Raw genomic sequence first — 53,464 nt, 5'->3', positions numbered from 1 at the left:
CGGCATCTCCGGAGTACAGCGCTCCATCGCCCAGCTGCTCATCGAGGGGCACGTGGACGAGGCGATCGCCCGCCGGCTGGGCATGAACGTGCGCACCTGCCGCGCGCACATCGCGAAGCTGGCCGCCGCCCTCGGCAGCGGCAGCAGGGCCCAGCTCGGCTACCTCATCGCCCAGTCCGGGATCCTGCACAGCACGGGCCCGGCGGAGCTCCACGAGGGCTGACAGGGGCCCGCAGCGGCCTCCAGGAGGCCCCCGGACGCACGGAAGGCCCCGTCGGTCCGCTCCCGGAGGGGGAGGGGCCGTACGGGGCCTTCAGGGCGCGTCCAGCGATACGCGGGCGGTGGGCGTCAGTCGCCGGGGCGCTTGGTGGGGCGCCAGACGACCAGCGCGTTGCCCGGCACCGGCGGCTGGTACGGGACCAGGTCGCGGCGGTACGAGGCGTGCACCTGCGCCTCGCGGGCCCGGAGCGCGGCGGCCGCACCGTCCACGGCCGTGGACAGCTCCGCGACGCGCTGCTGGAGCGCGGCCACCTGGTTCTCCAGTTCGATGATCCGCTTGATCCCCGCCAGGTTGATGCCCTCGTCCTGGGACAGCTGCTGCACCGTGCGGAGCAGTTCGATGTCCCTGGCCGAATAGCGACGGCCGCGGCCGGCCGTACGGTCCGGGGAGACCAGGCCGAGGCGGTCGTACTGGCGGAGGGTCTGCGGATGCAGTCCGGAGAGCTGGGCGGCCACCGAGATCACGTAGACCGGGGTCTCGTCGGTCAGCTGGTACGCCCCCTCGCCGAAGCGGGGCTGTCGTCGGCGGCCGTCCATGTCATGCTCCCTTCGCGGACTCGAACAGGAGGGCGCGCGGGTCCTCCGACCCGGTCGCGTCCCGGTACATCTCCAGAGCCTCCCGGGCCTTGTCCGAGAGCTCCGCCGGAACCGCGACCTCCACCGTGACCAGCAGGTCGCCGCGGGTGCCGTCCTTGCGGACCGCGCCCTTGCCGCGGGCCCGCATGGTGCGGCCGCCGGGGGTGCCCGGGGGGAGCTTCAGGGTGACCGGGGGCCCGCCGAGGGTGGGCACCTTGATCTCGGCGCCCAGGGCGGCCTCCGCGAAGGTCACCGGGACCGTCACCGTGAGGTTGTCGCCCTTGCGGCCGAACACCGGGTGGGTGCCGACGTGGACCACCACGTACAGGTCGCCCGCCGGGCCGCCGCGCTCGCCCGGGGTCCCCTTGCCGCGCAGCCGGATCCGCTGGCCGTCGGAGACGCCCGCCGGGATCCGGACCTGCATGGTGCGCGAGCTGCGGGCGCGCCCGCTGCCCTTGCACACCTCGCAGGGGTTCTCCGCGATCAGGCCGCGGCCCTTGCAGTCCGCGCAGGGGTCGGTCAGCGAGAAGCCGCCGCCGCTGCCCCGGGACACCTGGCCGGTGCCGACGCAGGTCGGGCACACCCGGGGGGTGCCGTTCTTGTCGCCGGTGCCCGAACAGGCCTTGCAGGGGGCCTGCGAGGACATCCGCAGCGGGACGGTCGCGCCGTCCACGGCCTCCGTGAAGGAGAGCGTGACCTCCGACTCGACGTCCTGGCCGCGGCGCGGCTGGGTACGGGTGCCCGCACCGGCGCCGGCGCCGCGGTTGAACAGTCCGCCGAAGACGTCGCCCAGGCCGCCGCCGAAGCCGCCCGGACCGCCGGCCTGGGTGCCGCCGAACAGGTCGCCCAGGTCGAAGTTGAACGAGCCGCCACCGCCGCCCGGGCCGGGGCGGAAACCGCCGTTGCCGAACAGCGCGCGGGCCTCGTCGTACTCCTTGCGCCGCTTGGCGTCACCGAGGACGTCGGCCGCCTCGGAGATCTCCTTGAAGCGCTCCTCCGCCGAGGCGTCGCCCTTGTTGGCGTCCGGGTGGAACTCGCGGGCGAGCTTCCGGTACGCCTTCTTGATCTCGGCCTCGGTGGCGTCCTTCGGGACACCGAGGACCTTGTAGTAGTCCTTCTCGACGAAGTCCTTGGTGCTCATCCCCGGTGTCCCTCCTCTCGGATCCCTACATGGTGTGCGTCAGCCCTGGTCGGGGGCATCCGTGTCCTTGTCGGACGGCGTGTCGCCGTCGCCGGACTCGGACGCGGCGGCGGGCGCCGCGCCCGGCTGGGGCTCGGCCACCGCGACCCGCGCGGGGCGGATCGTGCGCTCGCCGATGCGGTACCCCGGCTGCAGGATCGCCACGCAGGTCGTCTCGGTGACGTCCGGCGCGTACGAGTGCATCAGGGCCTCGTGGATCGTCGGGTCGAAGGGCTCGCCCTCCTTGCCGAACTGCTGCAGCCCCATCTTGGCGGCGGCCGTCTCCAGCGATTCGGCCACCGACTTGAAGCCGCCGACCAGCTCGCCGTGCTCCCGCGCCCGGCCGATGTCGTCCAGGGTCGGGAGGAGCTCCGTCAGCAGGGACGCGACCGCGATCTCCTTGACGGCGACCCGGTCCCGCTCCACGCGGCGGCGGTAGTTCTGGTACTCGGCCTGGAGCCGCTGGAGGTCCGCGGTGCGCTCGCCGAGCGCGGTACGGGCCTGGTCCAGCTGGGCCACCAGGGCCACGTCCTGAGCTGCGTCCCCGGCCGGGGCCGCCGCCTCCTCCTTCGCGGAGTCGGCGGCCTTCGGCTCGGCGTCGTCGGTGCCTGCGCCGGCGGGGACTTCAGGCTTCTCGTCGAAACCCGGGGTCTCCTCCGACATCAGGCAGCGCCGCCCTTCGGCTTCTCGTCGTCGACGATCTCGGCGTCGACGACGTCGTCGTCGGCCTTGGCCTGGCCCGCGTCGTCCGCGCCGCCGGCGGCCTGAGCGGCCTGGGCGTCGGCGTAGATGGCCTGGCCGAGCTTCTGGCTGACCGCGGCGAGCTTCTCCGTCGCGGTGCGGATCTCGGCGGTGTCCTCGCCCTTGAGCTTGTCCTTCAGCTCGGTGACGGCCGTCTCGACCTCGGTCTTGACGTCGGCCGGGACCTTCTCCGCGTTGTCCGCGAGGAACTTCTCCGTCTGGTAGACGAGCTGCTCGCCCTGGTTGCGCGACTCGGCGGCCTCGCGGCGGCGGTGGTCCTCCTCCGCGTACTGCTCGGCCTCCTGGCGCATCCGGTCGACCTCGTCCTTGCCGAGCGAAGAGCCGCCCGTGACGGTCATCTTCTGCTCCTTGCCCGTGCCGAGGTCCTTCGCGGTCACGTGCATGATGCCGTTGGCGTCGATGTCGAAGGAGACCTCGATCTGCGGGACGCCGCGCGGGGCCGGCGGCAGGCCCGTCAGCTCGAACATGCCGAGCTTCTTGTTGTACGCCGCGATCTCGCGCTCGCCCTGGTAGACCTGGATCTGCACGGACGGCTGGTTGTCCTCGGCCGTCGTGAAGATCTCCGACCGCTTGGTCGGGATGGTCGTGTTGCGCTCGATGAGCTTGGTCATGATGCCGCCCTTGGTCTCGATGCCGAGGGACAGCGGGGTCACGTCGAGGAGCAGGACGTCCTTGACCTCACCCTTGAGCACACCGGCCTGGAGGGTGGCGCCGATGGCGACGACCTCGTCCGGGTTGACGCCCTTGTTGGCGTCCTGACCGCCGGTGAGCTCCTTGACGAGCTCGGCGACGGCCGGCATGCGGGTGGAGCCGCCGACCAGGACCACGTGGTCGATCTCGGACAGGTTGATGCCCGCGTCCTTGATGACGTTGTGGAACGGGGTCTTGCAGCGGTCGAGCAGGTCCGCGGTGAGCTGCTGGAACTGCGAGCGCGTGAGCTTCTCGTCCAGGTGCAGCGGGCCCTCGGCGGAGGCCGTGATGTACGGCAGGTTGATCGAGGTCTCCGTGGAGGAGGACAGCTCGATCTTCGCCTTCTCGGCGGCCTCGCGCAGGCGCTGGAGCGCCATCTTGTCCTTGGACAGGTCGACGCCGTGGCCGTTCTGGAACTGCTTCACCAGGTAGTCGACGACGCGCTGGTCCCAGTCGTCGCCACCGAGGTGGTTGTCACCGTTGGTGGCCTTGACCTCGACGACACCGTCGCCGATCTCCAGGAGGGACACGTCGAAGGTGCCGCCACCGAGGTCGAAGACGAGGATGGTCTGGTCGTCCTTGTCGAGACCGTAGGCCAGGGCGGCGGCCGTCGGCTCGTTGACGATGCGCAGGACGTTCAGACCGGCGATCTCGCCGGCCTCCTTCGTCGCCTGGCGCTCGGAGTCGTTGAAGTAGGCCGGGACGGTGATGACCGCGTCCGTGACCTTCTCGCCCAGGTACGCCTCGGCGTCGCGCTTCAGCTTCTGCAGGATGAAGGCGCTCATCTGCTGCGGGTTGAAGTCCTTGCCATCCAGGTTGATCTTCCAGTCAGTGCCCATGTGGCGCTTGACGGAGCGGATGGTCCGGTCCACGTTCGTGACCGCCTGGCGCTTGGCCACCTCGCCGACGAGGACCTCGCCGTTCTTGGCGAAGGCGACGACGGACGGCGTGGTCCTGGCACCCTCGGCGTTGGTGATGACGGTGGGCTCTCCGCCTTCGAGAACGCTGACGACGGAGTTAGTGGTGCCCAGGTCGATGCCGACCGCACGTGCCATTTCGATTCCTCCAGCTGACTTGAGTGGAACAGACTCAAGAGTGCCGTAACGCTGCGCTCGCGTCAACAGAGGTGAGCCCAGGGGGCTCAACCTTTAGGCTGCGCTTACGCTCAGGGCGGTCTCACGGGGCCGTACGCGACCTGCGGTCCACCCGCTCCGGGCACGGCCGCACCCCGGCCGCGCTGGCCGCGGACCTGCGCGTGACCGGCACCCGAACGGGTTCCGGCGGCATCCGCCGCCGCGCGGCGCGCCCGGAGGGCGGCCGGGCTTCCGGCAGCGTGCCTGCCATGCCCCTCTCCCTCCCCCTACCCGCCCGGCTGCGGCCGACCCCGCCGCGGATCCGGGTGCGCCGGCCGGCCAGGCCGCCGGCCAAGCGGGTCTTCGACCTCGTCGGCGCGCTGATCCTGCTCGGGGTGTGCGCCGTCCCGCTCGCGCTGGCCGCCGCCCTGCTGTACGGGGCCCTGCGCGCGCGGGTCCTCGTACGCGACCCCGCGCTCGGGCTCGGCGGCCGGCCGTTCGGCGCGTGGCGGCTGCGCACCGAGGGCGCGGGGCGGGCCGGGGCGCTGGTGCGGCGGTGCGCGCTGGAGGGGCTGCCGCAGCTGCTCAATGTGGTGCGGGGCGAGATGTCGCTGGTCGGGCCGCGGCCGCAGGACCGCACGGAGCATCCCGAACGGCTGCTCGTACGTCCGGGAATGACCGGATTGTGGCAGGTCAGCGAGCGTTCGGACCTCCCCTGGGAGGAGATGGCCCTGCTCGACCGGCACTATGTGGAGAGCCATTGGCTGGGGATGGATCTCGCGATCCTGGCGCAGACCCCTCGGGCGGCCTACCGACAGAGGCATGCCTGAGCGACACAGATCACCGCACGCTCACCTACAGTGCGGCGTGGGAACTGGGTAACCTCAACCCTTGACTCAATAAGTTACCGCTTAGTAAGTACCGCCCGAGGAGCCCTCCCATGCAACTCGCCGCGATCATCGTGTCGCTGGTCATCACGGTGGTAGCCGTCGCGCTGTTCGGCCGTGCCATCGCGCAGATCTACCGCTTCGTGCGCCTCGGCCAGCCAGTGCCCGCGGGCACGCGCACCGGCGACCCCACTCAGCGCACCATCACGCTGGTCAAGGAGTTCCTCGGCCACACCCGCATGAACCGATGGGGCATCGTCGGGTTCGCGCACTGGTTCGTGGCGGTGGGCTTCTTCTCCCTGCTGCTGACCATCGTCAACGCCTTCGGCCAGCTCTTCCAGGCCGACTGGCTGATCCCGTTCATCGGCGACTGGCTGCCGTACGAGGTCTTCACCGAGTTCCTCGGCCTGATGACCGTGCTCGGCATCGTGACCCTGATCGTCATCCGGCAGCTCAGCCGGCCGGGCAGGGCCGGACGCAAGTCCCGTTTCACGGGCTCCAAGACGGGCCAGGCGTACTTCGTCGAGGCCGTCATCCTGATCGTCGGCGTCTGCATCATGACGCTGCGCGCGCTGGAGGGGGCCCAGCACGGCGTCGACGGCTGGGAGCCCGGCTTCTTCGCGTCGTACCCGCTGATCGCCGCCTTCGACGGGCTGAGCCTGAGCACGCTCCAGCACCTCACCTACTTCTTCGCGGCGCTCAAGATCGTCACGTCCTTCACCTGGATGATCACGGTCTCGCTCAACACCAACATGGGTGTCGCCTGGCACCGCTTCCTCGGCTTCCCGAACATCTGGTTCAAGCGCAACGCGGACGGCTCCACCGCCCTCGGTGCCCTCCAGCCGATGACCAGCGGCGGCAAGGAGATCGACTTCGAGGAGCCGGGCGAGGACGACGTCTTCGGCGTCTCCCAGGTCGAGCAGTTCTCCTGGAAGGGCATCCTCGACTTCTCCACCTGCACCGAGTGCGGCCGCTGCCAGTCGCAGTGCCCCGCCTGGAACACCGGCAAGCCGCTGTCGCCGAAGCTCCTGATCATGTCGCTGCGCGACCACGCGCACGCGAAGGCCCCGTACCTGCTCGCGGGCGGCGGCAAGACGATGGAGGGCGACGAGAAGGCCACGGCGGAGCAGCTCAAGGACGTCCCGGCGGCGGCCCTCGCGGAGGCGGAGCGCCCGCTGATCGGCACCGCCGAGGAGAACGGCGTCATCGACCCGGACGTGCTGTGGTCCTGCACGACCTGCGGTGCGTGCGTGGAGCAGTGCCCGGTCGACATCGAGCACATCGACCACATCGTCGACATGCGGCGCTACCAGGTGATGATCGAGAGCGCGTTCCCGTCGGAGGCGGGCACGATGCTCAAGAACCTGGAGAAGAAGGGCAACCCCTGGGGCCTGGCCAAGAAGCAGCGCGTGGAGTGGACGAAGGAGGTCGACTTCGAGGTCCCGATCATCGGGAAGGACGCGGAGGACCTCTCGGAGTTCGACTACCTGTACTGGGTCGGCTGCGCGGGCGCCCTGGAGGACCGGGCGAAGAAGACCACGAAGGCCTTCGCGGAGCTGCTGAACATCGCGGGCGTCAAGTTCGCGATCATGGGCGGCGACGAGAAGTGCACCGGTGACTCGCCGCGCCGCCTGGGCAACGAGCCGCTGTTCCAGCAGCTGGCCCAGGAGAACGTGGCCATGCTGAACATGGCCTTCGGCGAGGACGACGAGGACGAGTCGACGCGCAAGCCCAAGTCGGCGAAGCGCATCGTCTCCACCTGCCCGCACTGCTTCAACACCATCGCGAACGAGTACCCGCAGCTCGGCGGCGAGTACGAGGTCATCCACCACACGCAGCTGCTCCAGCACCTGATCGACGAGGGCCGGCTGACGCCGGTGACGCCGGTCGACGGCCTGATCACGTACCACGACCCGTGCTACCTGGGCCGCCACAACAAGGTCTACACGCCGCCGCGCGAGATCATGTCCGCGGTGCCGGGGCTGCGGCAGCAGGAGATGCACCGCCACAAGGAGCGGGGCTTCTGCTGTGGCGCCGGTGGTGCGCGGATGTGGATGGAGGAGCGCATCGGCAAGCGCATCAACAACGAGCGCGTGGACGAGGCGCTGTCCCTCAACCCGGACATCGTCTCCACGGCCTGCCCCTTCTGCCTCGTCATGCTGACGGACTCGGTGAACGGCAAGAAGAACGACGGCCAGGCGAAGGAGTCCGTCCAGGTCGTGGACGTGGCGCAGCTGCTGCTGGAGTCGGTGAAGGCCCCGGAGCCGACGGAGGAAGAACTGGCGGCCCTGGCGGCAGCCGAAGCCGAAGCCGCTGCCGCTGAGGAGGCGGCTGCGGCTGCCGCTGCCGCTGAGGAGGCCGAGGCCAAGGCCGCTGCGGAGGCGAAGGCCGCTGCCGCTGCCGCTGAGGAGGCGGCTGCGAAGGCCGCTGCGGAGGCCGAGGCCGACGCCAAGGCCGAAGCAGAGGCCGCGACGAAGCCCGAGGCGCCTGCTGCGAAGCCGGAGCCCGAGGCCAAGGCGGAAGCCGAGACGCCTGCGGCGGAGCCCAAGGGCGACACCGAGGCCCAGGTCGAGGCGAAGCCGGAAGCCGACGCCGAGGCGAAGGCTGAGGTAAAGCCGGAGGCTGCGGCCGCCACGAAGCCCGAAGCCCCTGCGGCGAAGCCGGAGCCCGAGGCACCCGCGGCGGAGCCCAAGGCGGAAGCCGCGGCGCCTGCGGCGGAGCCCAACGGCAACGCCAAGGCCCAGCCCGAGGCAGAGGCTCAGGCGAAGCCGGAAGCCGACGCCAAGGCGGAAGCCGATGCACCCGCGGCCGAGCCCAAGGCCGAAGCCGAAGTTACGGCGAAGCCGGACGCTGCCATCAAGGCGGAAGCCGAGGCACCTGCGGTGGAGCCCAAGGGCGGCGCCAAGGCCCAGCCCGAGGCTGAGGCGAAGCCGGAAACCGAAGCCAAGGCGGAAGCCGAGGCAGCTGCGGTGGAGCCCAAGGCCGACACCAAGGCGGAAGCCGAGGCTACGGCGAAGCCTGACGCTGCGGCCAAGGCGGAAGCCGCGGCACCCGCGGCCGAGCCCGAGGCGGAGGCTGCTCCGGCCGACGGTAAGGGCGAGGCGAAGCCCGAGGGTGCCAAGTAGCACCAGCGCGCTGAACAGGAACGGCCGGTCCCCTTCAGGGGGCCGGCCGTTCCCGTCTGTCGGGGTCCGGGGCGGAGCCCCGGGGAACGGTGGAAGGGCGGGTAGGGGACGGCCCCGCGCAGCGGCCCCCACGCCGACGAACGCTCCGGTTCTCCCGGCCGACCCTGCCGAGCACCCCCCGCAGGCCCGCCCCCGCCCCCGGCACGGACCCGCGGGCCAGATACGTACGCATCGCGGCAGCCACACAAGCGGAAGACCACACACCGCCCACAACCACCCCCACCGCACGCCTCCGGGTCCCCCTAGGGGATGTCACAGGTCAGCCGCAAAGGGGGCCTCTTCCGGTGGCCCGGCCACGGCGGCCCGGCGGAGCAGGTACTTTCGATCACGTGGCTGGATTCAGGATCGGACGCGGCAGGGACGACAACCACCCTCCGCAGCAACCCCCGCACACCCCGCGGCAGCAGCCGTACGGTCAGCAGCAAGCGCCGCAGGCACCGTACGGCCATCAGCCCTACCCGCCCTCCGGCCCGCCGCCGCAGCAGCAGTGGCCGCAGCAGGGTTCGGCCGGGGACCACGGCGAGCCGGAGTACTTCGACCCGTACGGCCAGCCAGGCCAGCAGGGCCACCAGGGCCGGCACGCCCACCCGCAGCCCCACCCCCAGCCGCAGCCGCCGCAGACCCCGTACGCACCCCCGCACGGGGCCTCGTACGCGAACGACCCCGGCTACACCCAGGCCTTCTCGGTCGGCGAGGACCCGTACGGCCAGGGCGCGACCTACCAGGCGGGCGCGGCCTCCGCGGCCCCCTCCGGGCCGCGGCTGCACTGGAAGGACCTGCTGCGCGGCATCGTGCTGCGCCCCGGGCCGACCTTCCTGCAGATGCGCGACTACGCGGTCTGGGGTCCGGCGCTCACCGTGACCTTCGTCTACGGCATGCTCGCGGTCTTCGGCTTCGACAAGGCCCGCGAGGACGCCATCAAGGCGACCCTCACCCAGGTCATCCCGATCGTCCTCAGCGCCGGCGTGGCCTTCGTCATCTGCGGCCTGATCCTCGGCGCGGTCACGCACACCCTGGCCCGCCAGCTCGGCGGCGACGGCGCGTGGCAGCCGACCGTGGGCCTGTCGATGCTGGTCATGTCCGTCACGGACGCCCCGCGCCTGCTGGTGGCGGTGTTCCTGGGCGGCGACAACATCGTCGTGCAGGTCCTCGGGTGGGTGACCTGGCTGGCGGCCGGCGCGCTCTTCACCGCGATGGTCGGCAAGTCGCACGACCTGCCCTGGCAGAAGGCGCTGGGCGCGTCCGCGATCCAGCTGGTCGCCCTGCTCTCGATGATCAAGCTGGGCACGCTGTAGCCCACGCACGCGCACACGCACGAAGGGCCCGCCGCGCGGATACGCGGCGGGCCCTTCCCCGTGTCACGGTCGAGCAGGTCAGGCGTCCAGGACCTGGCCCTGGCGCTTCACCACGGGCGGCTGGACGGACCAGGGGAACTCGATCCAGTCGTCGGTGCGCTTCCACACGTACTCGCACTGCACGAGCGAGTGGGACTTCTCGTAGATGACGGCGGAGCGCACTTCGGCGACGTGGCCGAGGCAGAAGTCGTGCACCAGCTTCAGCGTCTTGCCGGTGTCGGCGACGTCGTCGGCGATCAGGACCTTCTTGTTCGTGAAGTCGATCGCCTCGGGCACGGGCGCCAGCATGACCGGCATCTCCAGCGTGGTGCCCACACCGGTGTAGAACTCCACGTTCACCAGGTGGATGTTCTTGCAGTCGAGCGCGTACGCCAGACCGCCGGCGACGAACACCCCGCCCCGGGCGATGCTCAGGATGATGTCGGGCTCGTAGCCGTCGTCGGCGATGGTCTGCGCCAGCTCGCGGACGGCGCGGCCGAACCCCTCGTAGGTCAGGTTCTCGCGTACTTCGCTCATGCCTCGTGCCTCACCTGGGTGCGGTGGAAGTTCTGGAAGGAGCGCGAGGCGGTCGGCCCGCGCTGCCCCTGGTACCTGGAGCCGTACCGCTCGCTGCCGTACGGGAACTCCGCGGGCGAGCTGAGGCGGAACATGCACAGCTGCCCGATCTTCATGCCCGGCCAGAGCTTGATCGGAAGGGTGGCCAGGTTCGACAGCTCCAGGGTCACGTGGCCCGAGAACCCGGGGTCGATGAACCCCGCGGTCGAATGCGTCACCAGACCCAGGCGGCCCAGGCTGGACTTCCCCTCCAGTCTGGAGGCGATGTCGTCGGGCAGCGAGATGACCTCGTACGTCGAGGCGAGCACGAACTCGCCCGGATGCAGGATGAAGGCCTCGTCCCCCTCGGGCTCGACCAGGCGGGTCAGGTCGGCCTGCTCGATGGCGGGGTCGATGTGCGCGTAGCGGTGGTTCTCGAAGACCCGGAAGAACCGGTCGAGACGTACATCGATGCTGGAGGGCTGCACCATCGACTCGTCGAAGGGGTCAATGCGAACCCGTCCGCTGTCGATCTCGGCCCGGATGTCTTTGTCGGAGAGAAGCACGTCCCGAGGATACGCAGAGCGCGCGGGCCACCCCCAATCGGAGCGGCGCCCGCGCGCCCGGTCCCGCCCGCTACCGCTTGACGCCGCCGCCCACGGGCACGGCGTGCCTCAGCCGAGCGCACCGCGGGCACCGCAACAGCCGCCCGGGCCCGATCCGGCCGGCACCGAGGTGCTGCAACGGGAACGAAGCGGTGTTGAAAACATGCCCTTCGGCACAACGGACGACTGTGTGCTCCATCGAGTCCCTTTCCCCAACGAGCCGTACTGCGATGAATCGCCACATTAGGGGATGATCGGGACCCACTCCAGCCGCCGCTCCGCGCCCCCACGGTACGCCCCAACTCCCGCCCCCACGAACCCTCCTGCGCCCGGGAACGAGCACGACCCCGCGGGGGAGAATTCACCGGGGGTCGATCATGGGGTACAGTGTGCAACGGTAAGGATCCAGGCAACTGGACCACCTTGCGGATGTAGTTTAATGGTAGAACATGAGCTTCCCAAGCTTATAGCGCGGGTTCGATTCCCGTCATCCGCTCCATGACAAAGCCCCAGGTCAGCGACCTGGGGCTTTTGTGTTGCCCGAGCACCGGGTTCCTGACGGCCGTCGACATGATCTGAATCTTGATCACTGGCCGTGCGCCCCTGTCGGCCGGTATTTTCGTGCGGCCGAGGACATCTCCGGAAACCACCTGGTCGGTGGCCTCGGGCAGTGCATCAGGGGGCGGAATCAAACGTGAAGGATCTTGTCGGGGGCGACCGCGAGCCCGAGACGGCGGTCCGGCTGGAGGAGCACCGGGCAGAACTGACCGGGTATTGCTACCGGATGCTCGGCTCGTACGCCGAGGCCGAGGACGCCGTGCAGGAGACGATGGTCCGGGCCTGGCGGAACGTCGAGCGGTTCGAGGGACGTTCGTCGTTGCGGACGTGGGTCTACCGCATCGCCACCAACGTGTGCCTGGACGCCCTGGCAGCGGCCAGGCGGCGGGCTCTGCCGATGGACCTCGCGGAGCCGTCACCCGGGGCCGCGCTCCCGGGTGCCCCGGAGGACGCCGCCGTGTGGGTCGGGCCCTGTCCAGGAGGGGACCCCGAGGCAACCGTGGCAGCGGGCGAATCCGTACGGCTGGCGTTCGTCGCAGCACTCCAACACCTGCCGCCCAAGCAGCGGGCCACGCTGATCCTCCGGGACGTGCTGGCCTTCTCGGCCCGCGAGGTGGCCGAGCTGCACAGCTCGACCGTCGCCTCGGTCAACAGCGCTCTGCAGCGGGCCCGAGCCACACTCGCCGCACACCGTGGCCCCGTCGACGACACCCGGCCCCCCGACGCCGTCCGCCGGATGCTGGCCGAGCGGTACGCGACGGCCTTCTCCCGCTACGACATGGAGGAGCTGAACATGCTGCTCCACGTCGACGCCACCCTGTGCCTGCCCCCGTACGCGAAGTGGATGCGCGGCGTCCCCGACATCCAGGCGTGGCTGACCGGACCCGCCGTCGGCTGCCGCGGCTCCCGTCTGATCCCGACCACGGCGAACGGCACCCCCGCCTTCGGCCAGTACCGTCCGAGCTCAGACGGAACGGGTTACGAACCCTGGGCACTCCAGATCATCGAATTCTCCGGCGACCGCATCACCGGCATCAACGCCTTCCGCGACACCGAGCGCTTGTTCCCCCTCTTCGGCCTGCCCGCACGCCTCGACCCGGACTCCTCCGTTGGACGCCCGAAGGACCCTGGATGACCTGGTCAGAGCGCACCGTCGTCCGTGAGGGCGTCCGCATTTCCTGCCGTGACCGGGGTGGGTCAGGGGCACCTGTCGTCCTGCTGCACGGGCTGGCCGGCCACGCCGGCGAATGGGACTCCATCGCCCAAGGCCTGCGCCACCGCTACAGGGTCGTCGCTGTCGACCAGCGCGGCCACGGTGCCAGCGAGCGCCGTCCGGCGGACGTCTCCCGGGCTGCGTACGTTGCGGACGCCGTCGCAGTGGTCGAACAGCTCGGCCTCCAACAGCCCGTTCTGGTGGGCCAATCGCTGGGCGGCCACACCGCCATGCTCGCCGCTGCCGCGCACCCCGGGTTCTTCCGTGCGCTCGTCCTGGTGGAGGCGGGGCCGGGTGGGCCGAACCGTCAGGTGCAGGCGGAGGTCGGTGACTGGCTCGATTCGTGGCCCAGGCCGTTCCCGTCGCGGGAAGCTGCCGTCGAATTCCTCGGCGGCGGCCCGGTCGGCGAGGGCTGGGCGGCCGGCCTGGTGGAACGCGATGGCGGCTGGTGGCCGCACTTCGACCGCGACGTGATGGTCGAGTCGCTGGCGGAGATCGCCCAGCGGTCCTTCTGGGACGAGTGGTCGAGGGTCGCCTGCCCGACCCTCGCCGTCCTCGGCCAGTCCGGCATCGTCTCGCCCGGGGAGATCGACGAGATGCTCCGGCGACGGCCGAAGACCGTGGCCTTGAGTGTGCCCGGGACGGGGCACGACGTTCATCTGGAGCGGACGGACGTCCTGCGGCACGTACTCCATCGGTTCCTTGAAGACGTCACGTGATCTGCCGCCAGCCGGACGACGAGCTCCGTGTGCTTCATCGGCGGGGAGGAGCGGATGAGGTCCTTCCACTCGGCGATCGGACGGCCATGCGGGAGAGGCAGGCCCCTAGCGGTTCGCCGGGGTTCCGGTCATCCGGGCCGTCACCCCGGTCAGCCACAGCAGGCCGAGTCCCGCGCCGGCGGTGAAAGCCAGGACGGAGACGGCCGAGGCCATGAACCCCGCGAGGACGACCACCGGCACGACGCGGGAGGCGACAGACCAGCCCCGCAGGCCCCGGGCGGCCAGCGGACGGGCCAGGACGACGAACGCCGCGCACAAGGCGAGATAGCCGACCGTCCCGCCGAACATGTGGACGGTGCCGGGCCCACTCATCACGGTCGCGTCGGGGGCGCCGACGGGAAACCCCGCCCCGGCGTCGGCCGGGAAGGCCGCAGCGACCCAGAAGGAGACAGCGAAGACGCCGACCAGGACCGGGCCCCAGGTCCCACCCGGTCCGCCGCGCAACACCAGTCGCAGTCCGGCCGTGCCGGCCGTCAACAGCGCGCCGGCGAGCAGGAAGTTCACCGTCTGGACCCAGCCCGACTCACCAAGGGCGAGCTGGCTGATCGCGTTCCGGGTGAAGTCGAAGCCGTCCCGCGCAAAGCCCTGGGCGAGTCCAACCGCCAGGAACAGTGGGCCCGCCACCATGCCGCCGGTCACCGCCCACCGCACCGCCGGGCGCGGTGCGGGCGCGCTGGAGACGATGTCGTGCGGGGTGGTCAGCGTGTGGGTCATGGCGGGCCTTCCTTCCGTCGGTGGCTTCGCTTGTACGACCGACGGCGAGAGGCGAAGTCATCGCTCCCGGCCATGTGCACTGGCTCACACGCACTCTGGGAGTTCCCCCCGCTCGCGCCACCGAGAAGGGCGTGCCACGACGTGCCGGCAGAGGCGGTGAACAGCGGACAACAAGGGGTTCAAGGGAGCGACGAAATATCAGGAACTACCGGCACCATGAGCCTCGCTGGTCAAGCGTGCTCGTCCGATGGCTGCTGGGCAGGCTGTACCGACCAGCTCGGCGGCTCGTCGTTGCCTGAGTCCTCGTCGCGCTCCGCGTCGGCGGCCGTCGCGTGAACCTTGCCCGGAGCGTGGTGGACCGGCGCGTATACGGCGTAGAGCTGCAGGGGCTCGTCACCGATGTTGGTGACGTTGTGCCAGGTGCCGGCGGGCACGAAGATTGCCCAGCCGTCCTCGACCTCCCGGTCGAAGTCGAGTCGATCCTTCGTGCTCCCCATCTGGACGCGGCCCCGGCCTGCGTCGAGTCGGAGGAACTGGTCGGTCTCCGGGTGCGCCTCCAAGCCGATGTCCTCACCCACCGGGATCGACATGAGGGTCAACTGAAGGTACTTCCCGGACCAGGCGACCGTGCGATAGCTCTTGTTCTCGAGCGTCGCCTTCTCAAGGTCGAAGCTCTGAGGTTCCGGCCCGATGTCCTTGATGGTCATATGTCTCTCCCGGTCGACGAAGGCGGTACACGGTCGCGGTCTTGCGTCGGCCCACGTACCCCGTCCGCGCACTCCAGCACAGCCCGCTGGGCATCATTTACCGACAACGGCGGCATCGTCGGACCAGGACGCCCCCTGCCGACCTAACGCCGAACCTCAGAACCGGGTCACTGGCAGGGCTCGGTCGGATTACGCGGCAGTCGAGGCGCTGGGGGGGCGCATGGCCGCCTCCACGACAGCGCTCGCGACGACCGTGCCGCCGCAGCCTGCAGCCGCCGGCGGGCACGTGAAGACGCTGCGATCGGCGTGAATCAATATCTGTCACCGCGACTCAAGAATTTAACGGATCCCGCGGGGAGAGTTTCTACCGCCACGCGGCGGCCGGAAATATTCAACGCACACAACCCGCTGCGGCGTGCTACTGTCGATCTCGGTTGCAGTTTTGGTACCCAAGAACTTCAAGCGCCTCCAGTCGGACTTCGAGCCGCAGGAAGCGCTTAGTATTTACCGGTAAATTTCCGGGCGGGGCATCATCGCGGCGACACGGCGTCCGCACAGCGCAGACGTCGATGTATTGCCCCAAAGGAGATATGACATGGCTGCTGGTACCGTCAAGTGGTTCAACGCGGAAAAGGGTTTCGGCTTCATCGAGCAGGACGGTGGCGGCGCTGACGTGTTCGCCCACTACTCCAACATCGCCGCCCAGGGTTTCCGCGAGCTGAACGAGGGCCAGAAGGTCACCTTCGACATCGCGCAGGGCCAGAAGGGCCCGACGGCCGAGAACATCGTTCCCGCCTGACGCTGACACGCGTTCTGCAGCTGGGGCCCGCATCCCTCGGGGTGCGGGCCCCAGCTGCATGCATTTCCCGCGGTGCGTTCACCCGCGGTATTGAGCATGGAGAGATCCGACCGACCGGCCCTCTCGGAGCTGCACCCGATTTCGTTTCTCGGGTTGGCGCGTCCACATGACGCCATCTCATGAGCATCTGAGCCCGAACAGATTCCTGTCCGCCAGATCCGCTATCGCATTCCATTCGGCCCGTTCTCGCAATTCCGTGCGCCGCTCCTACGCTGCGGGGATTCCTTGATACGTGCCGTGTCAAGGAAGGTTCCGCATGAACCCCACACGTAAGAACGAGCGCTCTTCTCGCACCCGCGGCCGCACCGGCGGCCCCGCTTTCGGCACCGGCGCCGGTTCGGGGCGGGGCAGCCGCTTCGGCTCGTCGACCCCGAGCCGAAGCGGAGCCCCGAGCCGTTCCGGAGGTCCGAGCCGCTCGGGCGGCTACGGCCGCCGGCCCGCCGCCATCCAGGGCGAGTTCGCACCGCCGAAGACGATCACCCCCGCGCTGCCCGCCGTCGAGGCCTTTACCGACCTCGACATGCCGGCCCAGTTGCTCACCACGCTCACCCGTGAAGGCATGGCCACACCGTTCCCGATCCAGGCCGCGACGCTCCCCAACACCCTCGCGGGGCGTGACGTCCTCGGCCGCGGCCGCACCGGCTCCGGCAAGACCCTGGCCTTCGGCCTCGCCCTGCTGGCCCGTACGGCCGGCCAGAGCGCCGAGTCGGGTCAGCCGCTCGCGCTGATCCTCGTACCGACGCGAGAGCTCGCCCAGCAGGTCACCGCCGCGCTCACCCCCTACGCCCGGGCGGTCAAGCTGCGCCTGGCCACCGTGGTCGGCGGCATGCCGATCCACCGCCAGGCCGGTGCGCTGCGCGCCGGAGCCGAAGTGGTCGTCGCCACCCCCGGCAGGCTGAAGGACCTGATCGACCGCGGCGACTGCCGCCTGAACCAGGTCGGCATCACCGTCCTGGACGAGGCCGACCAGATGGCCGACATGGGCTTCATGCCCCAGGTCACCGCCCTCCTCGACCAGGTACGTCCCGAGGGCCAGCGGATGCTGTTCTCCGCCACCCTCGACCGCAACGTCGACCTGCTGGTGCGCCGTTACCTCACCGACCCGGTCGTGCACTCCGTCGACCCCTCGCAGGGCGCGGTGACCACGATGGAGCACCACGTCCTGCTCGTCCACGGCGCCGACAAGCAGCGGACGACGACGGAGATCGCGGCCCGCGAAGGCCGGGTGATCATGTTCCTGGACACCAAGCACGCCGTGGACCGCCTCACCCAGGACCTCCTCGACAGCGGGGTCCGCGCCGCGGCCCTGCACGGCGGCAAGTCGCAGCCCCAGCGCACCCGGACCCTCGCCCAGTTCAAGACCGGCCACGTCACCGTGCTGGTCGCCACCAACGTGGCGGCGCGCGGCATCCACGTCGACCACCTCGACCTCGTCGTCAACGTCGACCCGCCGACCGACCACAAGGACTACCTCCACCGCGGCGGCCGTACCGCCCGCGCCGGCGAGTCCGGCAGCGTCGTCACCCTCGTCACCCCCAACCAGCGCCGCGACATGACCCGCTTGATGCAGGCCGCGGGCATCACCCCCCAGACCACCCAGGTCCACTCGGGCGACGAAGCCCTGAACCGCATCACCGGCGCCCAGACACCCTCCGGCATCCCGGTCACCATCACCACACCGGTGACCGAGCGCCCCAAGCGCACCACGGCCTCCCGCGGCCGACGCGGGCCCGTCTCGGCTGCCCGACGCGCGAGCCTGCGACAGACCGCCTTCGACGCGGCGGCCTGACAAACACGGACACAGCGAAGAGGGCCCGACCGGCGCGTGCCGGTCGGGCCCTCCTGCGTACCGGCGGCTTTCTCTGCCCACTTGATCCTTGCGCCCCGACGCTGTCCTCGGCGCACCGGAAAATCTGTGTCGGCCAGAGTAGACATTAGACTGTGACGTCGTTATGGTTTCTGTCGTAGCCCAGAGAGACAGCAGGGCCTGGCAGAGACGAACTGCCGGGCAGCAGTCCCGCAGTTCGCAGGACGGTGCGGTGGTGGAGTTTCGAAGCCAGAGCGGTTGCAGGACGGCGACGGGACTGGTCACTGGACCGGGTGGCCCGCAGTGATCAGGGGCCGCCACAAGCAGAAGTCAGTGAGCAGCACCTCGGTGAAGGCGTCGGCTGCGGGCGCGCGCACCGGGAAGTTCGGCAGTGGGGTTCTAAGCCAGAGCAGATGCAGGATGGGCAACGGGGCTGGCTGCCGAAGAGTGGCGCTGGGTGAGGTCACTGAGCAGTTCGCAGTAGGAGCAGTACCAGCAGTTCGCAGTTCCGTTTGACAAGTAGTCGATCATCGAGGGAAGAACGGAGGAGCAGGGCACCATCAGGATCGCCCGGGCGGAAGTCCGAGCCCGGGAACCGCAGGACATCGATAGTGAGGTGGTCTCCGGTCAGGCAACCGCGATCCCCGCACCCCCGGCAGCATCTTGACCGGGTCGGCGGACACAGAAGGCCGGCGCAGGACTAGGGCCGGCAGATGGTGTAGCAGTTCCTTCGGGGCCCTGGTGCCATATGGCACCAGGGCCCCTCCACGCGTTTCGCGAAAGAGGTGCAATGACAGCGGATGACTCGTTCGGCCGTCTCGATGACGACGACTACCCCGCCTACACGATGGGCCGGGCCGCCGAGATGCTCGGCACCACCCAGGGATTCCTGCGCGCCATCGGTGAGGCCCGCCTGATCACGCCGCTCCGCTCGGCCGGCGGCCACCGCCGGTACTCCCGCTACCAGCTGCGCATCGCGGCACGCGCCCGGGAGCTGGTCGACCAGGGCACCCCCATCGAGGCCGCCTGCCGCATCATCATCCTCGAGGACCAGCTCGAGGAAGCCCAGCGCATCAACGCCGAATACCGCCGCGCCGCCGCCGGACCGTCCGCTCCGCCGGCCTCAGCCTCGGCCTCGGCCTCGGCCTGAGGCGTCGCATCGGCCCGCTCCGACGGATACGCGGCCACCGCACACCTCCTCGGACTGCTGGCCGCTCTCCCCGCTCCCACCGCGGCCGGAGAGCGCTTCTTGTCGGACTTGTGGAGGTTCTCGGGCTCTGTCTACCTCCTGGCCACCAACATCAAGGCCTCCGTGCTGCGGCCTGGCCGGGCAGATCCTCTCGGCTGTCGAACGAGATGACGCGCCCCAGCGCATCGCAGCCGGGGAGGTCATCGGCCAGGCACTTGCCGAGCCCGCCTCCGGCGGCCCCGCAGAGCCTGGGTGCTTCGACACCGTGCCCGACTCCACGTCCGTCGGGCCGGTCCGGATCGACACCACACTCGGCGCCGCGTGCGCGTGCTTCGCGACACCTCAGGCTGATCCCGCTCCCCTCTCGGACGTCCCGGCAGTCGTGAAGATCCGGTCCAGGTGATGGCGGAGCACCGCGATCGCCGACTCCGGACTCCGCTGGCCCACGAGGATGCTGGTCCCCATGGTGGCCGCCATCGCGAGCAGGCTGATCGCCTCCGTGCGCGCGTCGGCGTCCGGGTCGGCCAGGCCGGCCCCCTGCGCCTGCTCGAGGAGTCCGGTCAGGGCGTTCTCCGCGGCGTCGGGGTTGTCGATGAAGGGCTGGGCGGCCAGCGCCTCGTCGGTCACCGACAGGATGGCGTACGAGCTGTACAGCAGGTGGAACGTACGGCTCTCCTCGTCGGTCGGCAGCGAGGCCAGCAGCAGCGCCTCCACCGTGGCGCGCGGGCCCGGGTCCGGGCCTGCGGCGGCCAAGCGGGCACCCACCCTCGCCGTGAAGCGGTCGGTCAGATGCCGGAGGCCGTAGAAGAGCAGCTTCTCCTTGGTCTCGAAGTAGTACTGCACCAGCCGGAGCGACACCCCGGCCTCCGCGGCCACGTCCCGCATGCCGACCGCGTGCAGTCCGCGCCGCCCCGCGACCTGGATGAGCGCCTCGGCGATCTGGGCGCGCCGCTCCTCGTGATCCACACGCTTCGGCATGTTCCCGTGTCTCCGCCCGTCGGTGGTGCGTTCGTGCTCCGCTACCCGAACCCCTTCATGATACCGACGTACCACATTGATGATACGGTCGTACCACGAAGAACGGATCTTCCCAGGAGGTGCCGCCGTGCCCGAAAACACCGCCCGCGTACGCCGCGATGTCGGCCGCTACGTCAACGACACCCTGCGCGACCGCTACTTCGCCGCCGCCGACGTCCTCTACGCGATGGGGGCGCCCGTCCGCTCCGAGACGGACGTCGAGACGAGCTTCGGGACCACCCACGTCTACCGGTACGGGCCCGCGGACCCCGCGGCCGAGTCCCGGACCCCGATCGTCCTGATCCACGGCGCCGGCTACAGCTCGGCGATGTGGTACCCCAACACCCCCGGGCTCAGCCTCGACCGCCCCGTCTACGCCCTCGACACCCCGGGCGACGCGAACCGCAGCATCCACCGCGAGCCCATGTGGCAGCCCGAGCGCGCCGCCCAGTGGATGGACGAGGCCCTCGACGCGCTCGGCCTCGACCGGGTACACCTCGTCGGCTCCTCCTACGGCGGCTGGCTCGTCCTCAACCAGGCCCACCTGCGGCCCGGACGGCTCGCCTCCGTCACCGCCCTCGACCCCGGCGGCCTGGAGAAGGTCGGCCTGCGCTTCTTCGCCTGGGTCTTCGTGAGCCTGTTCGCCACCTTCGCCCCGAAGGCACTGCGCCCCCGGCTCGCCAAGTGGCTGGATCAGCCGGTCATCGCCGTCCCCGAGATGCGCACGTGGATCCAGCTCGGGGCCCGCGCCTACCGGATCCGCCGCCCCGCACCCCGGCCGCTGGCCGAGGACGCGCTGCGATCCATCCGGACCCCGCTCTACGTGATCATGGGCAAGCACAGCCTGCTCGTCCACCCCAAGCGCCAGCTGGAACGCGTACCGCGCCTCGTCCCCGGAGCACGCGCCGAGATCATCACCGCGACCGGACACGGCCCGCAGATCGACCACCCGGACGTGGTCAACGCCCGGATGCTGTCCTTCATGGAGGACGTCGACTCCCTCGACCCGGCCGCGGTCGACGCATAGGGCTACGGCAGGGACCAACAGTTCCCCGCCGATGCCGGGAAGCGGACCGTGCTCCGGCGCGGCGGGGCCCTTGCGGGCGGGATCGTTCATCGCATGACGTCCATACGGAGCACGCCCCCCGCCTCCACCGCCGGACACCGCCGGACACCAAGGAACCCCCGCCCGTCCGGCAGCCACACCGGGGGAGGGTCATCCATGTGCCTCGCTTCGCAGCCGAGAGGATGCACGCCGTCGCGGTGCGTGTCAGCGTCGTCCGGGAGGAATCCGAACCCCACGCACCACCGAGGAGTCGCCGTCATGGACGATGCGCAGGACAAGCGTCAGGAGTCGGGCAGGGGCCGCGAGGCGCAGGAACACCACCGCCCCGGAGACCCCGCGCAGCCCCAGCCGGGCAGGCAGGCCCGCGAGAAGGGACAGAAGCCCGGGCAGAAGGAGACGTCGCGCCGCAGCGAGGACGACCTGATGCGCGAAGAGGACCTGCACGACGAGGGGCTCTGATCAGAAGCACCACTCGCGCGCCCAGAGCCCGGCCGGTCCGCAGTCACTCCGGCCGGCTCTGCCGCCCCCAGCCCGACGCCGACGGAGAACGGGCCGCCGGCCGCGGTGGCCGGCGCGGTCTCGGCTCGACCGCTGAGAGTTGGGGTCAGCCTGCCGTATCGGCGGCGCTGCCCTCGGGTCCGGACGTGGTGGCGATGAGGATCTGAGCGGCCTGCGTGTCGTTGTCGGCGCGGACGGCTCGGGCCATCGCTTCCCGGGCGGCATCGACGGTGGTGTCCGGGGGAACCAGCAGCAGGGCGAAGTGGTCGTTGTGGCCGCGGGTGATGAGGACGGTGTCGTCGCCGACCGGGTCGGAGTCGAGGTGCACGACCTGGCCGTCGACGACCAGGCGGGTCGGGAGGCCGTTCCAGGCGGACGCGTCCACGCCCACCCGGGTGATCGGCCCGAGATCCGCGGTCAACACGCTGATCAACGCGGGCAGTTCGGTCTCGATGTCGCGCGTGCGCGGCCACCACGCACCGTCCAGGAGCCCCTGCCGGGAGCTCGTGGTCTCCAGCCGCAGCAGCGCCGTACCGGGCTTGATCGCCTGGTGGACCGCATCCGGGAGGAGCAGTGGGCGGGTGCGGGGGGTGTCGGAGTCAGCCATGGGGGTCCGCCCGTCTCTGGGGTACGGCCGTACGTCGGCGGAGGTCGGAGCCGGTACCGACGCCGGTGCCCGGCCGGCGACGTGCGCCGGCCTGCCGTCGTTTCACGATACCCCCGCCGCCCGCTCCGCCACCCGCGGGAAATCACCTGGTCACGCCGGTCAGAGTCGGTCGAACGGGCGTACAGTTGAAGCACCGGAGGTACTTCGCACACCGGCTGTCACGCGGGTGTCATTTCCGGCGATCGCCTAAGAAACCGGGCTGCCGACGGGCAGTCCGGGGGCAGGTCCACTCAATGACCACCACCCTCGACCGGACCGCGCCCCGCGACCTCACCGCAGGCTTCCCGGCCCGCGTGTCCCTCACCCCGAAGACCACGCTCGCCGGTCAGCTGGACGGTGCCTGGTGGCCCCACTCCCGCGACCTCGAAGCCGAGCTCCCGGCGTTGGCGGCCGCCCTGGACGAGCCCTGGGGTCGCATCACCCGCGTCACCGTGAACCCCACCCGCTGGCCCGTCGTACCGCACACCGTGCCCATGGAAGGGCGCACGCTGCACGTGGGCTGGTTCACCGAACAGGACCCCGACAAGCTGATCCTGCTCTCCTACACCGTCGGCCGCTGGGACCTCCTGGTGATCCCGCCCGAAACCGAGCCCGCAGCCGCGGCCCGGCTGATGACCGCCGCCGCGATCCCGGGCAGCGTCCTCACCGCGGGCGTGCTGATGGCCAACGAAGCGGTCATCGGGTCCGGCATCCGCGACGCCCGCCGCCGGAAAGCCACCTGGGAGGGCGAAGGCGGGGCCTGCATGTCCCCCTTCGGGGACCGGATGGGCAGATCCGCCCTGCCGCTGCCCGGAAACGGCTGGAGGTGAGCTCCGTGGAGACCATCGTCCTCATCGCGGTGATCATCCTCGCGATCGCCATCGGAATGCGCCTGATCCACCTGCTCAACGCGCAGCACGACGCGCGGATCGCGGCCCACCACTTCAGCGACCCCCTGCCGAGACCTCCTGGCCTGCCGGACGACACCGGTCGTCGAGCCCACCACACGGATGCCGACCGGTGAGGACCAGGACTTCCTCCGACCGGGGGCAGCGGTCGGGGCGCCACGGCGCCCCGACCCGCCGGCCTCTCGCCCACCCTGAAGGGGACACGCCCACGTGAAGTACATCGAGACCCAGACACTGCCGTCGCTCGGGCACGCCGAGGTACGGATCATCGCGCACACGCCCGAAGCCGCCCGCGCGGTCGCGGAAGCCCTCCGCGGCTGCTTCGCCGCAGCGGAACAGCGCAGCTACCCCGGCCTCGACGGCGACACCCGCCTCCACCTCACGGTGGACACGACAGCACCCGCCGGGCCCACCCGCTCCTGGCTGGCCGCCAGCAGGACGCCCGTCGGCGCCGGCACCCACTCCGACGAGACCTGAGAGACCCGACGGGCCCCGGAGCCCACTCCGCACACGAAAGGACGCGGTCATGGCCACACTGCGCGAACGCAAGACCTACCGCGATCAGGTGCTCGGGGTCCTGTACGAAGCCGTCGAAGGCAACCGCCTCCTCGGCATCACCGGGGCACAACTGCGGCGCGACCTGCACGTGCCGGAACAGGACCTGGCCGCGGCCTGCACCTACCTGGCGGGCGAAGGGCTGGTCACCGTCGACTGGGACCCCGGCAACACCCCGGCGATGGTCACTCTCACCCACGAGGGAATCCGGCGCATGGAGGCCGAGGAGGAAGGGACGGCCACGCGCCCGCCCTGATCCGAGAGGCACGCCCTGGACCCGGGCGAATGGTCGGCCTCGTGGAGGCGACCTCCCGGACCATGGCCGCGCTGAGCGTCGGCCTGGTGTCCCCGATTCCGCCGGTGCCTGAACGGCCAGCGGAGAACACGGGCCGTGGAGGCCGCCACCGGCACGGAAGCCGTGTGGCGGGCCCGGTCGCGCGGGAGCATCCTGAGGGCACGCCGCCCGTGCAGCCGGACGCCGGCCCGCCGCCCGGTTGGAGGCAACAGGATGACCCACGGAGGGCGCGGGGACCGGGACCGCTCGGAGAGCTTCGGGGAGGAACTGCTCGGGATGCTCCTGGACCGGGCGCCCGAGCTGGCACCGCACATGGTCGGCCCGCTCATCGCCGAGGCGATGGCCCGGCTGGGGGGCCGCGCACCACAGGTCCTTCTCCAGGACTACGGACAGCGACGGCTGGTCCCGCTCCCCCTCGGCGGTCTGACCGCAGGTGATCCTCAGCCCATCGACCGGTCCGACGCCGGCCGGTGCTTCCTGGAGTCACACCCCGTCGAAGTCCTGACGCCCGACGGCGTACGCCTCCATCTGCCCCTGCTGGACGGCGGCGACCAGGTGGGGGTCCTGGCGGTCACCCTGGGCGGGATCGACGACGACGCGCGCCGGCTCCTGCGCAGGGTCGCGGGCCTGGTGGCCGACCTGCTGGAGACGAAGAACGGCTACACCGACCTCTTCTTCCGCACCCGCCGCAGCGAACCGATGAGCGTGGCCGCGGAGATCCAGTGGTCCCTGTTGCCCCCGCTGTCGATGGTGATGCCGCGCGTCGCGGTCGCCGGAGTCCTGGAGCCCGCCTATGCCGTGGCGGGGGACAGCTTCGACTACGCCCTGAACGGCGACGTCCTGCACCTCGCCATGGTCGACGCGATGGGGCACGGCCTGGACGCGGCCACGATGGCCACGGTGGCCATCGGCGCGTACCGCCACGCCCGCCGGATCAGCATCGAACTGTCGGAGATCTACCTCTTCATGGACCGGGCCGTCGCCGAGCAGTTCGACCCGGACCATTTCGTGACCGCGCAGATGATGCGCCTGGACACGGACACGGGACGCCTCCAGTGGGTCAACGCGGGGCATCCCGCGCCGATGCTGATCCGCGCGCACCGCGTCGTACGCCGTCTGGACAGCCCCACGACCCTCCCCGTCGGCTTCGGAGGGGCCCAGCCACAGGTCAGCGCGGTGGCACTGGAGCCGGGCGACCGCGTCCTCTGCTTCACCGACGGCTTGATCGAAGAACACCAAAGCGGCCAGGAACAGTTCGGCGAGGAGCAGTTGATCGACTGGGTGAACCGGCTGGAGCAGGCTGACCAGGGGATCCGCGCGGTGGCCCGGGACCTGTCCCACACCCTCATGCGGGCACGCGGCGAAACCACCTCTGACGACGCGACGCTCGTCCTGTTGGAGTGGCGCGGATGACAGAAGGCCGTGACCCGACGTGTCAGGCTGCGATGGTCTGACATTTTTTGACCTCAGAGTCAAAAATACTGCTACGGTGACACCATGGGCAGGCCAAAGCAGTTCGATCCGGACGTCGCGGTGGAGCGCGCCATGGGCGTGTTCTGGCGCAAGGGGTACGCGGCGACGACACCTCAGGACCTCGTGGACGAGATCGGCATCGGCAAGGGCAGCCTGTACAACACCTTCGGCAGCAAGCACGCGTTGTTCGAACGGGCGCTGGCACGCTACCGCGACTCGCAGGCCGCATGGCTGGAGGCACTTCTCGATCACCCCGGTTCGGCGAAGGACCGGCTGCGGGGTGCCCTGGAGGCACTGATCGAACTCGATCTGGGCGACCCGGACCGGCGCGGATGCATGGCGGTGAACACTGCCGCCGAGCTGGCCGCCTCGGATGCCGGAACGGCTGACACGGTGCGCAGGATGTTCGCCCGCACGGAAGGCGCGTTCCGGGCCACCGTCGAGGAAGGCCAGCGGGCCGGTGAGATCGCCGCCGACCGCGACGCGGCGGCGGTGGCCGCCTGGCTGCTCGCGACGGTGATCGGGATGCGGGTGCTGGCGAAGACCGCCGAGGACGGCACCCAGCTGAAGCGGGTCGTGGATGCGGCGATGAGGTCGCTGTAGGCGGGACTGATGATCGGCAGCCCTCTTTTTTTGCGGGCTTGTTTTGTACCTGTAGTTCAAAAATCTGTGGGGAGTCGGATATGGAACTCGATCTCGTCGGCAAGACCGCGGTCGTCACCGGGGCCAGCCGGGGTGTCGGCCTCGCGATCGCCCGGCAGCTCGTCGCCGAGGGTGTCCGCGTGGCCGGTGCGGCCCGGACGATCACGCCCGAGCTGAAGGAGATCGGCGCCCACCCGATCGCGGTCGACCTGAGCACGCCGGAAGGTGCCGAGGAGTTGGCGGCCCAGGCACTTGCCGTACTCGGCGGTGTGGACATTCTGGTCAACAACCTCGGCGGTGGCGACGAGTTCACCCTGAACGGGTTCCTCGCGACCAGCGACGCCCTGTGGGCGCACAGCTTCGAGGTCAATCTGTTCGGCACGGTCCGGGTCACCCGCAGGCTGCTGCCGAGCATTCTGGAACGCCGCGGCTCGGTGGTGAACATCTCGTCGATGAGCGCGCGGCTGCCGGCCACGGGCCCGATCGAGTACGGCGCCGCGAAGGCGGCTCTCAACGCGTTCGGCAAGGCGCTGTCCGAGGAGTTCGGACCCCGGGGCGTACGCGTGAACACCGTCTCCCCCGGACCGACGCGCACCGGCATGTGGGAGGACGCTGACGGCTTCGGCGCCCGTCTGGCGGAGGCCAACGGCGTCGGGCACCGCGACTTCGTGGCCGGGGTGCCCGCGGCGATGGGCATGACCACCGGCCGCATGGTCGAACCCGCCGAAGTCGCGGCCGTCGTCGCGTTCCTCGCCTCGGACCGCGCGGCGAGCGTGACCGGCGCGGACTACGCCGTCGAGGGAGGCGGCATCAAGACGGTGTGAATTCTCTCTGAGCGGTCACGGCGTGCGTGCGTATGCGATCTGGGCGCGGTCGCCTGCCGCCAAGCCGCCGGCATCGCCGCCCGGCTCACCCTCGCACGAGCCGGCCTCGCCACCGCGCTCGTCCCGCAGACGGCCAGCGAGGCGCTGCGCACAGCCGTTCTCCGAGGACGGTCGTGCCATGGATATCTGTAGCGGCCGTCTGAGGGTTTAGCGGACCGCGCGGGAAGGGTTTTTACCGTGCCGCGGGCCGTGGAAATGTTTTCCGCGCACGGGCCACTGCGGCGTGCTACTGTCGATCTCAGTTGCGGTCTTGACACCCAAAAGCACCTTCACATTTCCGGATCATTCTCCGGGCGGGGCATCATCGCGGCGACACGGAATCCGTATGGTGCGGATTCCGCTGTACTGCCCCCAGAGGAGACATCACATGGCCACCGGTACCGTGAAGTGGTTCAACGCCGCAAAGGGCTTCGGCTTCATCGAGCAGGACGGCGGCGGACCCGACGTGTTCGCCCACTTCTCGAACATCGCCTCCCAGGGTTTCCGGGAGCTGCTCGAAGGCCAGAAGGTCTCCTTCGACATCGCGCAGGGCCAGAAGGGCCCGACGGCCGAGAACATCGTCGCCGCCTGACGCCGGCGCGCACTTCGTAGCTGGGGCCCGCATCCCTCGGGGTACGGGCCCCAGCTGCTCACATTTCCCGCAGTGGTTCGTCCTGCGGGACGCAGTACCAGGGTGCGGCCCCGCGGAGCCACCGCACCCCCGGCCCGCCGTCGCGGATTCCACCTCCACCCGACGCGGCCCCCTTTCAGCGCCTGTGCCCCGTACAGATTCCTGTAGGCCAGATTCGCCCTCGCATTTTCATTCGGCCCGTTCTCGTTATTCCCCCGTACCGCTGCTCCGCCGGGAATTCCTTGATGCGCGCCGTATCAAGGAAGGTTCTCCATGAACCCCACACGTACGCATTCGAACGACCGTTTCTCCCGCACCCGCGGCCGTCGGCCGGCCCCCGCGCGGGGCGAGTTCGCCCTGCCGAAGACGATCACTCCCGCGCTGCCCGCCGTCGACGCCTTCGCCGACCTCGCCATGCCCAGGGAACTGCTGGCCGCCCTCGGCACGCAGGGCGTGACCGTGCCCTTCCCGATCCAGGGCGCCACACTGCCCAACACCCTCGCGGGGCGTGACGTCCTCGGCCGCGGCCGCACCGGCTCCGGCAAGACCCTGGCCTTCGGCCTCGCCCTGCTGGCCCGCACCGCCGGGCAGCGCGCCGAGCCGCGCCGGCCGCTCGCCCTCATCCTCGTCCCGACCCGCGAGCTGGCCCAGCAGGTGACCGACGCCCTCACCCCGTACGCCCGCTCGGTGAAGCTGCGTCTCGCCACGGTCGTCGGCGGCATGTCCATCGGCAGGCAGGCCAGCGCGCTGCGCGGAGGCGCGGAGGTCGTCGTCGCCACCCCGGGCCGGCTGAAGGACCTGATCGACCGCGGCGACTGCCGCCTCGACCAGGTCGGCATCACCGTCCTGGACGAAGCGGACCAGATGGCCGACATGGGCTTCATGCCCCAGGTCACCGCCCTGCTGGACCAGGTGCGCCCCGAGGGGCAGCGGATGCTGTTCTCCGCCACCCTCGACCGCAACGTCGACCTGCTGGTGCGCCGTTACCTCACCGACCCGGTCGTGCACTCCGTCGACCCCTCGCAGGGCGCGGTGACGACGATGGAGCACCACGTGCTGCACGTCCACGGCACCGACAAGCAGCGGATGACGACGGAGATCGCAGCGCGCGAAGGCCGGGTGATGCTGTTCCTCGACACCAAGCACGGCGTCGACCGCCTGACCGAGCACCTGCTGAACAGCGGAGTACGGGCCGGCGCGCTCCACGGGGGCAAGTCGCAGCCCCAGCGCACCCGGACCCTCGCCCAGTTCAAGACCGGCCACGTCACCGTGCTCGTCGCCACCAACGTGGCGGCGCGCGGCATCCACGTCGACCACCTCGACCTCGTCGTCAACATCGACCCGCCGACCGACCACAAGGACTACCTCCACCGCGGCGGCCGCACCGCCCGCGCCGGCGAGTCCGGCAGCGTCGTCACCCTCGTCACCCCCAACCAGCGCCGCGACATGACCCGCTTGATGCAGGCCGCGGGCATCACCCCCCAGACCACCCAGGTCCGCTCTGGCGACGAAGCCCTGAACCGCATCACCGGCGCCCAGGCACCCTCCGGCATCCCGGTCACCATCACCGCACCGGTGACCGAGCGCCCCAAGCGCACCACGGCCTCCCGCGGCCGGCGCGGCTCCCTCTCGGCTGCCCGGCGCGCGAACGTGCGGAAGTCCGCGCCGACCGTGGCGGCCTGACAACCACGTGCTCAGGAAACTGACCCATCTCTGCAGGAGGCACGCGATGACGCTGGTCCAGATGCGATCCCGCTCGGCGGACCCCGGTCCTGCGCACCGCAAGGTGGTCGACGCCATGGAAGCGGTCGGTCCGCAGGTCAGCGATGACATGACGGTCGAAGTGGCGTACGCGGTCATGGCCGGCGCGCGCACGGACCACCTGCTCGTGTGCGACGAGGACGGCCTCTGCACCGGTCTGGTCACCCGCGCCCAGCTCACCGCCGCCCGGGGCAGCGGGGCCTACACGGACCGGCTCCGGCTGCGCGACGTCCCCGGCGACCGCGGGCCGTTCACCTCGCCCCTGGCCACCATGGCCGAGGCCGAGCACGCGATGCGCCACCGCCGGCTCCACGCCCTGCCCGTCGTCGACGAGGGGGGCAGCCCGCTGGGCGTCCTCGCCCTCGCACGCTGAACCGCGCCGCCACGACACGACCGTCCCCCTTCCTCCTGTGAGGCACTCATGCGCTGCGTCATCGCCCGTTTCCCCTTCGACCTGACCAAGAGCGGTGTCCTGGAATCGATGAAGGGCGTCAAGCCCGAGCCGATCACCGGGGAGTCGGTGATCATCGGCCGCCGCACCTATCCCGTCAAGCAGGTCGGCCAGGTCGTCACCCGCCAGGACCGGCGCGACTTCACCGTCGGCGAAGTCGTCCGGGCCATGACCCAGCTCGGCTTCACCTGCCGCGGCGCTGCCGGGCCTGCGGCGCCCGCACCCGGCCTCAGCCCGCTCCAGCGGGCTTCCGCGATGCTCGGCCCGCGGGTGGGCGTCTGACCGACCGGCGCGACGCGCGCCCGGGAGCAGAGAGGGCCCGACCGGCACACGCCGGTCGGGCCCTTTCGCGTCCCCTGGCCGGGGCGGCAGCGGACTCCGTCCGCGACACACGAAAATCTACTGCGGCCACGATAGACATTGGGTGCCGACTTGGTTATGGTTTCTTTCGTAGCCGAGAGAGACAGTAGGCCCTGGCGGAGATGAACTGCCGGGGAGCAGTACGAGCAGTTGCAGTTCACGTGTTGTTGCAGTTCGCGGTACCCGCAGCGAAGCAGTGAGCGGTACCCCGGTGAAGGCGTCGGCTGCGGGCGCGCGCACCGGGACACGCACCACGTAGGGCAACGAGGGAAGAACGGAGGAGCAGGCGCCATCAGGATCGCCCGGGCCGGAGTCCAGCGCCCGGGTACCGCAGGACATCGATGGTGAGGTGGTCTACGGTCAGGCAACCGCGATCCCCGCTGTCCCGGCAGTATCCCGGTCGGGTCGGCGGAAACATGAGGTCGGCGCAGTATCAGGGCCGACAGATGGTGTAGTAGTTCCTTCGGGGCCCTGGTGCCGTTCGGCATCAGGGCCCCTCCATGCGTTCCCATGAGAGAGGTGCAATGACAGCGGATGACTCGTTCGGCCGTCTCGATGACGACGACTACCCCGCCTACACGATGGGCCGGGCCGCCGAGATGCTCGGCACCACCCAGGGATTCCTGCGCGCCATCGGTGAGGCCCGCCTCATCACGCCGCTCCGCTCCGCCGGCGGCCACCGCCGGTACTCCCGCTACCAGCTGCGCATCGCCGCCCGCGCCCGGGAGCTGGTCGACCAGGGCACCCCCATCGAGGCCGCCTGCCGCATCATCATCCTCGAGGACCAGCTCGAGGAAGCCCAGCGCATCAACGCCGAATACCGTCGCGCCGCCGCCGGACCGTCCGCTCCGCCGGCCTCGGACTGAGGCGGCGCCCCGCCGGGACGCCCGGACCGAGGAGCCCCAGGCCGGCGGCCCGGGGCCCGTTCGCCGTCACGTTCCGTCTCGTTCCATTACGTTACGTTATGTTCCGCTCAGTGGTCGGAGTAGCTGACGTCTCCCACCGTCCAGGCGCTGACGTCCTCGATCGAGACGCGGTACATCCCGCCCGTCTCCGGGATCCCCACCGTGCCCTGGATGATGCGGGCGACGTGGAAATGCAGGTGCGTGGGCGGGCCGTCCTGGGCGGGCGGCTTCCCGAAGGTGTCGGCGAACTCGCCCAGGCGGGCCGAATCCGTCAGGACCTCCGTCACCCTCTGGCGCCACACCGATTCGGGGGCCAAACGCCCGGTGATGACAGCCCCGTCTGTGATCACGGTCAGGGACATCTGATTGCTCTGCCCGGACTCGACCTTGGCGGCGACGTCTACGAGCAACTCGTCAGGCTTCGACATGAGCCGACTGTAGTCGCCAGCCGAGGCGGCCGTCACGAGTAGACGGGGGGCCGACGGGTAGGCGCAGGAAGATTCGCGTCGGACGGCTGCGAGGTGTGCCATGGACGGCCCCGGGCTCTCGGATCACGAACGCATGATCCTCAACGACATCGAGGGCGACCTGCGGTCCGACGTGCGCCTGGACCGCAGGCTCCGTACGCTGCGCCGCGGGGTCCCGCCCTGGACCGGCGCCTGGAGCCGGCCCGGGCTGGGGACGGGGCTGCTCGCCCTCGTCTGCGCGTGCCTCTTCGTACGGGCCGTGGCGACCGGGGCGCCGGGAGTGCTGTGGCTCTTCGCAGCGGTGTGGGTGGTCACCGCGGTGTGCGTGCTGCGGCTGGCGTGCCGGCGGATCCGGCGGGGCGGCGGCAGCCGGGTCTGAACCGGTCAGGATTCAAGAAGCGCCTCCCGGGAGCCGCCCCTAACGTTGCGGGCATGGACATCAGCATTCACACCACGGCCCTCCCGCACGACGACCCGGACGCCTCCGTGGCCTTCTACCGCGACGTGCTCGGCTTCGAGGTCCGCAGCGACGTCGGGCAGGGCAAGATGCGCTGGATCACGGTCGGCCCCGCCGGCCAGGCCGGCACCTCCATCCTCCTGGCCCCGCCGGCCGTCGACCCCGGCATCACCGAGGACGAGCGCCGCACCATCCTGGAGATGATGGCCAAGGGGACCTACGGCTGGATCCTGCTGGCCACCGCGGACCTGGACGGCACCTTCGAGAAGGTGCGGGCCGCCGACGCCGAGGTGGTCCAGGAGCCGACCGACCAGCCGTACGGAGTGCGCGACTGCGCCTTCCGCGACCCCGCGGGGAACCTGGTACGGATCCAGGAACTGCGCTGATGTGCCCCCCGGGGTGGCGCCTCGCGCTCATCGCCGCGCAGCACCTGAAGGACCTCGCCCGGCTGCGCCGCGTACGCGACCGGATCGACCGGGACCCCGCGCTGCCGCTGGACGTCCTCGCGCTCGCGCGGGACGCGGGCATGCCGGCCGGGCAGCTCAGCCGCGAGTTCCGGACCGCCTACGGCGGCTCCCCGCACGCCTACCTGACGGCGCGCCGCGCCGTCGGCCGTACGCCGGTCACCGCCGTCGGCTGAGGACGGCGGGAGCCGGGAGCCCGACGCCATCGGCCCCGCCCCTGCGGGTCTCGACCGCGGGCGGTTAACGTCCTTACGGGAACGTGGAGATCGCTACGGGGGGATCCGACAGGTGAACGAGAAGGACGGTCTGGCGCGGCGGTTCGACGAACACCGCCCGCACCTGCGGGCGGTGGCCTACCGGATGCTGGGCTCGCTCAGCGATGCCGAGGACGCCGTGCAAGAGGCCTGGTTCAAGCTGAACCGCTCCGACGCCGGCGGGGTCGCCAACCTGGGCGGCTGGCTGACCACCGTGGTCGGGCGGGTCTGCCTGGACGTGCTGCGCTCGCGCACCGCCCGGCGCGAGGAGCCGCTGGAGGCCGGCGACGGCCCGATCCGGCTGCCCGACCCCATCCTCAGCGGCCCCGGCCGGGTCGACCCCGAGCAGGAGGTCCTGCTGGCCGACTCGGTCGGCATCGCGCTGATGGTCGTACTGGAGACCCTGGGGCCGGCCGAGCGGCTCGCGTTCGTCCTGCACGACCTGTTCGCGGTGCCGTTCGAGGAGATCGCGCCGGTCCTCGGCCGGACGGCGGCCTCCACGCGCCAGCTCGCCAGCCGGGCCCGCCGGCGCGTGCAGGGGGCCGCGCCCGCCCCGGACACCGACCCGGTCCGCCTCCGGGAGGTCGTCGACGCCTTCCTCGCCGCCTCCCGCGGCGGGGACCTGGAGGCCCTGGTCGCCGTCCTGGACCCGGAGGTCGTGGGACGCTCCGACGGCGGGACGCTGCTCCCCAGCGCGCTGCGGCGCGGCGCGGCGGACGTGGCTGCGCAGGCGATCATGTTCGCCCGGTTCGCCCGGGACGCCCACCCGGTGCTGGTCAACGGCTCCCCCGGTGTGCTCTCCGTGGCGCAGGACGGGCGCCCGATGTCGGTGATGGCCTTCACCGTCCGGGGCGGGCTGATCACGGCGCTGGACATCCTGACCGACCCCGAGCGCCTCGCCCGGCTGGACCTGGACGGGCTGCTCGGGGACCGGTGACCCGTCAACGACGCGCCAGCAGCGAGGGGTTGAGGCGGGCGAAGGCCTCCTGGCGCTCGTACGGGAAGTACGGGTAGGGCGCCGGGCGGTGGCTGGCGGCGTCGAGCCGGGCCACCTGATCGGGGGTCAGCTCCCAGCCGACCGCGCCGATGTTCTGCCGCAGCTGCTCCTCGTTGCGGGCGCCGACGATGACGGTGGAGACGGTCGGGCGGCGCAGCAGCCAGTTGATGGCCACCTGCGGGATGGTCCGGCCGGTCTCCTCCGCCACCTCGTCGAGGGCGTCCACCACGTCGTACAGGTGCTCGTCCTGCACCGGCGGTCCGAAGTCGGCGGTCTCGTGCAGGCGGCTGCCGGCCGGCAGCGGGCGGCCGCGGCGCAGTTTGCCGGTGAGGCGGCCCCAGCCCAGCGGGCTCCACACCATCGCGCCGACGCCCTGGTCGTGGCCCAGCGGCATGAGCTCCCACTCGTAGTCGCGCCCGACGAGGGAGTAGTAGACCTGGTGGGCCGCGTAGCGGGGGAAGCCGTGCCGGTCGGCGGCGGACAGGGACTTCATCAGCTGCCAGCCGGCGAAGTTGGAGACGCCGACGTAGCGGATCTTGCCGGACCGTACGAGCTGGTCGAGGGTGGACAGCACCTCCTCGACGGGGGTGGCGGCGTCGAAGCCGTGCAGCTGGAAGAGGTCGATCCGGTCGGTGCCGAGGCGGCGCAGGGCGCCCTCGACGGCCCCGATCAGGCGGGAGCGGGAGGTGCCGGAGTCGCCGGGGCCGTCACCGGTGGGCAGGCCGGCCTTGGTGGACAGCAGCACCTGGTCCCGGCGGCCCTTGACGGCCTGTCCGAGGACCTCCTCCGAGGCGCCCGCGGAGTACACGTCGGCGGTGTCGAACATGGTGATGCCCGCTTCCAGGCAGATGTCCACCAGTCGGCGCGCCTCCTGGGCGTCCGTGTTGCCCCAGGCGCTGAAGAGGGGGCCCCGGCCGCCGAAGGTTCCCGCTCCGAAGCTGAGGGCGGGGACCTTGAGGCCGGACGTCCCGAGCTGCCTGTATTCCATGACGGACTCCTCCCGTGAGCGGTAATGGCACCGCAGACCCTTTAAGGTGGTCCCAACGTAACAGCTGATCGCCACTAATGGAACCGGGGAACCGTTATGACTGAGTCGAGTGACGCTTCGGGGACCGCCGCCTCAGGGGATGCCGCCGAGCCGGGGGACACCGCCGAACCGGGGACCGTGCGGCCCGGGGGCCGGACGGCCCGGGTGCGGGCCGCCGTACTGGAGGCGGCCGGGGACATGCTCGCCGAGCAGGGTTTCCACGGGCTGGACCTCGCCGAGGTCGCCCGGCGGGCGGAGGTGGGCAAGACCACCGTGTACCGGCGCTGGGGCACCGTGGCCGGCCTGGTCGCCGACCTGCTGACGGACATGGCCGAGCAGTCGCTGCCGCGCACCGAGACCGGCTCGCTGGAGGAGGACCTGCTGGCCAACGCGGGGCTGGTCCGGCGCACCCTGGCCGACCCCCGCCAGGGCCCGCTGTTCAAGGCGGTCATCGCCGCGGCCACGGGCGACGCCCGTACGGCCGAGGCCCTGCACCGCTTCTACGAGGTCCGGGTCGCGGAGTGGGCGCCCTGCGTACGGCAGGCCGTCGAACGGGGCGAGGTGCCGCAGGGCACCGACGCCGCCGAGGTGGTCCGCGCCGTCTCCGCCCCGCTGTACTACCGGCTGCTGACCACGGACGCGCCGCTGGACGAGGCCGCCGCCCGGCGGGCGGCCACGGCGGCGGCCGCGGCGGCCCGCGCGGGGGTCTTCGTACGCACCGCCTAGGGAGTGCCGGCGAAGTCGCTCTTGCCTGGAGGGACTTCGACGGCACGACCTGGCCGGAGCGCCCGGAACGGCGCGAGCCCTCCGGCGCGGGGGCTCAGGTGCGGTCGACGAAGACGCTGGTCGACTTCACGCGGGCGGTGGCGCGCATGCCGACCTCCAGGCCCAGCTCCTCCACCGCCTCCCGGGTCAGCAGCGACACCACCCGGTGCGGGCCCGCCTGGATCTCCACCTGCGCCCCCACCGAGCCCAGCCGGATGCCGGTCACGATCCCCGGGAAGGCGTTGCGGGCCGAGGTGTACGGGGCGTCCTCGTCCTCCCCCGACTCCTGCGCCACCTGCACGCAGAACGCCGCCAGGTCCGGCCCGTCGACGATCCTGCGGTTCCCCTCGCGCCGGGTCGGGAAGCGCTCGGCGTCCGCCCAGCGGCGGGCGGTGTCACTGCTGACGCCGAGCAGCCGGGCTGCCTGGCCGATCGTGTACGACTCCATGCACCGCAGGGTAGGCCGTGCCGCGTTCACGCCGTGAGGAGGGCGTCCGCGATCGCCGTACGGGCGTACAGCACCGAGCGCCCGGCCCGGTGGGCGGTGACCAGGCCCGCGTTGCGCAGGGCCGTCAGGTGCTGCGACACCCCGGCCGCGGACAGCCCGCAGTGCCGGGCGAGCTGCGTGGTCGAGGCCGGGGTGTCCAGCTCCGCCAGCAGCAGCGCGCGGGAACGCCCCAGCACCGCGGCGACCGCCTCGGCGGAGGAGGCCGTGCGCGGCTCCCACAGGGTGCCGATGCCGCGCGCCGGGTAGGCCAGCTGGGGCGGGTCCGGGGCCACCGCCCGGGTCAGGACCCGGGGCCAGGCGAAGGCCGAGGGCACCAGCAGCAGGCCCGCGCCCGCCCGCTCGCGGGTCAGCCCGCACTGCGCCTTCACCAGGCTCAGGGTGTCCGCGTCCCACCGGACGGACTCGTGCAGCTCGTTCAGGACGGACGCGGAGCCGTGCTCGGCGACCTGGCGGGCCCGGTGGAACACGTCGGCCTCCAGCACCTGGCGGATCCGGGCCCAGTAGGGGGCGAGCGCCAGCTCCCAGTAGACCTCGATCTCGGCCGCGACCTTCTCCAGCGCCTCCTCCGGCTCCTCCCCCAGGTGCCGCAGCCGGGGCGAGGAGGCCGCCCGGGGGCCGAGCGCGGCGACGTCGGTGCGCACCTGCCCGGGCGGGGTGGCGCGGATGGCCCGCAGCTCGGCGGGGAGCTCGGGGAAGGGCCCGGGCGGGGTCGGGTTGAGGAAGTCGGCCAGGTAGCCGCGCGCCGGGACCAGTTCGGCCAGCCAGCCCCGCCCCAGGCCCGCCCGCGCGAGCCGGGGCCGCACCTGCGCGGCCCAGTCGCGGTGCAGGTGCGCCGCGGCGGGGTCCAGCAGCCGCCGGAAGCTGGTGACGACCTCCCACATCGGGGAGACCGCGAACCGGGTCTGCGCCAGGTCCCCCGCCGAAAAACTCAAGCCCGGCTCCATGGCCCCCGCCCCTCGCCCCGCCCGTTGGATTCGGCCTGAGCTTAATCAGTTCGCGGTGGCGGGGAGGGCACGCAGGCTCCTCGCATGCTCTCCACCTTCCGCGGACTCCCGCCCACCGTCTGGACCCTCTTCGCCGGTACGGTCGTCAACCGGCTCGGCCACCTGGTCACCCCGTTCCTGGTGTTCCTGCTGGCCGACCGCGGCATCACCGGCACCGAGACCTCGTACGTCCTCGGCGCGCTCGGCGCCGGCAACCTGCTCGGGCCCGCGCTCGGCGGCGTGCTCGCCGACCGGATCGGGCGCCGGCCGACCATGCTGATCGGGCTGCTGGGAGCGGCCGCGGCGCAGGGCGGGCTCTTCCTCGCGCCGGGCGTGCTGACGATGGGCGCGGCCGCGCTGCTGTTGAGCGCGGCCTCGGCGACGGTCGGCCCGGCCGCGTACGCGCTGATGGCCGACGCGGTCGACGGGGAGCGCCGACAGCGGGCGTACGCGCTGTTCGGGTGGGGGGTCAACATCGGCACCGCCGTCGCCGGGGTGCTCGGCGGCTTCCTCGCCGCCCACGGCTACTGGCTGCTCTTCGCGGTCGACGCCGCCACCCTGCTGGTGTACGCCACCGTCGTCGCGGCCCGGCTGCGGGAGCCGCGCCGGGAGGCGCCGGCGGGCGGGGCCGTACGGACCCTGGGCTACGGGGTCGTGCTGCGCGACCGGCTGATGCTGGCGCTGCTGCCCGTCTTCGGCGTCCAGCTGTTCGTGTACTCGCTGACCGAGGTGGCCCTGCCGCTGGCCATGCGCGACAGCGGCCTCTCCCCCGCCGCCTACGGGGCGATGGCCGCCGTCAACGCGGTCCTGGTGGTGGGGCTCCAGCCGCTGGTGACCGCCCGCCTCGCGAAGCTGCCGCAGCTGCCGGTGCACGCGGCCGGCAGCGTGCTGATCGCGGCCGGGGTGGCGGCGACCGGGCTCGCCGACGGCGTCGCTGGCTACGCGGCCTCGGTGGTCGTCTGGTCGCTCGGGGAGGTGGTCGTCGCCGGGATCTCGGCCTCGGTGGTCGCCGGGCTCGCCCCGGCCGACGCCCGCGGCCGCTACCAGGGCGCCTTCAGCTGGACGTGGGGCGTCGCCCGCTTCGCCGCCCTCACCCTGGGCGTGACCCTGTACGCGGGCGCCGGCCCGGCGGCCCTGTGGTGGACGGCCCTGGCGGGCGGCCTGCTCTGCTCGGCGGCGGTGCTGGGGCTGCGGCACCGGGTGGCGGCGCGGACGGAGCACGGCCTGGCGGCGTAGCGCGCCGGGTCCGGGCGCCGGGCCGGTGTGGTGTCGCGTGCGGGGAGCCACAGGGGAGTTCCCCGCACGCGGCACCGGACCGGCCCGGCCCGGGCGCGGGTTCCGGGCGGTTCCGGGTGGGTTTCCGGACGGTGGGGGAGGCCGCGCTGCGGGCTCCGGACCGCTGTGAGCAGGGGTTTCGTCCGGAGCGTGGTTTCACGTGAAACATCGGGCAGCCCAAATAAGTGGGTATCGACCGGTTCGATCGGGTATATCCATTTGGACGGCCCCAATAGCGCACGAACACGCCCGTGACCCGGGACCAACCGTCGGAGGAGCGCAGAACGATGGACCGTACCCAGCGCGACCACACCGGCCGAGCGGACTGCACCGGCAGGGCAGACCGCGCCGAGCGCATGGACGTGGCCACCCTGGAGGCCAGGGCCCTCTCCACGGCCCTGTTCCACCGGCTGGCCGAGCTGGACGAGGGCACGGCCGACTACTCCTACGTCCGCAACACCCTCGTCGAGCTGAACCTGAGCCTCGTCAAGTTCGCCGCCCGGCGCTTCCGCGGCCGCAGCGAACCGATGGAGGACATCGTCCAGGTCGGCACGATCGGCCTGATCAAGGCCATCAACCGGTTCGACCCGGAGCGCGGGGTGGAGTTCACCACCTTCGCGATGCCGACCATCACCGGTGAGATCAAGAGGTTCTTCCGCGACACCAGCTGGGCCGTCAAGGTCCCCCGCCGGCTCCAGGAGCTGCGGATCGACAGCGCCAAGGCCCACGACGCGCTGGAGCAGGACCTCGGCCGCGAGCCCACCGACGCCGAGATGGCACAGGAGCTCCACGTCACGCCGGAGGAGTTCAGCGAGGGCCGCAAGGCGGCCAGCGCGTACTCGGCGCGGTCCCTGGACGCCCCGGTCCAGGAGGACTCGGAGCGCGACCCGGCCGCGGAGCGGTCCTCGCTCGGCGAGGAGGAGCCCGCGTACGACCGGATCGAGTGCCTGGAGTCGCTCAAGCCCATGCTCGCCGGCCTGCCGCCCAGGGAGCGGGAGCTGCTGTCGCTGCGGTTCGGGCAGGAGCTGACCCAGTCCGAGATCGGGGCCCGGCTGGGGCTGTCACAGATGCACGTGTCGCGGCTGCTGAACCGGACCCTGACCCGGCTGCGCGGGGGCCTCCTCACCGACGCCTGAGCCCTGACCGTCAGGCCGCCGAGCGAGCCCGGAGGGCCGGGGATCCGGGGGGCCTGCGGGCCCATGACCCGGGAGCCGGCCCTCGCGGGCGCCCCGACGGGGGCCCTCAGGAGGCCGGGACCGTCACCTCAAGCCAGACCGTCTTGCCGGAGCGGCCCTCCGGCGCGGGCAGCGAGCCCCAGTTCTTCGCCAGCCGCTCCAGCAGGACCAGGCCGTGCCCGCCCGGCCGGGAACGGTCCCGTGTCGCCCGGCGCACCGGCGGCTCCGGGCTGTCGTCGCTCACCTCGACCCGCAGCATGCCGGGGCTGTGCCGCAGCACCAGCTCGCGCGGGCCGCCGGCGTGCAGGCACGCGTTGGTGACCACCTCGGAGACCAGCAGGAGCACGTCGTCCCCGGCTTCCGAGTCCTCGGGGCCCAGCCAGTCGGCGAGGGCCCGGCGGGTGAAGTCCCGGCACCGGGCGACGACCCCGGCCGTCGCGCCGCCCAGGACCAGCCGCCGCGTCTGCTCCGCCACAGGCTCTCCCGTCTCCGACGCCGCTCCCCCGGCGCCGCACCTACCCCCGGCCGGGACGGACAAATCACGCCCGGACTCCACGCTACTGCCGAGTCGGGGCGGTGAGGGTGAGGTGCGGCGGTGCGGAACCACGGCGGACGGGCGGACGACGGGCGGTCGACGGAGGGTCGAGGGCCGGACGACGGCCGGACGAGGCCCCGGAGGCGGCCGGGCGAAAAGGCATCCGGCGGCGGCGGACGAGGGCCCGCGGCGACGGCCTGACGAAGGCACCCGGCGGCGGCCCCCAGCTGACCCCGGCGGGCAGCGCCGGGCCGGGAAAGGGGCCGCCACCTCGGGTTTTCCGCCGTTCTCCCCCGTGGAGCGGCGGGTCCCAGGGACGCTATGCGGGCGTCCCCGCCCCGTCGAGACAGCGGTCCGCGATCCGTCAAGTCGGCCGCACGGGGGCGGCGTGGCCCAGGCACCCCGGCGTCCACATCCTGGACAACTACCCTCGATATATGAACGCAGAAGCCGACGCCACCGCCGCCGTGAAAGACGCAGTCAAAGAAGCAGACCGGAAGCACGTTTTCCATTCCTGGTCGGCGCAGGAGCTCATCGACCCGCTCGCCGTGGCCGGGGCCGAGGGCTCGTACTTCTGGGACTACGACGGCAACCGCTACCTCGACTTCTCCAGCTCGCTCGTCTACACCAACATCGGCTACCAGCACCCGAAGGTGGCCGCCGCCATCGCCGAGCAGGCCGCCAAGCTCTGCACCCTCGCGCCCGGCTTCGCCGTCGACGTCCGCTCCGAGGCCGCACGCCTCATCGCCGAGCGCACCCCCGGCGACCTCGACAAGATCTTCTTCACCAATGCCGGCGCCGAGGCCGTGGAGAACGCGGTCCGGATGGCCCGGCTGCACACCGGCCGGCCCAAGGTGATGTCCGCGTACCGCTCCTACCACGGCGCGACCACCACCGCGATCAACCTCACCGGTGACGCCCGCCGCTTCGGCAACGACGGCGCCACCGCCGGCGTCGTCCACTTCTGGGGGCCGTTCCTCTACCGCTCGCCCTTCCACGCCGCCACCGAGGCCGAGGAGTGCGAGCGCGCCCTGCGCCACCTGGAGGACACCATCGTCTTCGAGGGCCCGCAGTCCATCGCCGCGATCATCCTGGAGACCGTCGGCGGCGCCCCCGGCGTGCTCGTACCCCCCGCCGGATACCTGGCGGGCGTGCGCGCGCTCTGCGACCGCTACGGCATCGTCTTCATCCTGGACGAGGTCATGGTCGGCTTCGGCCGCACCGGCGCGTGGTTCGCCGCCGACCACTGGGACGTCACCCCCGACTTGCTCTGCTTCGCCAAGGGCATCACCAGCGGTTACGTACCGCTCGGGGGCGTCGCCATCTCCGCCGCCATCGCCGAGACCTTCGCGCGCCGCCCCTACCCGGGCGGGCTGACGTACTCCGGGCACGTACTGGCCTGCGCCGCCGCCGTCGCCACGGTCAACACCATGGCCGAGGAGGGCATCGTCGAGCAGTCCGCCCGCACGGGCGCCGAACTGCTGGGCCCGGGGCTGCGCGAGATCGCCGCGCGGCACCCCTCCGTCGGGGAGGTCCGGGGCATGGGCACCTTCTGGGCCCTGGAACTCGTACGCGACGCCGGCACGCGCGAAGCCCTGGTCCCGTACAACGCCTCCGGCGCCGACAACGCGCCGATGGCCGCCTTCGGCGCGGCCCTGAAGAAGGGCGGCATGTGGCCGCTCCTGGCGGGGAACCGCATCCACATCGCCCCGCCCTGCAACATCTCGGCGCAGGACGTCGCCAAGGGGCTCGCGATCCTGGACGAGGCCCTGTCCGTCACGGACGCGCACATGGCCTGACCTGCATGCTTGTGCGGTCGCCCAAGCCGTGGGTGCTGGTGTTCGGATGTTCCGTGCGGTGGTCATCGCGTCGCACACATGGTGCAATCCGTGCAGTACCACTCAGCACCTACGGACCGGGATGCACGTCAGTCCCGGGGCGGTCCCGAGGGACCGAACGGCGGGGAGCGGGACGCCCTTCCAGGAGGGCGGGCGCTGGACGCCGGGCGTACGGGATCCAGATCGAACGGACTCCGTGTTCCCGAGTACCCGAAGGAAGACAGCATGAGCAAGCACGTCCTGGGCCAGAACCAGTACGGCAAGGCCGAGAACCGCATCGTCGTGGTGACCCGCAAGGGCAACGACGGGTCCTGGCACGAGATCCGCGACCTCAACGTCTCGGTCGCGCTGCGCGGCGAGTTCCGTGACGTCCACCTGACCGGCGACAACGCCAACTGCCTGCCGACCGACACCACCAAGAACACGGTGTACGCCTTCGGCAAGGAGCACGGCATCGCCTCCCCCGAGGCCTTCGGCATCCTGCTCGCCAAGCACTTCGTCTCCTCCCAGGCCCCGATCCGCGAGGCGCAGATCCGCATCGAGGAGTACGCCTGGGAGCGGATCCCCGTCCCGACCCGCAAGGAGCAGCACTCCTTCGTCCGCAAGGGCCAGGAGGTGCGCACCGCGCAGGTCACCTACAGCGAGACCACCGGCCTCCAGGTCATCTCGGGGCTGAAGGACCTGACGGTGATGAACTCGACCAACTCCGAGTTCCACGGCTACATCAAGGACAAGTACACGACCCTCCAGGAGGCGTACGACCGCATCCTGGCCACCAAGGTCACCGCCCGCTGGGCGCACTCGGCGCTCGCCGCCGACGACCGGGACCACGACTGGGACCAGTCGTACAAGAAGGTCCGCAAGCACATGCTGGAAGCCTTCGCGGAGACGTACTCCTACTCGCTCCAGCAGACCCTGAACCAGATGGCCGAGCGGGTGCTGGACAACTGCCCCAAGGTCAACGAGGTCCGTCTCAACCTGCCCAACAAGCACCACTTCCTCGTCGACCTGGAGCCCTTCGGCCTCAAGAACGACAACGAGGTCTACTTCGCGGCGGACCGGATGTACGGCCTGATCGAGGGCACCGTCCACCGCGACGGCGTGCAGCCGGTGATCGCGACCTCCGACTGGATCGTCGCGTAGGGCGGTTGCCACCGCAGCGAGCCTTCCGTCCGGCCCGGACCGCGTCGCGGGGTCCGGGCCGGACCGCGTTCACTCCCGCGCCTCCTCCCGCTGCTGTCCGACCAGCAGGTTCCAGCGGCCCGCCCGCCCGCTGAGGACCGTCACGGTGTCCGGCCGGACGTCGAGCCGCCAGAAGGCCGCCGCCGGCAGCTCCAGCGCCGCCACCACCGCCGCCCGTACGACGGCCTGCGCGACCACCGCGTGGTGCCGGCCGGGACCCAGGCCCGCCAGGTACTCACCCGTCCGGGTGATCAGTGCCGCCGTGGCCTCCCCGCCGCCCGGGGGCGCGAACTGAGGGTCCGTGAGCCAGCGCCGGACCCCCTCAGGGTCCTCGGCGGCCACCTCTTCGAGCGTCCGGCCCGCCCACCGCCCCATGGCCGGCCCGGCCAGGCCCGGGTGGACGGGGCACGGTTCTCCGTGTCCGAACCGCCCCTGGCGGGCGGCGGCGTCGAGCGGGGGCGTGGCGAGGTGTACGCGTACGGACGGCATGCGGGGAGCGTAGAGCGCACGCCCGGCGCGTGAGACGGCGGCCACACGCCGTGGTGTTCACGCCACCGGCGCGGTACGGTCTCGGACGACATGACGAAGGTATGACGGAAGTACCGGTGAGAATCCGGCACGGTCGCGCCACTGTGAATCCTCCCGCGGCACCGCGGGAGGGAAGTCAGACCCGCCGCCTTCGAAGAGAGCACCACTGACCGGGACGCGTGTTCCCCCTGGAGGTTCTGCAATGGCTCACATCGCCGCGCCCGCTTCGGCCCCCGCCGCCGTCGCCCCCATCTCCCTCTCCGCGCTGGCCCCCTGGGCCGCCTTCGCCGCGGTCCTGACCCTCGTCCTGCTGTACTTCGTCGGCATCGAGCAGGGCGCCACCGCCGTCTTCCAGGGCGAGACCGTCCACGAGTGGCTGCACGACGGCCGCCACCTGCTCGGTTTCCCCTGCCACTGACCCCTTCTGATCTCCCTCACGATCACGCAAGGGGCTCCTACGTGAACACCGTCTCCCCCCGTGCCCTGCTGGTGCGGGGCATGCTGGCCGGCCTGCTCGCGGGCGTCGCCGCCTTCGTCGTCGCCTACCTCCTCGGCGAGTCCAAGGTGGACGCGGCGATCGCCATCGAGGAGGCCGGCCACCTCGCGGCCGGCCACGACCACGGCGCCGAGGAGGCCCCGGTCAGCCGGGCCCTCCAGGCCACGGCCGGGCTGGGCACCGGCGTCCTGCTGTACGGGGTCGCGCTCGGCGGCATCGCCGCGCTCGTCTACTGCTTCGCCCTGGGCCGGATCGGGCGCTTCGGCGCCCGGGCCACGGCGGCCCTGGTCACCGGCGCCCTGTTCGTCACCATGACCCTGGTGCCGTTCTTCAAGTACCCCGCCAACCCGCCGGCCGTCGGGGACCCCGACACGGCCGCCCGGCGGACCGCCCTCTACCTGCTGATGATCGCCCTGAGCGCGTTGCTGGCGGCGGCCGCGCTGGTCCTGGGCCGGCGGCTCGCGCCGCGCCTGGGCAACTGGAACGCCTCGGTCGCGGCCTCGCTCGCCTTCGTGGCCGCGGTGGGCGTCTCGTACGCCCTGCTGCCCGGGATCAACGAAGTGCCGGCCGACTTCCCGGCCGCGCTGATCTGGCAGTTCCGTCTCGCGTCGCTGGCCATCCAGGCAGCGCTGTGGGCGACTTTCGGCCTGGCCTTCGGTTTTCTAGCCGAACGCGCTCTTGTCCCGGCCGCCACACCCAAGGAGGCTGTCAGCCGATGAGCTGAGCGCGACACACCTGTTGCGCGTGTGACGGGTGTGGAGAGGGGTGGGATCCGGCGATGCCGTCCGCGATCCGGGAATGGCGGGGCTGGACCGGGGCCGCGCCGTTCTGGCTCAACTCGGTACTGCTGGTCCTGGCCCCCTTCACCGCCGTCACCCTCATCGCCCAGATCGGCGTGATCAGCGCCCTGGCCGCCCTCGGCGGGCTGGCCCGGCAGCTCTGGTTCGGGGACTACGGCCATCCCGCGATGCACCTCGCCGCCGCCCTCATGGGGGTGGCGGCGGTGGCGTTGGTGGTGGTCTGAGCCGGCTCGGGGCGCGGGCTCGGGGCGCGGGTCACCCTTCATCCGTTCGGGGGTAGGGGGTCGACCCGGTGCGTACGGCCGGTGCACCCGCCGCCAGCTGCGAGGACGCCGACACCGGGGCGGGGCGGACGCGTGACGCGCCGTCATATCTCGGGTTTCCGGCGATGTGCGGGCGGCCCGGGAGCGGTCCACTGCTCCCAGGACCGGCCGCCCGAGCCGGACAGGAGGAACGCCATGTCCCGCGCCCAGTGGGCCGCCGCCGCGCTGACGGTCACTCTGCTCTGTACCGGTGTCGGCCTGTTGCGCGGCAGTGCCGGCGCGGAGCCCGCCGCCTCGGGCGTCACCGACGCGCTGCCCTCCCGGGCGCTGGGCCTGTCCGGGCACCGCCGTCTCGTGCGCGGGCTGGACCACTCCGGTGCGCACGCCCCCGGCACGCAGCACCGGACGGTGTCGGCCCCTCCCATGCGGCCTTCACGGCCGCTGCGGCTGCGGATCCCCGGCCTCGGTGTGGACCTCCCGCTGGACGGGGGCCCGCCGGGCGGTGCGGGCCGGGCCGGCTGGGACACCGACGGCCCGGCTCCCGGGTCCGCCGGGACGGCCGTGATCACCGGTGAGGGGCTGCCGCTCGCCGGGCTGCGGCGCGGGCGCGTCATCGAGATCCCGCGCGCGGACCACCGTACGGCCGTGTTCACCGTCGAGCGGGTGTCGCCGCACGCGGTCACGGCGCCGGCCGGGGACGCGGGGAGGGCGCGGCTGCGGCTGGTCAGCGGCGAGACCTCCGTCCTGGCCCGTCTGACGGCGCCGCAGCGCGCCGGCTGACCGGGCGGGGATCAGCCGAGGGGGGTGTCTTCGTCCTCCGGTCGGGGGCTTCTCGGGGGTTCGCGGCACGTCGATCGGCGTGTCGGGGCATGCAGGGCCCATGAACGGTGCGCGGTGCACGCGGACGGCGCTGGCGCGGGCCCTGACGGTGGCCTGCGTGGCCCTGCTGTGCCTGTTCGGTGCCGGTCCGGCGGCGACGGCCTCGGCCGGCGCGGACTCCCGCCCCGCCTCCTCCGCGCCGGCCGACCCCACCGAGGGCCAGTCGGAGCCGGCCGGGGATCCTGTGGGCCGCGCGGCGCTGCGGGCGGTCCTGCGCGGCGCGCCGGCCGTACGGCGGCTGTCGCCGCGCATGTTTCACGTGGAACACGCGAGTGGGACGGCCCGCGCTGCTTCGTCGGGGACGGCCGCACCGGCCCTGTCCCGGCGGACGGTACGGAGTGTGGTCCTGCGCTGCTGAGCGGGCCGAGCAGCGGACGCGACCCCCCACACACCCCGAACCACCGTGAGGTTCCGCCATGCCCATCGACCCGTACGCCGCCCTGAACGCCATGCTCCGCGCCGAGGTCGCCCGCTTCTCGCCGCCGGTCCGCAAGGACGGGCAGGACCGTCGCACCGCCGCCCGGCCCACTACCGGCGGGCCCACCGCCGACGGCCGTCCCGGCGCGGACCGGACGGTGCCGCAGCCCGCCGCTGCCGCCGACGCAGAGCCCGTCTCCGGCACCGCCCGGCAGGACCCCGCGGGCTCGGCGGCGTAGCCCGGGCGGGACGGCAGGTGCCGGTGCCCGCACCCCGTGGAGGGGGTGCGGGCACCGGCGCCGGGCTCAGTCCTCCCGCGTGTAGTACCGGTAGAAGGCCGTGAGCCCCACACCCAGCCCCACGAAGAGGCCGACGACGGCGGCCCGAAGCACGGACTCGTTGGTCAGGCTGTGGAGGTAGCCGGCGGCCACGCCGCCGAACACGCCGTACGCGGCGGCGTGCGGCTCCCGCCTCAGCTTCGGGCCGACCCGCGCGAGGGCGACCATGCACGCCGCGAAGACCAGGCCGCACAGGATCCCGTAGAACACGTTGCCCGCGTCCACCGGGCCCATCTGGCGCTTGATGAAGGCCGCCCAGACCCCGTAGACGAGGCCGAGCAGCAGCGCGCGGACCAGGGTGCTCCTGTCGGTGTGCTGCTGCGCGTCCGCCGACCTCATCGGGCGGTGCCGCCGGGGGGCGGTGGGTGCCGCATGTGCCATGGCGGGGCTCCTCTCTTCCATCCTCAAGGGCACACCCGGCACCCGGGAGCGGCAAGTGGATCACCCGTCCGGGCGGTCTGGGACGCGTCCCGTGAGGGAATCGGGGCCCCGGACGCAGCAGCAGGGGTGGCGCCGCACCCCGCCGCCCGCTTTCCCTGGTGACGTGCGCACCTTCCTGTCGGCGGCCCTCATCGTGCTCGTGGCCCTGCTCGTTCCCGCGAGCGCGGTCGCGTACTGGGCCGACCGCCGGCTGGGCGACGCCGACCACTACACCGCGGTCATGGCGCCCCTCGCGCGGAACCCGGCGGTCCAGGACGTGGTCGTCACCCAGGCGACCCGTGCCCTGACCGGGCAGATCGACGCGGGTCCCTTCCAGGGCGGCGTGGACGCCCTCATCGGCGAGGCCCTGCGCTCCTTCTCCGGTACCCCCGCCTACCGGACCGCCTGGGAGGCGGCCAACAGGGCCGCGCACGCCGCTTTCCTCGACGCCCTGGAAACCGGCCACGGGGACGCCGTCACCATCGACCTCGCGCCCGTGATCGCGCGGGTCAAGGAGGAGCTGCTCGCGGACGACGTGCCCTTCGCCGACCGGATCCCGGAGACCCACCTCTCCGTGAAGGTCATGGAATACGACAACCTCGGCGCTCTCCGGGAGGGGTTCCACGTGCTGCAGATCGCCGGAGTCTGGCTTCCGGTCCTGACCGTGCTGCTGGCCGTGTCGGCGGTGGCCGTCGCCGTCCGGCGCCGGCGGGCCCTCCTCGCCACGGGCGCCGGGCTCGCCGTGGGCGCCCTGGTGCTGGGAACGGCGGTGAGCGTCTGCCGCCGCCTCACCTTGGAGGACCTGCCCGCCGACATCGACCGGCCCGCCGCCGCCGCGGTGTACGACGCCCTCACCGCGTTCCTGCGCACCACCGCCTGGGTGGTGCTCGCCGTCGGACTGGCCACCGCGCTGACCGCATGGCTGATGGGCCGGCTCGGCCGCACCCCATAAGCTCGGAAGGTACCCATCCTCCGCAGAACTCCCCAGAACGACCGATTCGCGAGCGGCGACACGGAAGCGGAATGACCACCGAACGACGCACCGAGCACATACCGGCCGGGCGGCCCCGGCCCCACCCCCTGGCTCCCCCCGACTGGCTGCTCGCGGGCCTGCGGCCGAGCAGCGCCCCCGTGCCGTGGGCCGCGGCCGCCCGCGCCGGGATCGCGATGGCCGCCCCGCTCGCCCTCGGCTTCGCCCTCGACGAGCCCGAGTACGGAGCGCTCGTCTCCATGGGCGCCCTCGCCGGCGTCATCGGCGACACCGCCGACGCCTACCGGATGCGGATCCTGAACATCGCCGTCCCGCAGGCCCTCGGCGCCGTCGGCGTCGCCGTCGGCACCCTCGTCTACGGACACGGCTGGCTCGCCGTCGCCGTCCTCACCCTGATCGCGCTCCTCTCCGGGATGATCTCCTCGATCGGCACCGTCGCCTCCGTGTCGGGGCTGCTGCTCCTGCTCAACGCCGTCGTCGGGGCCGGCCTGCCGATGCCCCGGCCCTGGTGGACCGCACCGCTGCTGCTCACCGCCGGCGGCCTGTTCGTACTCGTCCTGACCCTGCTGGGCTGGCCCCTGCGCGGGCGGCAGCCCGAGCGGGCCGCCGTCGCGGCCGCCTACCGGGCGCTGGCCGACGCCCTCGAAGCCTGCGGCGGGCCGCAGGCCGCGTACGACGAACGCCGCCAGGAGGTGACGCAGGCCCTCAACCAGGCCTACGACCTTGTCCTGGGCCGCCGCGCCCGGGTGCACGGACGCAGCCCCGCCCTGGTGCGGATGCTGGCCCAGCTGAACGTGCTGATCCCGCTCGTGGAGGCCGCGCCCGCCGCCCACCTGCGGGGCGTGCCGCTGCCGCCCGAGATCCCGGCGGCCGTACGGGAACTGGCCGCCGGCGTCGAGGAGGGCCGCACCGGGACCCCCGCCCTCGCCCTGCCCGCGGCGCGCACCCCGTCCGAGCGGGCCATGGACTCCGCGCTGCGGCACGCCTCGGCCATCGTGCACCTCGCCGAACCGGACCCGTACAACGTCGACGACCGCCTCGGCCGGCCCGCCGCCCTGCGCGTCCGGGCCGGGCGCGGGGTGCGCGACGTGATGCTGTCCGGGGCCTCCTGGCGGTACGGGCTGCGCCTGGCCCTGTGCATCGGGCTCGCCCAGTCGCTCGTCTCCCTGATCGACGTGGAACGCTCCTACTGGGTGGCGCTGACCGTCACCTTCGTCCTCAAACCGGACTTCGGGTCGGTGTTCTCCCGGGCCGTGCTGCGCGCCCTGGGCACGGCCGCCGGGCTGGTCCTCGCGGCCGCCGTCCTCTCCGAGGTGCCGCGCGGCTGGTGGGACGTACCGGCGATGGTGGTGCTCGCCGCGCTGATCCCCGCCTTCTCCGCCAAGGGGTACGCCTTCCAGACCGCGGCCATCACCCCCGTGATCCTGCTCCTGTCGGACCAGCTCAACCACGAGGGCTTCGACCTCATCCTGCCCCGGCTGCTCGACAGCCTGATCGGCTGCGGCATCGCCCTCGTCGCCGGCTACCTGCTGTGGCCCGAGAGCTGGCACACCCGGATCGGGGACCGGCTCGCCGACGCCGTCGACGACGCCGCCCGCTACGTGGAGCGGGCCTTCGCCCCCGTGACGGACGGGGCCGCGCTGCGGGCCGCCCGGCAGTCCCGCCTCCAGGCCCGGCGCCGGATCTACCGCGACCTCTCGGGGGTGCGCAGCGAGTTCCAGCGGGCCCTCACCGAGCCCCCGCCGACCGGGAGCCGGGCCGCCGCGTGGTGGCCGCTGGTGGTGGCCGTGGAGCGCATCGTCGACGCCACCACCGCCGCGCGGGTCCGCGTCGACCACGGCGCCGCCGCGCCGGCGGCGGCGGAGGTCGACCGGATCGCGCGACAGCTCCGCGAGCTGGCCGAGGGCGTCCGCCGCAACCCCTCCCCGGTCCGCGCGGACACGCCCCCGGAGGCCGGCGGGGCCGACGTCCTGGCCCCCCTCCGCCAGGAACTGGCGGCCGCCCGCGCCATTTCCCACCTCTGACCTTCCCGCCGCGCCCCACCCCGTCCCCCGGGGATTCCCCGGGGGGACGGGCGGTGCGAGGGGCACGGATGGAGCAGTGGCCGGGCCGGGACGCGGGGCGGGGGGCAGCATCGTGTACATGCGCAGCACGCAGCTCCCGGCCCTCGCCGGTCTCGCCGCCCTCCTGACGGCCACGGCCGGGTGCGCCGACGTGGAGGGGCTGCGCAGCGCGGGCGCCCTCGGCACCGTGCACGCCCCCAAGAGCCTGTGGAAGGGCTACCGCCCCGACCCGCCGGGCCCCGGGCAGCAGCCCGGCACGGCCGCCGTGGTGCCCGGGCTCCCCAAGGCGGAGGGGCAGAGCATGCGCGGGGTGGACGCGCTGGCCGTCGTACGGGCCGACATCACCTCCGCCACCGCCCAGGACGCCGGCTCCGGCCGGCTCGTCGACCCCCGGGCCGTCCAGCGGCTCACGCTCTGCACGGGGGCTGCGGACGGCGGCCCGTACTGCCCCGTCCGCCCGGGCGTCCTCCACGACCTGACCGGCAACGGCAAGGAGGAGCTGATCGCGGCCCTGGACGTGGACGGCCGGGTCACCGAGCTGCGCGTCTACACCGTCCGGGACGACGGCAGCATCGCCCGGATCCTGTCCCGGCGCGGGGTGCTGGAAGGGGTGGAGGTCGCCGCCGAGCACCTGTCGGTCCGCGAGCCCACGTCGAACCCCGCCTACATCTCCGTCTCCGACTACGTGTGGGACCCGAAGACCGGGAGCATGAGCCTGTCGCAGCTCACCCTCGACGACTGCCCCGCCCTCACGGACGTCCCGCACGGCGGGGACCGGTTCCGATGCGCGCGCTGAGCAGCCTGCGCTGGAAGATCGCCGTCACCACCACCCTGGTGTGCTGCGCGGTGGCCGCCGCCCTCGGGATCCTGGTGCACAACGTCGTCGCCCGGCAGATCGTCGGCGAGGTCCGCAAGGACGCGAACCGGGACCTGGACCACGCCCTCGGCCACTACGCGTACGGCACCGCCCACGGGGACGTGAACGCCGCCCTGGACCCGCCCGGCCTGCCCACCCCCCTGCGCGGCCTCGTCGCACGCGGGCGGACCGGCAGCATGGTCGGCACCTACGAGGGCAAGCCGGTCATGTGGGCCGCCGCCCCCGCCGACCGGAAGGCGCTGGCCGTCTGGATCCCGTACGGGAGCACGCGCGAGCGGCTGCGCCACCTCGACACCGCGATCCTCGCCTCCTCGGCGCTGGCGGCCGGTGTGGTGGCCCTGGCCGGTGTGTTCCTCGCCGACCGGATCAGCCGCAGGCTCGTGACGACCGCCGCCGTCGCCCGCCGGATCAGCGCCGGCGACCTGGACGCCCGGGTCGGTTTCCCCGCGGACACCGGCCCGAACGGCTCCCGCGACGAAGTACGGGACGTCGCACACGCCCTGGACTCGATGGCGGCCTCGCTCCAGGAGCGGCTGGAGGCCGAGAAGCGGTTCACGGCGGATGTCGCGCACGAGCTGCGCACCCCGCTGACCGGTTCACTGGCCGCCGCCGCGCTGCTGCCGGAGGGCCGCCCCACCGAGATGATCAACGACCGGCTGGGCGCCCTGCACCGGCTCACCGAGGACCTGTTGGAGATCTCCCGGCTGGATTCCGGGGTGGAGCGGGCCGACCTGGCCCAGGTCGAGCTGGGCCGGGCCGTGGAACGCGCCGTGGCCGGCACCCGGTTGTCCGCCGAGGTACGGATCGTGCGGGACGCGGTGGTGTTCACCGACCGCCGGCGCCTGGACCGGATCCTGGCCAACCTCCTGGCCAACGCCCACCAGCACGGGCGGCCGCCGGTCGAGGTGGCGGTGGAGGGGCCGGTGGTGGTGATCCGCGACCACGGCGGGGGTTATCCGCCCGAGCTGATCGAGCAGGGCCCGAAGCGGTTCCGCACCGGGGACCCCGGACGCGGCCGCGGCCAGGGGCTCGGTCTGACGATCGTCGCGGGCCAGGCGGCCGTGCTGGGGATCACGCTGACTTTCGCCAACGCCCCGGACGGGGGCGCGCTGACGACGCTCCGGCTCCCGGTCGGAAGGCTGCCGGAGACCGGCTGACCGGCCTCGCGGGGAAGCCCCGGCGGATGTTTCACGTGAAACACCTCCGCCCGGGAAACACCCCGGCGACCGGTCAACTGGCCCTGCTCACCGGCTCGGTCAGACGCCGATGTTCTTGCCGTCCTTGCGCCACACGGACACCACCGCCGGGCGGACGATCTTGCCCGGGCCGTCGGGCCACACCGACTGCGGCTTCTCCACGGACGCGCCGTCGATCTCCCCCGGGTGCTGGACGGAGACCAGGACGCGCTTGTCCTGGACCAGCGGACCGCACGTCTCGGCCCCGCGCGGGACGGTGAGGAACTGCTTCAGCTCACCGCGCCGCTCACCCGCGGTCGCGACGGCGAACAGGCCGTCGTGCGAGCCGAGCTGATTGCCGTCGGTGGAGATCCACAGGTTGCCGTGCGGGTCGAAGGCCACGTTGTCGGGGCAGGAAATCGGGCTGACCTTGTCCTTGGGGAAGCCCGCGAAGTAGGTGGCCGGGTCGTTCGGGTCACCGGCGACCAGGAAGAGCCGCCAGGCGAAACCGTCGCCCGCCGGGTCGTCGAAGTTCTCGGCGAGCTCCAGGATCTGGCCGTGCTTGTTCAGGTTGCGCGGGTTGGCCTCGTCCGCGCCGGCCTTGCCGGGCTTGCCGCGGTCGGTGTTGTTGGTCAGCGCGATGTAGACCCGGCCGGTGCGCGGGGACGGCTCGACGTCCTCGGGGCGGTCCATCTTGGTGGCGCCGACCTTGTCACCGGCCTGCCGGGTGAAGACGAACACCTCCTCGGCGGTCATGCCCTCGACGTGCGAGACGTTGCCGGAGGGGGAGGCGGTGGCCAGCTTGATCCAGACACCGGAACCGTCGAACTCGCCGTCGGAGGGAAGCCTGCCGGAGCCGTCGATCGCGGCGGCCGGGGAGTCGCCGGTGAGCTTGGCGACGTAGAGGGTGCCCTCGTCGAGCAGCGTGAGGTTGTGCTCCTTCGCCGCGCGCGAGTCGCCCTTCATCATCCGCTTCGAGGAGACGAACTTGTAGAAGTAGTCGAAGCGCTCGTCGTCGCCCATGTAGATGACGGGGCGGCCGTCCTCGGTCAGGCGGGGCTGCGCGGCCTCGTGCTTGAACCGGCCGAGCGCGGTGCGCTTGCGCGGGACGGAGTGCGGGTCGTACGGATCCAGCTCGACGACCCAGCCGAAGCGGTGCGGCTCGTTGGGCTCCTGCGCGACGTCGAAGCGCTTGTCGAAGCGCTCCCACTTGCGCTCGGACGCGCCGGAGGTCACGCCGTAGCGCTTCAGGCGCGCGGCCTGGACG

General features: G+C 72.0%; 58 protein-coding genes, 1 tRNA gene and 2 pseudogenes (1 of these 61 cut by a window edge). 43 read left to right on the top strand and 18 right to left on the bottom strand.

From position 1 onward, the window contains the following. Positions 1 to 223, top strand: the end of a protein-coding gene (locus AB0D45_RS06245; protein ID WP_362455507.1) for a helix-turn-helix transcriptional regulator. It extends 809 nt beyond the left edge of the window; the window shows 223 of its 1,032 coding nt (coding positions 810-1,032); the start codon falls outside the window, past its left edge; it ends in the stop codon at positions 221 to 223. 125 nt (positions 224 to 348) lie between these two features. On the opposite strand, the gene AB0D45_RS06240 is transcribed toward AB0D45_RS06245, so the two are convergent. The 4 genes from AB0D45_RS06240 to dnaK are packed head-to-tail and all read right to left on the bottom strand — an operon-like array spanning position 349 to position 4,542. After that, the gene (locus AB0D45_RS06240; protein ID WP_361598620.1) at positions 349 to 816 is read right to left on the bottom strand and encodes a helix-turn-helix domain-containing protein; all 468 of its coding nucleotides are present in this window, start codon (positions 814 to 816) and stop codon (positions 349 to 351) included. A 1-nt stretch (position 817) separates the two neighbouring features. Continuing rightward, positions 818 to 1,996: a molecular chaperone DnaJ gene (gene dnaJ, locus AB0D45_RS06235; RefSeq protein ID WP_361598617.1), complete on the bottom strand. Its 1,179-nt coding sequence runs from the start codon at positions 1,994 to 1,996 to the stop codon at positions 818 to 820. A gap of 39 nt (positions 1,997 to 2,035) precedes the next feature. Further along, positions 2,036 to 2,698, bottom strand: a complete 663-nt coding sequence (gene grpE, locus AB0D45_RS06230; RefSeq protein ID WP_361598614.1) for a nucleotide exchange factor GrpE — start codon at positions 2,696 to 2,698, stop codon at positions 2,036 to 2,038. Beyond that, positions 2,698 to 4,542, bottom strand: a complete 1,845-nt coding sequence (gene dnaK, locus AB0D45_RS06225; protein WP_361598611.1) for a molecular chaperone DnaK — start codon at positions 4,540 to 4,542, stop codon at positions 2,698 to 2,700. The genes grpE and dnaK overlap by 1 nt, the downstream gene beginning before the upstream one ends. Positions 4,543 to 4,829: 287 nt before the next feature. On the opposite strand from dnaK, the gene AB0D45_RS06220 reads away from it, so the two are divergent. From AB0D45_RS06220 to AB0D45_RS06210, 3 genes and pseudogenes are all read left to right on the top strand, one after another. Beyond that, positions 4,830 to 5,390: a sugar transferase gene (locus tag AB0D45_RS06220; RefSeq protein WP_362455504.1), complete on the top strand. Its 561-nt coding sequence runs from the start codon at positions 4,830 to 4,832 to the stop codon at positions 5,388 to 5,390. A 110-nt stretch (positions 5,391 to 5,500) separates the two neighbouring features. After that, positions 5,501 to 7,702 (top strand): annotated as a pseudogene (locus AB0D45_RS06215) ((Fe-S)-binding protein); the annotation flags it as partial. A 1,259-nt stretch (positions 7,703 to 8,961) separates the two neighbouring features. Next, positions 8,962 to 9,927, top strand: coding sequence for a Yip1 family protein (locus AB0D45_RS06210; protein WP_362455502.1), 966 nt, complete (start codon positions 8,962 to 8,964; stop codon positions 9,925 to 9,927). 78 nt (positions 9,928 to 10,005) lie between these two features. On the opposite strand, the gene AB0D45_RS06205 is transcribed toward AB0D45_RS06210, so the two are convergent. Together AB0D45_RS06205 and dcd are read right to left on the bottom strand one after the other, a co-directional pair. Continuing rightward, positions 10,006 to 10,503, bottom strand: a complete 498-nt coding sequence (locus AB0D45_RS06205; RefSeq protein WP_362455501.1) for a phosphoribosyltransferase — start codon at positions 10,501 to 10,503, stop codon at positions 10,006 to 10,008. Then, the gene (gene dcd / locus AB0D45_RS06200; protein ID WP_361605735.1) at positions 10,500 to 11,087 is read right to left on the bottom strand and encodes a dCTP deaminase; all 588 of its coding nucleotides are present in this window, start codon (positions 11,085 to 11,087) and stop codon (positions 10,500 to 10,502) included. The genes AB0D45_RS06205 and dcd overlap by 4 nt, the downstream gene beginning before the upstream one ends. 464 nt (positions 11,088 to 11,551) lie before the next feature. Between dcd and AB0D45_RS06195 the strand changes: the two genes are divergently transcribed. The 3 genes from AB0D45_RS06195 to AB0D45_RS06185 all read left to right on the top strand — a co-directional run bounded on the left by AB0D45_RS06195 (position 11,552) and on the right by AB0D45_RS06185 (position 13,616). After that, positions 11,552 to 11,625, top strand: a tRNA-Gly gene (locus AB0D45_RS06195). A 195-nt stretch (positions 11,626 to 11,820) separates the two neighbouring features. Continuing rightward, positions 11,821 to 12,819 (top strand): sigma-70 family RNA polymerase sigma factor, encoded by a 999-nt coding sequence (locus tag AB0D45_RS06190; protein ID WP_362455499.1) that lies wholly within the window; start codon positions 11,821 to 11,823, stop codon positions 12,817 to 12,819. Next, positions 12,816 to 13,616 carry an alpha/beta hydrolase gene (locus AB0D45_RS06185; RefSeq protein WP_362455498.1) on the top strand — a complete coding sequence of 267 codons (801 nt, stop codon included), beginning with the start codon at positions 12,816 to 12,818 and terminating at the stop codon, positions 13,614 to 13,616. The genes AB0D45_RS06190 and AB0D45_RS06185 overlap by 4 nt, the downstream gene beginning before the upstream one ends. Before the next feature lie 105 nt (positions 13,617 to 13,721). Here the strand turns inward: AB0D45_RS06185 and AB0D45_RS06180 are convergent, their stop codons facing one another. Both AB0D45_RS06180 and AB0D45_RS06175 read right to left on the bottom strand, forming a co-directional pair. Next, on the bottom strand, positions 13,722 to 14,390 hold the full coding sequence (locus tag AB0D45_RS06180) for a DUF998 domain-containing protein (RefSeq protein ID WP_362455496.1): 669 nt from the start codon (positions 14,388 to 14,390) through the stop codon (positions 13,722 to 13,724). A gap of 230 nt (positions 14,391 to 14,620) precedes the next feature. Further along, on the bottom strand, positions 14,621 to 15,097 hold the full coding sequence (locus AB0D45_RS06175; protein ID WP_362455494.1) for a cupin domain-containing protein: 477 nt from the start codon (positions 15,095 to 15,097) through the stop codon (positions 14,621 to 14,623). Positions 15,098 to 15,692: 595 nt separating this feature from the next. On the opposite strand from AB0D45_RS06175, the gene AB0D45_RS06170 reads away from it, so the two are divergent. From AB0D45_RS06170 to AB0D45_RS06160, 3 genes are all read left to right on the top strand, one after another. Beyond that, positions 15,693 to 15,896: a cold-shock protein gene (locus AB0D45_RS06170; RefSeq protein WP_008734853.1), complete on the top strand. Its 204-nt coding sequence runs from the start codon at positions 15,693 to 15,695 to the stop codon at positions 15,894 to 15,896. Between the two features lie 316 nt (positions 15,897 to 16,212). Beyond that, the gene (locus AB0D45_RS06165) at positions 16,213 to 17,745 is read left to right on the top strand and encodes a DEAD/DEAH box helicase (RefSeq protein WP_362455492.1); all 1,533 of its coding nucleotides are present in this window, start codon (positions 16,213 to 16,215) and stop codon (positions 17,743 to 17,745) included. An 808-nt stretch (positions 17,746 to 18,553) separates the two neighbouring features. Continuing rightward, positions 18,554 to 18,913, top strand: coding sequence for a MerR family transcriptional regulator (locus AB0D45_RS06160; RefSeq protein WP_362455490.1), 360 nt, complete (start codon positions 18,554 to 18,556; stop codon positions 18,911 to 18,913). Positions 18,914 to 19,294: 381 nt separating this feature from the next. Here AB0D45_RS06160 and AB0D45_RS06155 read toward each other — a convergent pair whose 3' ends face one another. Further along, complete coding sequence (locus AB0D45_RS06155) at positions 19,295 to 19,930, bottom strand: TetR/AcrR family transcriptional regulator (RefSeq protein WP_361605757.1); 636 nt, start codon at positions 19,928 to 19,930, stop codon at positions 19,295 to 19,297. Positions 19,931 to 20,057: 127 nt separating this feature from the next. Between AB0D45_RS06155 and AB0D45_RS06150 the strand changes: the two genes are divergently transcribed. After that, positions 20,058 to 20,996, top strand: coding sequence for an alpha/beta hydrolase (locus tag AB0D45_RS06150; protein WP_362455489.1), 939 nt, complete (start codon positions 20,058 to 20,060; stop codon positions 20,994 to 20,996). Between the two features lie 297 nt (positions 20,997 to 21,293). Continuing rightward, entirely contained in the window at positions 21,294 to 21,494 is a 201-nt protein-coding gene (locus tag AB0D45_RS06145; RefSeq protein ID WP_362455487.1) for a hypothetical protein, read from the top strand. Positions 21,495 to 21,639: 145 nt separating this feature from the next. Here AB0D45_RS06145 and AB0D45_RS06140 read toward each other — a convergent pair whose 3' ends face one another. Further along, positions 21,640 to 22,140: a DUF5994 family protein gene (locus tag AB0D45_RS06140; protein WP_362455486.1), complete on the bottom strand. Its 501-nt coding sequence runs from the start codon at positions 22,138 to 22,140 to the stop codon at positions 21,640 to 21,642. Positions 22,141 to 22,433: 293 nt separating this feature from the next. Here AB0D45_RS06140 and AB0D45_RS06135 point away from each other — a divergent pair, with 293 nt between their 5' ends. The 12 genes from AB0D45_RS06135 to AB0D45_RS06080 all read left to right on the top strand — a co-directional run bounded on the left by AB0D45_RS06135 (position 22,434) and on the right by AB0D45_RS06080 (position 30,984). After that, complete coding sequence (locus AB0D45_RS06135; RefSeq protein ID WP_362455484.1) at positions 22,434 to 23,009, top strand: DUF5994 family protein; 576 nt, start codon at positions 22,434 to 22,436, stop codon at positions 23,007 to 23,009. Positions 23,010 to 23,014: 5 nt separating this feature from the next. After that, a complete protein-coding gene (locus AB0D45_RS06130) occupies positions 23,015 to 23,203 on the top strand; it encodes a hypothetical protein (RefSeq protein ID WP_361605772.1) in 189 nt (62 codons plus the stop codon). A 94-nt stretch (positions 23,204 to 23,297) separates the two neighbouring features. Continuing rightward, the gene (locus tag AB0D45_RS06125) at positions 23,298 to 23,564 is read left to right on the top strand and encodes a hypothetical protein (protein WP_361605775.1); all 267 of its coding nucleotides are present in this window, start codon (positions 23,298 to 23,300) and stop codon (positions 23,562 to 23,564) included. Between the two features lie 49 nt (positions 23,565 to 23,613). Beyond that, positions 23,614 to 23,898, top strand: coding sequence for a hypothetical protein (locus tag AB0D45_RS06120; RefSeq protein ID WP_361605778.1), 285 nt, complete (start codon positions 23,614 to 23,616; stop codon positions 23,896 to 23,898). 252 nt (positions 23,899 to 24,150) lie between these two features. Further along, the gene (locus AB0D45_RS06115; protein ID WP_362455481.1) at positions 24,151 to 25,350 is read left to right on the top strand and encodes a PP2C family protein-serine/threonine phosphatase; all 1,200 of its coding nucleotides are present in this window, start codon (positions 24,151 to 24,153) and stop codon (positions 25,348 to 25,350) included. An 84-nt stretch (positions 25,351 to 25,434) separates the two neighbouring features. Beyond that, the gene (locus AB0D45_RS06110; RefSeq protein ID WP_362455480.1) at positions 25,435 to 26,013 is read left to right on the top strand and encodes a TetR/AcrR family transcriptional regulator; all 579 of its coding nucleotides are present in this window, start codon (positions 25,435 to 25,437) and stop codon (positions 26,011 to 26,013) included. An 80-nt stretch (positions 26,014 to 26,093) separates the two neighbouring features. Then, complete coding sequence (locus AB0D45_RS06105; RefSeq protein WP_362455478.1) at positions 26,094 to 26,876, top strand: oxidoreductase; 783 nt, start codon at positions 26,094 to 26,096, stop codon at positions 26,874 to 26,876. 427 nt (positions 26,877 to 27,303) lie between these two features. Continuing rightward, positions 27,304 to 27,507 carry a cold-shock protein gene (locus AB0D45_RS06100; RefSeq protein WP_361605793.1) on the top strand — a complete coding sequence of 68 codons (204 nt, stop codon included), beginning with the start codon at positions 27,304 to 27,306 and terminating at the stop codon, positions 27,505 to 27,507. Positions 27,508 to 27,819: 312 nt separating this feature from the next. Then, a complete protein-coding gene (locus AB0D45_RS06095) occupies positions 27,820 to 29,229 on the top strand; it encodes a DEAD/DEAH box helicase (RefSeq protein WP_362455476.1) in 1,410 nt (469 codons plus the stop codon). Between the two features lie 46 nt (positions 29,230 to 29,275). Next, a complete protein-coding gene (locus AB0D45_RS06090) occupies positions 29,276 to 29,680 on the top strand; it encodes a CBS domain-containing protein (RefSeq protein ID WP_361611885.1) in 405 nt (134 codons plus the stop codon). Positions 29,681 to 29,728: 48 nt separating this feature from the next. Continuing rightward, the gene (locus AB0D45_RS06085) at positions 29,729 to 30,040 is read left to right on the top strand and encodes an SCO5918 family protein (protein ID WP_362455474.1); all 312 of its coding nucleotides are present in this window, start codon (positions 29,729 to 29,731) and stop codon (positions 30,038 to 30,040) included. A 602-nt stretch (positions 30,041 to 30,642) separates the two neighbouring features. Next, positions 30,643 to 30,984 carry a MerR family transcriptional regulator gene (locus tag AB0D45_RS06080; protein ID WP_361596964.1) on the top strand — a complete coding sequence of 114 codons (342 nt, stop codon included), beginning with the start codon at positions 30,643 to 30,645 and terminating at the stop codon, positions 30,982 to 30,984. 107 nt (positions 30,985 to 31,091) lie between these two features. Here the strand turns inward: AB0D45_RS06080 and AB0D45_RS06075 are convergent, their stop codons facing one another. After that, positions 31,092 to 31,451, bottom strand: a complete 360-nt coding sequence (locus AB0D45_RS06075; RefSeq protein WP_362455472.1) for a hypothetical protein — start codon at positions 31,449 to 31,451, stop codon at positions 31,092 to 31,094. A 100-nt stretch (positions 31,452 to 31,551) separates the two neighbouring features. Between AB0D45_RS06075 and AB0D45_RS06070 the strand changes: the two genes are divergently transcribed. From AB0D45_RS06070 to AB0D45_RS06055, 4 genes and pseudogenes are all read left to right on the top strand, one after another. Beyond that, positions 31,552 to 31,869, top strand: coding sequence for a DUF3040 domain-containing protein (locus AB0D45_RS06070; RefSeq protein ID WP_362455470.1), 318 nt, complete (start codon positions 31,552 to 31,554; stop codon positions 31,867 to 31,869). 53 nt (positions 31,870 to 31,922) lie between these two features. Further along, positions 31,923 to 32,333 (top strand): VOC family protein, encoded by a 411-nt coding sequence (locus AB0D45_RS06065; protein WP_361596955.1) that lies wholly within the window; start codon positions 31,923 to 31,925, stop codon positions 32,331 to 32,333. Beyond that, positions 32,333 to 32,551: pseudogene (locus AB0D45_RS06060) on the top strand (AraC family transcriptional regulator); the annotation flags it as partial. The gene AB0D45_RS06065 and the pseudogene AB0D45_RS06060, both read left to right, overlap by 1 nt. 148 nt (positions 32,552 to 32,699) lie before the next feature. Further along, positions 32,700 to 33,602 (top strand): sigma-70 family RNA polymerase sigma factor, encoded by a 903-nt coding sequence (locus AB0D45_RS06055; RefSeq protein WP_362455469.1) that lies wholly within the window; start codon positions 32,700 to 32,702, stop codon positions 33,600 to 33,602. A gap of 4 nt (positions 33,603 to 33,606) precedes the next feature. Here AB0D45_RS06055 and AB0D45_RS06050 read toward each other — a convergent pair whose 3' ends face one another. Next, entirely contained in the window at positions 33,607 to 34,650 is a 1,044-nt protein-coding gene (locus tag AB0D45_RS06050; RefSeq protein WP_362455467.1) for an aldo/keto reductase, read from the bottom strand. Positions 34,651 to 34,746: 96 nt separating this feature from the next. On the opposite strand from AB0D45_RS06050, the gene AB0D45_RS06045 reads away from it, so the two are divergent. Next, complete coding sequence (locus AB0D45_RS06045) at positions 34,747 to 35,415, top strand: TetR/AcrR family transcriptional regulator (protein WP_362455466.1); 669 nt, start codon at positions 34,747 to 34,749, stop codon at positions 35,413 to 35,415. A gap of 94 nt (positions 35,416 to 35,509) precedes the next feature. Here AB0D45_RS06045 and AB0D45_RS06040 read toward each other — a convergent pair whose 3' ends face one another. Further along, on the bottom strand, positions 35,510 to 35,902 hold the full coding sequence (locus AB0D45_RS06040; protein ID WP_361596943.1) for a TOBE domain-containing protein: 393 nt from the start codon (positions 35,900 to 35,902) through the stop codon (positions 35,510 to 35,512). Positions 35,903 to 35,928: 26 nt separating this feature from the next. Beyond that, complete coding sequence (locus AB0D45_RS06035; protein ID WP_362455465.1) at positions 35,929 to 36,906, bottom strand: DUF5937 family protein; 978 nt, start codon at positions 36,904 to 36,906, stop codon at positions 35,929 to 35,931. 84 nt (positions 36,907 to 36,990) lie between these two features. On the opposite strand from AB0D45_RS06035, the gene AB0D45_RS06030 reads away from it, so the two are divergent. Together AB0D45_RS06030 and AB0D45_RS06025 are read left to right on the top strand one after the other, a co-directional pair. Next, complete coding sequence (locus tag AB0D45_RS06030; protein WP_362455464.1) at positions 36,991 to 38,181, top strand: MFS transporter; 1,191 nt, start codon at positions 36,991 to 36,993, stop codon at positions 38,179 to 38,181. Positions 38,182 to 38,507: 326 nt separating this feature from the next. Beyond that, positions 38,508 to 39,356 carry a SigB/SigF/SigG family RNA polymerase sigma factor gene (locus AB0D45_RS06025; protein ID WP_361596934.1) on the top strand — a complete coding sequence of 283 codons (849 nt, stop codon included), beginning with the start codon at positions 38,508 to 38,510 and terminating at the stop codon, positions 39,354 to 39,356. A 106-nt stretch (positions 39,357 to 39,462) separates the two neighbouring features. Here the strand turns inward: AB0D45_RS06025 and AB0D45_RS06020 are convergent, their stop codons facing one another. Next, positions 39,463 to 39,870: an ATP-binding protein gene (locus AB0D45_RS06020; RefSeq protein WP_362455463.1), complete on the bottom strand. Its 408-nt coding sequence runs from the start codon at positions 39,868 to 39,870 to the stop codon at positions 39,463 to 39,465. 497 nt (positions 39,871 to 40,367) lie between these two features. Between AB0D45_RS06020 and AB0D45_RS06015 the strand changes: the two genes are divergently transcribed. Continuing rightward, complete coding sequence (locus tag AB0D45_RS06015; protein ID WP_362455462.1) at positions 40,368 to 41,729, top strand: aspartate aminotransferase family protein; 1,362 nt, start codon at positions 40,368 to 40,370, stop codon at positions 41,727 to 41,729. Between the two features lie 264 nt (positions 41,730 to 41,993). After that, complete coding sequence (pucL, locus tag AB0D45_RS06010) at positions 41,994 to 42,911, top strand: factor-independent urate hydroxylase (RefSeq protein ID WP_362455461.1); 918 nt, start codon at positions 41,994 to 41,996, stop codon at positions 42,909 to 42,911. A 69-nt stretch (positions 42,912 to 42,980) separates the two neighbouring features. Here the strand turns inward: pucL and AB0D45_RS06005 are convergent, their stop codons facing one another. Beyond that, positions 42,981 to 43,439, bottom strand: coding sequence for a histidine phosphatase family protein (locus AB0D45_RS06005; RefSeq protein ID WP_362455460.1), 459 nt, complete (start codon positions 43,437 to 43,439; stop codon positions 42,981 to 42,983). A 241-nt stretch (positions 43,440 to 43,680) separates the two neighbouring features. Between AB0D45_RS06005 and AB0D45_RS06000 the strand changes: the two genes are divergently transcribed. From AB0D45_RS06000 to AB0D45_RS05975, 6 genes are all read left to right on the top strand, one after another. Then, positions 43,681 to 43,896 (top strand): CbtB domain-containing protein, encoded by a 216-nt coding sequence (locus tag AB0D45_RS06000; RefSeq protein WP_361596919.1) that lies wholly within the window; start codon positions 43,681 to 43,683, stop codon positions 43,894 to 43,896. 41 nt (positions 43,897 to 43,937) lie between these two features. After that, positions 43,938 to 44,693: a CbtA family protein gene (locus tag AB0D45_RS05995; RefSeq protein WP_362455459.1), complete on the top strand. Its 756-nt coding sequence runs from the start codon at positions 43,938 to 43,940 to the stop codon at positions 44,691 to 44,693. A 59-nt stretch (positions 44,694 to 44,752) separates the two neighbouring features. Then, the gene (locus tag AB0D45_RS05990) at positions 44,753 to 44,998 is read left to right on the top strand and encodes a hypothetical protein (protein WP_361596913.1); all 246 of its coding nucleotides are present in this window, start codon (positions 44,753 to 44,755) and stop codon (positions 44,996 to 44,998) included. 234 nt (positions 44,999 to 45,232) lie between these two features. Next, positions 45,233 to 45,817 (top strand): class F sortase, encoded by a 585-nt coding sequence (locus tag AB0D45_RS05985; protein ID WP_362455458.1) that lies wholly within the window; start codon positions 45,233 to 45,235, stop codon positions 45,815 to 45,817. Positions 45,818 to 45,917: 100 nt separating this feature from the next. Then, positions 45,918 to 46,274 (top strand): hypothetical protein, encoded by a 357-nt coding sequence (locus AB0D45_RS05980; protein ID WP_362455457.1) that lies wholly within the window; start codon positions 45,918 to 45,920, stop codon positions 46,272 to 46,274. 58 nt (positions 46,275 to 46,332) lie between these two features. After that, a complete protein-coding gene (locus AB0D45_RS05975; RefSeq protein WP_362455456.1) occupies positions 46,333 to 46,572 on the top strand; it encodes a hypothetical protein in 240 nt (79 codons plus the stop codon). 66 nt (positions 46,573 to 46,638) lie between these two features. On the opposite strand, the gene AB0D45_RS05970 is transcribed toward AB0D45_RS05975, so the two are convergent. Next, positions 46,639 to 47,052, bottom strand: a complete 414-nt coding sequence (locus tag AB0D45_RS05970) for a hypothetical protein (RefSeq protein WP_362455455.1) — start codon at positions 47,050 to 47,052, stop codon at positions 46,639 to 46,641. 163 nt (positions 47,053 to 47,215) lie between these two features. Between AB0D45_RS05970 and AB0D45_RS05965 the strand changes: the two genes are divergently transcribed. The 4 genes from AB0D45_RS05965 to AB0D45_RS05950 all read left to right on the top strand — a co-directional run bounded on the left by AB0D45_RS05965 (position 47,216) and on the right by AB0D45_RS05950 (position 52,179). Beyond that, positions 47,216 to 48,043, top strand: coding sequence for a hypothetical protein (locus AB0D45_RS05965; protein ID WP_361596898.1), 828 nt, complete (start codon positions 47,216 to 47,218; stop codon positions 48,041 to 48,043). A gap of 71 nt (positions 48,044 to 48,114) precedes the next feature. Next, a complete protein-coding gene (locus tag AB0D45_RS05960; RefSeq protein ID WP_362455454.1) occupies positions 48,115 to 50,106 on the top strand; it encodes an FUSC family protein in 1,992 nt (663 codons plus the stop codon). A 118-nt stretch (positions 50,107 to 50,224) separates the two neighbouring features. Next, on the top strand, positions 50,225 to 50,941 hold the full coding sequence (locus AB0D45_RS05955) for a hypothetical protein (RefSeq protein WP_362455453.1): 717 nt from the start codon (positions 50,225 to 50,227) through the stop codon (positions 50,939 to 50,941). After that, positions 50,929 to 52,179, top strand: a complete 1,251-nt coding sequence (locus tag AB0D45_RS05950; protein WP_362455452.1) for a HAMP domain-containing sensor histidine kinase — start codon at positions 50,929 to 50,931, stop codon at positions 52,177 to 52,179. The genes AB0D45_RS05955 and AB0D45_RS05950 overlap by 13 nt, the downstream gene beginning before the upstream one ends. Positions 52,180 to 52,278: 99 nt before the next feature. Here AB0D45_RS05950 and AB0D45_RS05945 read toward each other — a convergent pair. Beyond that, the coding region (locus AB0D45_RS05945; RefSeq protein ID WP_362455451.1) for an alkaline phosphatase PhoX at positions 52,279 to 53,464 on the bottom strand (1,186 nt) is incomplete at its 5' end.

It is taken from the genome of Streptomyces sp. NPDC048352, assembly GCF_040651895.1.
In the GTDB taxonomy this organism is placed as follows: domain Bacteria; phylum Actinomycetota; class Actinomycetes; order Streptomycetales; family Streptomycetaceae; genus Streptomyces.
Note: the sequence above shows the minus strand (reverse complement) of the source record. Positions and strands in the feature narration are given on the sequence as shown.

Excerpts from the sequence above, each read along its gene's own strand:
- AB0D45_RS06240 (WP_361598620.1), bottom strand. The coding sequence starts at position 816 with ATGGACGGCCGCCGACGACAGCCCCGCTTCGGCGAGGGGGCGTACCAG.
- dnaJ (WP_361598617.1), bottom strand. The coding sequence starts at position 1,996 with ATGAGCACCAAGGACTTCGTCGAGAAGGACTACTACAAGGTCCTCGGT.
- grpE (WP_361598614.1), bottom strand. The coding sequence starts at position 2,698 with ATGTCGGAGGAGACCCCGGGTTTCGACGAGAAGCCTGAAGTCCCCGCC.
- dnaK (WP_361598611.1), bottom strand. The coding sequence starts at position 4,542 with ATGGCACGTGCGGTCGGCATCGACCTGGGCACCACTAACTCCGTCGTC.
- AB0D45_RS06220 (WP_362455504.1), top strand. The coding sequence starts at position 4,830 with ATGCCCCTCTCCCTCCCCCTACCCGCCCGGCTGCGGCCGACCCCGCCG.
- AB0D45_RS06205 (WP_362455501.1), bottom strand. The coding sequence starts at position 10,503 with ATGAGCGAAGTACGCGAGAACCTGACCTACGAGGGGTTCGGCCGCGCC.
- AB0D45_RS06185 (WP_362455498.1), top strand. The coding sequence starts at position 12,816 with ATGACCTGGTCAGAGCGCACCGTCGTCCGTGAGGGCGTCCGCATTTCC.
- AB0D45_RS06180 (WP_362455496.1), bottom strand. The coding sequence starts at position 14,390 with ATGACCCACACGCTGACCACCCCGCACGACATCGTCTCCAGCGCGCCC.
- AB0D45_RS06175 (WP_362455494.1), bottom strand. The coding sequence starts at position 15,097 with ATGACCATCAAGGACATCGGGCCGGAACCTCAGAGCTTCGACCTTGAG.
- AB0D45_RS06170 (WP_008734853.1), top strand. The coding sequence starts at position 15,693 with ATGGCTGCTGGTACCGTCAAGTGGTTCAACGCGGAAAAGGGTTTCGGC.
- AB0D45_RS06165 (WP_362455492.1), top strand. The coding sequence starts at position 16,213 with ATGAACCCCACACGTAAGAACGAGCGCTCTTCTCGCACCCGCGGCCGC.
- AB0D45_RS06160 (WP_362455490.1), top strand. The coding sequence starts at position 18,554 with ATGACAGCGGATGACTCGTTCGGCCGTCTCGATGACGACGACTACCCC.
- AB0D45_RS06155 (WP_361605757.1), bottom strand. The coding sequence starts at position 19,930 with ATGCCGAAGCGTGTGGATCACGAGGAGCGGCGCGCCCAGATCGCCGAG.
- AB0D45_RS06145 (WP_362455487.1), top strand. The coding sequence starts at position 21,294 with ATGGACGATGCGCAGGACAAGCGTCAGGAGTCGGGCAGGGGCCGCGAG.
- AB0D45_RS06140 (WP_362455486.1), bottom strand. The coding sequence starts at position 22,140 with ATGGCTGACTCCGACACCCCCCGCACCCGCCCACTGCTCCTCCCGGAT.
- AB0D45_RS06135 (WP_362455484.1), top strand. The coding sequence starts at position 22,434 with ATGACCACCACCCTCGACCGGACCGCGCCCCGCGACCTCACCGCAGGC.
- AB0D45_RS06120 (WP_361605778.1), top strand. The coding sequence starts at position 23,614 with ATGGCCACACTGCGCGAACGCAAGACCTACCGCGATCAGGTGCTCGGG.
- AB0D45_RS06115 (WP_362455481.1), top strand. The coding sequence starts at position 24,151 with ATGACCCACGGAGGGCGCGGGGACCGGGACCGCTCGGAGAGCTTCGGG.
- AB0D45_RS06110 (WP_362455480.1), top strand. The coding sequence starts at position 25,435 with ATGGGCAGGCCAAAGCAGTTCGATCCGGACGTCGCGGTGGAGCGCGCC.
- AB0D45_RS06105 (WP_362455478.1), top strand. The coding sequence starts at position 26,094 with ATGGAACTCGATCTCGTCGGCAAGACCGCGGTCGTCACCGGGGCCAGC.
- AB0D45_RS06100 (WP_361605793.1), top strand. The coding sequence starts at position 27,304 with ATGGCCACCGGTACCGTGAAGTGGTTCAACGCCGCAAAGGGCTTCGGC.
- AB0D45_RS06095 (WP_362455476.1), top strand. The coding sequence starts at position 27,820 with ATGAACCCCACACGTACGCATTCGAACGACCGTTTCTCCCGCACCCGC.
- AB0D45_RS06090 (WP_361611885.1), top strand. The coding sequence starts at position 29,276 with ATGACGCTGGTCCAGATGCGATCCCGCTCGGCGGACCCCGGTCCTGCG.
- AB0D45_RS06085 (WP_362455474.1), top strand. The coding sequence starts at position 29,729 with ATGCGCTGCGTCATCGCCCGTTTCCCCTTCGACCTGACCAAGAGCGGT.
- AB0D45_RS06080 (WP_361596964.1), top strand. The coding sequence starts at position 30,643 with ATGACAGCGGATGACTCGTTCGGCCGTCTCGATGACGACGACTACCCC.
- AB0D45_RS06075 (WP_362455472.1), bottom strand. The coding sequence starts at position 31,451 with ATGTCGAAGCCTGACGAGTTGCTCGTAGACGTCGCCGCCAAGGTCGAG.
- AB0D45_RS06070 (WP_362455470.1), top strand. The coding sequence starts at position 31,552 with ATGGACGGCCCCGGGCTCTCGGATCACGAACGCATGATCCTCAACGAC.
- AB0D45_RS06065 (WP_361596955.1), top strand. The coding sequence starts at position 31,923 with ATGGACATCAGCATTCACACCACGGCCCTCCCGCACGACGACCCGGAC.
- AB0D45_RS06050 (WP_362455467.1), bottom strand. The coding sequence starts at position 34,650 with ATGGAATACAGGCAGCTCGGGACGTCCGGCCTCAAGGTCCCCGCCCTC.
- AB0D45_RS06045 (WP_362455466.1), top strand. The coding sequence starts at position 34,747 with ATGACTGAGTCGAGTGACGCTTCGGGGACCGCCGCCTCAGGGGATGCC.
- AB0D45_RS06040 (WP_361596943.1), bottom strand. The coding sequence starts at position 35,902 with ATGGAGTCGTACACGATCGGCCAGGCAGCCCGGCTGCTCGGCGTCAGC.
- AB0D45_RS06035 (WP_362455465.1), bottom strand. The coding sequence starts at position 36,906 with ATGGAGCCGGGCTTGAGTTTTTCGGCGGGGGACCTGGCGCAGACCCGG.
- AB0D45_RS06030 (WP_362455464.1), top strand. The coding sequence starts at position 36,991 with ATGCTCTCCACCTTCCGCGGACTCCCGCCCACCGTCTGGACCCTCTTC.
- AB0D45_RS06025 (WP_361596934.1), top strand. The coding sequence starts at position 38,508 with ATGGACCGTACCCAGCGCGACCACACCGGCCGAGCGGACTGCACCGGC.
- AB0D45_RS06015 (WP_362455462.1), top strand. The coding sequence starts at position 40,368 with ATGAACGCAGAAGCCGACGCCACCGCCGCCGTGAAAGACGCAGTCAAA.
- pucL (WP_362455461.1), top strand. The coding sequence starts at position 41,994 with ATGAGCAAGCACGTCCTGGGCCAGAACCAGTACGGCAAGGCCGAGAAC.
- AB0D45_RS06005 (WP_362455460.1), bottom strand. The coding sequence starts at position 43,439 with ATGCCGTCCGTACGCGTACACCTCGCCACGCCCCCGCTCGACGCCGCC.
- AB0D45_RS06000 (WP_361596919.1), top strand. The coding sequence starts at position 43,681 with ATGGCTCACATCGCCGCGCCCGCTTCGGCCCCCGCCGCCGTCGCCCCC.
- AB0D45_RS05990 (WP_361596913.1), top strand. The coding sequence starts at position 44,753 with ATGCCGTCCGCGATCCGGGAATGGCGGGGCTGGACCGGGGCCGCGCCG.
- AB0D45_RS05985 (WP_362455458.1), top strand. The coding sequence starts at position 45,233 with ATGTCCCGCGCCCAGTGGGCCGCCGCCGCGCTGACGGTCACTCTGCTC.
- AB0D45_RS05980 (WP_362455457.1), top strand. The coding sequence starts at position 45,918 with ATGAACGGTGCGCGGTGCACGCGGACGGCGCTGGCGCGGGCCCTGACG.
- AB0D45_RS05975 (WP_362455456.1), top strand. The coding sequence starts at position 46,333 with ATGCCCATCGACCCGTACGCCGCCCTGAACGCCATGCTCCGCGCCGAG.
- AB0D45_RS05970 (WP_362455455.1), bottom strand. The coding sequence starts at position 47,052 with ATGGCACATGCGGCACCCACCGCCCCCCGGCGGCACCGCCCGATGAGG.
- AB0D45_RS05960 (WP_362455454.1), top strand. The coding sequence starts at position 48,115 with ATGACCACCGAACGACGCACCGAGCACATACCGGCCGGGCGGCCCCGG.
- AB0D45_RS05955 (WP_362455453.1), top strand. The coding sequence starts at position 50,225 with ATGCGCAGCACGCAGCTCCCGGCCCTCGCCGGTCTCGCCGCCCTCCTG.
- AB0D45_RS05950 (WP_362455452.1), top strand. The coding sequence starts at position 50,929 with ATGCGCGCGCTGAGCAGCCTGCGCTGGAAGATCGCCGTCACCACCACC.